Raw genomic sequence first — 56578 nt, 5'->3', positions numbered from 1 at the left:
ACGCGAAGCAGCACGACCGCGCTTATCCTCTGGGCTACAAGATCACATCACACGCCAGGAGCCGTCATGTCCACGAGCTCGGTTTCTTCCAACGATCCGTTCCGATCATTACTGAAGCAGATCTGGTGGGTGGTGCTGCTGCGCGGCATCCTCGCGGTCCTCTTCGGTGTCGTCGCACTCGTCTGGCCCGGCATCACCGTGTGGGCGCTGGTGGTCGTCTTCGCGGCCTACGCGATCATCGACGGCATCGTGCTGGTCGTGCAGTCGATCCGCGACAAACCCGAGGGCTGGGGCTGGTGGCTCGCCATGGGCGTCGTCTCCGTCCTCGCCGGTCTCGTCGCGCTGTTCTGGCCCGGCATCACCGCACTCGCACTGCTGTACGTGATCGCGTTCTACGCCATCCTGTTCGGCATCACCGGCATCGTCGGCGGCATCCGGTTCCGGAAGGTCCCCGAGTCCGGATGGGTGTGGTCGGTGCTTGCAGGCGTCGTCGCCGTCCTGTTCGGCATCGTGCTGCTGATCTTCCCCGGCGAGGGCATCCTGAGCCTGATCGTCCTGCTCGGCATCTACGCGATCCTGTTCGGCGTGCTGCTCATCATCCTGGCGTTCCAGGCACGCAGCGCGGCGAAGAAGGCCGGTGTCATCTGACCACCGGCCTTCTCCCCGATCGATCTCAGGCGTTGCGCAGACGACCCCACGCGTGCCAGCGATCGATCTCGATCCACGCGTTCACGCGCTTACCGTCGCGCGCGTGGTACGGCTTGCCCGTGTAGTGGCGAGCGATCCGGTCGATGTCCTCCAGGGACGGATCGTCGATGAGTTCGACGACCCGCCCCTGGAGGCTCACGTGCGTGATCCAGTCCTGCGGATCCATCGCCGACAGGCTCACCCGCGGGTCGTTCCGCAGGTATTCGAGGCGCTTGCGGGTGGAGTCCATGTTGACGAGGATCCGGCCGTCCTCGAAGACGTACCAGGTCGGAACGGACACCGGATGACCGTCCGGGCGCAATGAGCTGATCGTGGCGTAGTTGGGCTGGGCGAGGAATTCGGCGACGGCCTCGGGTACGGGTCGTTTCGGCACGGCACTCCCTTTCGATGCGGCGGACAGGGTCTCGATATCGAGCCTAGGCCGCGATTCCCGGCGAAACCGTCCCCGGTGACGCGGGGTGGACCGACCATGGAGGTCGGGATCCTCGAAAGGAGACGATCATGCCGCGATATCTCTGGCAGGTGAACTACACCGCGGACGGCGCACGCGGGCTGCTCACGGACGGTGGTACGTCCCGACGCGACGCCATCGTCCGGATGGTCGAAAGTGTGGGCGGGACGGTCGATTCGGTGCACTTCGCGCTCGGTGGTCACGATCTGTACGTGCTCGGCGAGGTGCCCGACGAGATCGCGGCTGCGACACTCGAACTCCGCACCATCGCATCCGGTGCCGCGCGCTCCACGCCGATCGCCCTGCTCACGCCCGAACAGGTCGACGAGGCCGCGCGCCGCGACGCGAGTTACCGGACGCCGGGGGCCGCGGACGGCTGACCGCTCGCCTCCCGCGACGCATTGCTGGGTATCGTCTGCTCATCCTGTTGCTTTCTCGAAGAAAGTGAATTCGTGATGAGTGTGCGCCCGGCCCAGCGCAGTGACCACCGCCCGGCCCGCATCCACCCGGCATGGTGGGTCGCCGCGGTGGCCTTCCTCGCGTTGTTCGGCGCCGCCGGCTTCCGGGCGGCACCCGGCGCGCTCATGGTGCCGCTGCACGACGAGTTCGGCTGGTCGACGAGCGTCATGTCGCTCGCGGTGAGCATCAACCTCGTCCTGTTCGGACTCGTCGCACCGTTCGCCGCCGCCCTGATGGACCGGTTCGGCATGCGCCGGGTGATCTCGTCGGCGCTGTTCCTCGTGGCGATCGGCGCCGCCGGCAGTATCGCCATGACCGCCTCGTGGCAGTTGCTTGTGTTCTGGGGACTGCTCATCGGTACCGGCACGGGCTCGATGGCCCTGGTCCTGGCGGCGACCATCGCCGACCGATGGTTCGTCGAGCGTCGCGGCCTGGTGATGGGCATCCTCACGGCCGGTTCCGCGACCGGCCAGCTGGTGATCCTCCCTCCCGTGGCCACGCTCGCGGAGAACGTCGGGTGGCGGCAGGCCTCCCTCGTGATCGCCGCGGCGGCGCTCGTCGTCGTCCCGCTGGTGTGGGCGGTGATCCGCGATCATCCCGACGAGCGCGGCGTCCTGCCCTACGGGGCCGACCCCGAGACCTACGTCGCGCCGGCGCGGGCGACCGGTGGTGCCGTCGGCCGAGCTCTCGAAGGGCTGGTCTTCGCGGTGCGTCACCGGGCGTTCTGGGCCCTCGCGATCGCCTTCGCCATCTGCGGAGCCACCACCAACGGACTCGTCGGCATCCACTTCATCCCGTCGGCCCACGACCACGGCATGCCCACGACCACCGCGGCGAGCCTCATGGCCGCCGTGGGGATCTTCGACATCGTCGGCACCATCGCCTCCGGATGGTTGACCGACAAGTTCGACCCCCGCAAGCTGCTGGCCTTCTACTACACCTTCCGCGGCGTAGGTCTGCTCCTGCTGCCCTGGTTGCTGCAGGAGTCCGTGCACCCCAGCATGATCCTGTTCGTCGTGGTCTACGGCCTGGACTGGGTCGCCACCGTGCCGCCGACTGCGATGCTGTGCCGCCGGATCTTCGGCGACCGCGGAACCATCGTGTTCGGCTGGGTGTTCGCCTCCCACCAGATCGGTGCCGCGGCGGCCGCTTTCGGAGCCGGGGTCATCCGCGACAACCTCGGCACCTACACCTACGCGTGGTGGGCCGGAGCGTCCCTGTGCGCGGTCGCCGCGTCGCTGTCGATTCTCACCAGGGGCCGCGTCGCCACGACCGCACCGATGGGCCGCAACTGAGCGATGCGACCGCGTGTGGATCGTGACGACGCAGGGGCACTATCCGGTTCGGAAGTCGCGCTCGCTACCGGCCCACTCGCGGGCCCACTCGCGCAGTTCCACGGCGCGGATCTTCGAGCCGTTGCCCCCGACCGTGGTGGGCATCCGTTCGATGACATGGATCGCCGTGGGCACCTTGAAGGCGGCGAGGGTCTCGCGGCACCAGGCCCGAAGGGCCTCCGAGGTCGTGTCCGCGGGTGCGCCGTCGGTGGGGACGACGAAACCGATCGCCTCGGTGTAGCCGCCGTCGCCGGTGATGCCGACGACCTTGGCCGTGGCCACGCCGGGATGCTCCGCCAGACGCGTCTCGATCTCGGCGGGGTCGACGAGGAAGCCGCGCAGGCGCAGGACGTCGCCCATCCGGCAGACGTAACGGAAACCCCCGTCGCCGAGGTCGACGGCGAGGTCGCCGCTGCGGAACCAACCGTCGGCCGTGAACGCGCGCGCGGCGGCGTCGGGGTTGCCGAGATAGGCGTCGACGACGTTCGGGCCGCGGAACTGCAGTTCGCCCTGTTCGCCGGCCGGGAGGACCCGATCGTCGTAGGGATCGGCGACCCGCAGTTCGATTGCCGTGTCGACCGCGCGTCCGCCACCGTTCCAACGCACCGATTCCGGATCGTCGGCGTTCCACAGCATCGCGAGGGCGAACACCTCCGACGAACCGAACACACCGGAGGTATGGGTACCGAATTCGTCTCGCAGCCATCGGGCGATCTCGTGGGACCGGCCGAGGAAGTCGGCAATGCCGACCCAGCGCAATGACGACAGATCGACGCGTTCGCCGTCGTGCCAGGCGTCGTAGAGACGGCCGAACAGGTCGTCGGCGCCCACCGCGTGCGTGACCCCGACCTCCCGCATCCGGCGCAGGACCGCATCCGGATCGAAGACCGTCTCCATGAGCAGCGCTCCCCCACCGGCGAGCGCCGCCATCGCGGTACTGAAACCGAAGACACCCGAGACCGGGAGCACGCACAGCGCCACGTCGCCCTCGACGACCTTCATGATCACGGCGTCGGCTCGTCCGTGACGGACGACCGCATTACCGCGGTGCGCGGCCAACTTGGGCACACCGGTGGAACCGGACGTCGTGAACGCCACCGCGATCCGGTCCTCGGGATCGTCGTCGATCCCGGCCGGGGTGAGCGTCGCGGTGTCGGGTGTCTCGGGAGCGCTTGCGCCACGCGTGTCGCCGCTACCGGCCGTCCATGCGCCGCCGCCGAGATCGAAGTCGGCCGGGGACGCCGAGGCGTTCGCCGGTCCGGGTACCACCGCGACCACCGGGGTGGCCACGTCGGGGACGGACGCCGCGGCCTCGGTGAGCCGACCGAACAGGTCGAGTCCGTGGAAAGCGGCCGGCACGGCCACGACGGCAGGTCGCGCGGCGGTGAGGATGTGCGCGACCTCGCGGGTGTTGTAGCGGGTGTTGACACCGATGACGTGGGCTCCGAGCGCGGAGGCCGCGAACTGCCACACGAGTGCGTCGGACCAGTTCGGCAACATCACCGCGATGCACTGGCCCGCGCGCAGGCCGATGCCGTCGAGTTCGCTGCGCACGGCCTCGACCCGATCGCGGAACTCTCCGCGGCTGCGGGCCACCGCCACGTCGTCGACGATGTCGTAGGCGATCGGGGCATCCGGATTCGCGGCGACGAGGCCGTCGAGCAGTGCGGGCAGGGTGTCGGTGCGGGTGGTGGTCACAGCGCTGCCTCCTCGGGAACAGCGACCCGGCGCAGCTCACCGATCCAGGTGTCGGCGAGCGCGGCGAAGTCGTCGATCTCCTCCATCGGATAGTGCCCGATACCGGCCAGTGCCGTGAAGCGGGCGCGTCCGGGAAGTGCGTCGTTGATGGTGTCCGCTGCCCGGGCCACGGCGTCGGGGTCGATCCACGGGTCGTCGACGCCGGCGACGAGGTGGATCGGTGCGGTCACCCGGTCGAGGCGGTCGCGCACGTCGTGGGTTCCCCAGCCGATGAGGTCGGACGACGAGATCTCCGGATCCTCCCGCTTGTGCATGAGCGCGATCGTGTGCGCCTTCGCTTCCGGAACCGAACGTCCCACGGATGCAAGAGTTCCCAGATAGGTGCGCTCGGAGCGCGACGGTCCGGCGACGTCCTCGAGTTCGCGGCGCAGACCGGTGACGTTGACGCGGCCCGGGCCGGGCTCGGCTTCCATCGCCACGGCCCCGGACAGCGGACGGTCCGGGCGGGTCGCGAGTTCGAGCGTGAGCTTGCCCCCGATCGAGCAGCCCATGACGAACGGCCGGTCGATCCCGAGCGCGTCGAGCACCTCGCACAACCAGTCGCCGTAGGTGATCAGGCTCGTGACGGGGCCGCCGGGTGCCGGTTCGGAACGTCCGTGGCCGGGCAGGTCGGGGACGACCACCCGGTAGCCGCGGTCGGCGAGCTCCCGGGCCGCGTGGCGCCACTGCACGCCGCTCTGGCCCGCAGTGTGGATACACAGGACGGTGGGCAGGTCGGTCGCGTCGAGCGCGTTGCCGGATCGTGCGTCGGGAGTGACGATCTCGACGAAGCCGAGCGCTCCGCCGATCTCCAGGTAGCGGGCCTCGATCATGAGCGGGCCTTTCGGGCGAGGGCACGGGCGTGCCCGATGATCGTGTTGAGCGGCTTGGTCAGGCGTAGGTACTCGTATCCGTCTCCGGTGGAGGAGAATTCGCCGCGGATGGCGCGGCGCATGAAGTCGTTCTCCTCGGACAGGACGAGATCGACCCAGGCGTGGTCGGACGCGACGAAGGTGAACGTCGCGCCGTGCGGGGTACGCCGGGTGACGTCGACGATGCGCCCCTTGTAGATGCGCAGGTGCAGTTCGGTCTCGCCGCTGCGCAATCCGATGGTGCCGTCCCAGGTGGACAGCGACGAAGTGAAGTCCCGGTCTTCCGAGAGGCTCTCGGCGAGCAGCACGCCCCAGGCCGGTGTGCAGAAGTCCAGTTCGACAACCGTCGGCTGTTCGTCGTCGAAGGTCCATGTCTCGGCGCCGGATTCGCGCACCGTGCCGGCCTGGTCCACGAGCCGGACGTAGCGGCGCGCGGTCCGTCCGAACACGCGGGTGATCACGGTGTCCGTCGACACGACGTCCGAGGCGGAGACGGGATCGTGTGCGTTCCAGTCGAATCCGGAGGGGACGCCACCGGGAACGGGCGGAACGAGCGAGGCGACGGCCAGGGCACCGAGGACGGGTGAGTTCGGCGGCGCCACCGCACCGGAGGCGGTCAGGACATCGGCCACGGTGCGGGGTTCCGAGGCGGTGCGGTCCCCGACGGTGAGCGGGCGGGTGACGGTGTGTGCGCTCATGCCTGTTCGGGCCTTCCCAGGAGTTCGTCGGAGATGATGCGCATCTGGATCTCGCTGGTGCCCTCGAAGATCTTCGTCAGACGCGCGTCGCGCCAATGGCGTTCGACCTGGAAGTCGGTGGTGTAACCGGCGCCGCCATGGATCTGCACGGCCTCGCTGGTGACCTGCTCGGCCATCTCGGTGGCGACGAGCTTGCACATCGACGCCTCGAGCGAGCACCGCCGGCCGGTGTCGATGTCGGTCGCGACCGAGTACATCAACTGGCGTGCGGCCTCGATGTCGGCGGCCATCTTCGCGATCTTGAACCTCAGATGCTGGAAATCACCGATGGGACGACCGAACTGGCGGCGGGTGTGCACGTACTCGATCGAGTCTTCGAGCGCGGCGCGGGCGAGACCGATGGCGCGGGCGGCGGTGTGGGCGCGGCCCACCTCGAGACCGGAGACGGCGAGATAGAAGCCCTTGCCCTCCTCGCCGAGCATCTTGTCGGCCGGGATGCGGAAGTTGTCGAACGACAGCTCCCAGGTGCTCCATCCGAAGTAGCCGATCTTGCGGACCTTGGTGCCCGAGATGCCCTCGGGGAACACGCCGCGTTCCTTCTCGACGAGGAAGGCGCTGATGCCGCGGTGCGGCTTGGCCGGGTCCTTGTTCGGATCGGTGCGGGCGAAGAGCACGAGGTAGTCGGCTTCGTCGGCGTAGGTGCACCACATCTTGGTGCCGTTGACGACCCATTCGTCGCCGTCGCGCACGGCGCGGCACGAGATGTTCGCGACGTCGGATCCGGCCTCGGCCTCCGACAGGGCGTACGCGCCGAGGTATTCACCGCGTGCGACCTTGGGCAGCAGTGCCGCCTCCTGTTCGGGGGTGAAACCGCCGCCCATGCCGTTGCCGCGGGCGAGCAGACCCGACACGCTCATCCATGCCCGCGACAGCTCCTCGGCCACGAGGCAGTACTCGAAGACGCCGAGCCCGAGGCCGCCGTGTTCCTCGGGGATCATGATCCCGAAGAAGCCGATCTCGGCCATCTCCTTCTTGAGGGAGTCGGGGATGGTGCCCTGGACCGGGTCGAGTTCGTTGGCGACGGGCAGCACCTTCGTCATCGCGAAGTCGCGGGCGAGGTCGCGGATCGCGAGGCGTTCCTCGGTGAGATAGCGCGGGGAATCGGTGCGCGGCTGCGAGGGGCGGTGGGTCATGGGAGGTGCACTCCTTCGATGGACCGGAGTAGGTCATTAACGCTTGTTCACCCAGTACAGCACGGCACCCATGACCCGTCAACGGTTCAGCGCGAATATCCGACCAGATTGAGCGCGTATCCAGCGAAATCGTCGGCGACCTCCTGTGCCGAGAGGGGGCCGCTCTCCCGGAACCAGAGGGGGATGCCGGCGCACATCGTCAGCACCGCGGTGACCCCTTGATGCACTCGTTCGATCGTGAAAAGTCCCTGCTCCACACCGTCTTCCGCGATATCGACGAAGAGTTGTTCCTGCGCGTCGCGTGAGCCCACCACGCGCTTGCGGTCGAGCGGGCCGAGATACCGCAGTTCCGAATTCGCCACCAGGCAGGCCCGCGGATTCCGCGCGGTGTACAGCGCGTGGGCCGCGACCGCCGCGCGCCACCGCTCGGCCGGATCGTCACCGACCTTGCGCAGGGCGTTGCGGGTCGCCGTGAACTGCTCGTCACTCGCGCGGCGGAGAATTTCCACGAGCAGTTCCGACTTGTTCTCGAAGTGGTTGTAGACGTTGGCAGCGCTGCAACCTGCGGCGTTGGCGATATTGCGCATCGTCGCCCCGTGGAATCCGCACTCGTAGAACTCGTCGAGCGCGGTCTCGAGAATCCGTTCCCGAATGGACGAGGACGCACCGTTCGACCGGCTGTTCATCCCTGCACAGTAGGCACACATCGCGCCGACCAGCAAGAACCTTCCCGTTGACGGGCATGCCCACGCTTGTTATGGTCCAGCTCACATGAACGGACGTTAATAAAACGCACAACGGAGGATCTGCTGTGTCCAGTCCCCATCCCGAACCGTCCCTGCTCGACCGCATCACCTACCTCGAAGACCTCGAGGCGATCCGGAAGCTCGATGCGCAGTACTGCCGCCACCTCGACGACGGCAACTGGGACGCGCTCATGGAGCTGTTCACCGACGACGGCGAGTTCGACGGCCTGTCCCACCCGCAAGGAAAGGAGGAGATGCGCACCTTCTTCGCGGGACTCGCCGACGGCGGCCTGACCTCCTTCTGGCACTTCATCACGAACCTCGAGATCGACCTCGACGGTGACCGCGCCACCGTGCGCTCGTTCCTGTGGCAGCCGTGCGTCACCGACGGCACCCCCGCGATCGCGGCCGGTCGCTACAACGACGAGGTCGTCAAGGTCGACGGCCGCTGGCTCTACAAGGTCAAGCAGGTGCGTTTCCACTTCTTCGGACCGCTCGAGGCCGGGTGGGACGAGAACCTCTTCGCGCTCGACAGCGCCCGCGGCGCGGCGGTGCGGGCATGACCGACACCGTGAACGGCGTCCCCACCTCGTCCCCGGAGGACGAGCTCGTCTGGACGCGGATGCTCCGTCTTCCCGAGATCGCCGAGTTGCGTCGCCGACGCGCCCGCGTGACCAACACGCTCGGTGGCATCACCGTCGTGCTGTTCACGTCCTTCCTCGTCGCCTTCATCGGGTTCCCCGACCAACTCGGCGCCACCGTCGTCCTCGGCATCCCGCTGTCGCTGTGGGTGGTGTTCTCCCAGTTCGCCGGAACCTGGGTGCTGGTCTGGGCGTACTTCCGTCTCTCCCGCACCTACATCGGCCCCGCCGTCGACGACGCCGTGGTGGCCGTCGAACGGAACCGTCCCGCATCCGAGGAGGTCGCATCATGACCGGTGACGCCGATTATCTCGCCATCGCGATCTGCAGCGCCGTCATCTCGCTGACCCTGTGGGTGACCTTCGCTGCATCCCGGCGTGCGAAGAGCGCCGACGGATTCTTCGCCGCGGGTCGCTCGATCTCCAGCTGGCAGAACGGATTCGCCATCGCGGGCGAATTCATCTCCGCCGGCAGCTTCCTCGGCACCACCGGCCTGATCTTCTCCAAGGGTGTCGACGGAACCGTCATCCTGTTCACGTCCGTCATCTCGTTCCTGCCGGTGCTGTTCCTCCTCGCGGAGAAGATGCGCAATCTCGGCAAGTACACCCTCGCCGACGTCCTCGTCTTCCGGACCGACTCGCGGAACGTGCGGGTCGCGGTCGCGCTGAGCACGATCGCCACCGGCACCTTCGTGCTGCTCGCCCAGCTCGTCGCCGCGGGTGTGCTCCTCGAATCCGTCTCGGGCATCCCGTTCTGGCTGTCGGTGGTGGTCGCCGGATCGCTCATGGGCATCTACGTCTTCGTGGGCGGCATGCTCGCCACCACCTGGGTGCAGGTCATCAAGTCGACGATCCTGTCGGTGCTCGCGATCATCGTGTGCTTCGGCATCCTGGCGCAGTTCGGGTTCGCATTCCCGAAGGTCCTCGACGCCGCAACCGACAACGCCGTCGCGGGCGACGCGATCCTGTCCCCCGGCCTGATCTTCGGCCAGACCAGCGCGATCAACCTCGTCTCCTACGCGCTCGCGTTCGCCCTGGGCACCGCCGGGATGGCGCACATCCTCATCCGGTTCTTCACCGTCCCCGAGGCCACGACCGCACGGCGTTCGCTCGGCTGGACCGTCGCGCTGTGCAGCCTGTTCTATCTGATCGTCATCGTGATGGGCTTCGGCGCCGCGGCCGTGCTCGGACCGAACGGCACCGATCTCGTCGGGCCCGGCGGCAACCTCGCAGCACCCGTGCTCGTCACCGAACTCGGTGGCGGAGCCGGCACGGTCGGTGGGTCCATCGCGCTCGCACTCGTCGCCGCGGTCGCCTTCGCGTCCATCGTCGCGGTGGTCGCCGGTGTCGTGATCTCCGCGGCCGGCACCTTCGCCCGCGACGTGTGGCCGGCGGTCACGCGGAAGGAACCGATCGAGAATCTCGACGCGGACGAGCAGGCCCGGGAGGACCAGGCCCAGGCCCGCATCGCCCGGTACGGGGCCGTGTCCTTCAGCGTCCTCGCCATCGGCCTGGCCATGCTCATCGGCGACGACACCAACATCACCTTCTTCATGGGCATGGCGTTCATGGTGGCCGGCAGTGCACATCTGCCCGCTCTCGTGCTGAGTCTGAACTGGCGGCGCTTCAACGCCACCGGCGCGGTCTGGGGTGTGCTCACCGGTCTCGTCTCGACGGTCGTGAGCCTGATGTTCACCGAGGCCCTGTGGATGGGCAGCGGCCCCGCTCCCCTGACCATCCAGCTCCCGGTGATCGTCACCATGCCGCTCGGCATTGCAGCGTGCGTGATCGGATCGATCGTCGGCGAGAAGCGTCGGGGACGAGGCCGCCTCGAGGACGAGAAGTTCGCGGAGATGCTGGTGCGCGCGGAGACCGGCATCGGCGCGGAGGTCGCCGCCACGCACTGATCCGTCAGCGATATTTCGGGTTCGCGACCTTCAGCCGGTTCGCGGCCAACCCCCTGATCACCTCGGCGACCTGCGGGTCGTCGAGGTGATCTCGTCCTGCACGCACACCGAGGGCGAGTTCGGCTTCGGAGCGGTAGCCGAGCCCGGCGAGCCGCACCCGATAGGTCTCCCGCACCGCCGGGGCGAAGATGGCCTCCCGCGCGGCGATGCCGAGGACGTGCGCCGCCACCCGGCTCCGGTAGCGGGTCTTCGCATCGGCGCCCGCCCCGGCCTCCAGGACGAACTCGCGCACTGCCCCGAGCAGCTCCTCGATGGGCGGTGCCCCGAGGAACTGTGGGGTGGCAGGCGGAGTCTCCGTCTCGTCGTGGGGAGGGACGTCGAGCAGGTCCAGCAGGTCGTGTTCGCACTCGGCGACGCGGCGGCCGATGGCGAGCAGTTCGAGGGTGTTGTCGCCTCCCGTCGCCGCAGCGGCGGCCTGCATCCGGCAGATCACCGCCCACCGCAGCGAGCCGTAGACCTCCCACCAGTGGACGACCTCGGGATCGGGACTCTCGCCCGACTCGTCGGCGTACCCCCGGAACAGGTCGTCGCGGGAACCGAACCCGCCGACCGGATGCGGCGAACCGAAACGCCACGTCCGGGTGCACAGCCACCCCAGGTCCTCCATCGGATCACCGACGTGCGCCAGTTCCCAGTCGAGCACCCCGCGCACGCCCTCCGCGTCGACGAGGAGGTTCCCGTTGCGGAAGTCGCCGTGCACGAACGCCTTCCCGGTCGCCGGTGGACGGTTGCGGAGGAGCCACGCGAACGCGGCCTCGAGCGTCGGCACGGGGTCGCCGTTGGTGAGGTACTCGTCGAACAGGGAGGTCAGCGGGTCGTGTTCCGGCAGGTTCGGTACGGCCTCGATGTCCATGCGGTGGATCCGGGCGAGGATGCGTCCGAGTTCGTAGGGCAGTGCGGCGCGGACCTCGGCCAGATTCTCGTCGCGCAACAACTTCTGCGGCAGTGCCTCGCCGGGCACCTTCGACATCATGAGGTAGGCGCCGATCCCGGGGTGCGGTTCGTCGCCGCTGCGGTCGATCACGTCGGGCACGGGCACGCCGACGCGGGCGGCCTCGTCGAAGGACGCCGCTTCCATGGCGATCCTGCGTGCGTCCTCGCGTCCCGGCGGGTCGCGGCGCAGGATCAACTCCCGGGTGTCGCCGGTGGCCGACGCCGCGGTGATCGCCCACGTCTCGCGGCTGGCACCGCCGGTGAGCCGTTCGATGCGCCGCAGCGTCCAACTGCCGTCGAGTACCGACGAAAGACGCTTCGTCAGTTCGTCTTTCAATTCACCGCTGACGCCACCCACCGCGACCTCCCCTGTTCGGTTTCCTGCGGTGGATACTCCCACGGTGATCCGCGGTGTGCGAGCACTTCCACCGCGACGTCGCGGAGTGTCAGGCGGCGAACCCCACCGCCCCGATGACCGGGATGATCGTCATGAAGACGATGGCGATCGCGAAGAGCGTGATGGTGATCTTCTTGTCCCAGCGCGATCGCGTGCCCGTCGCGGCGAGCATGAAGAAGACGAACCCCACGCAGATGGATCCGATACCGATGACGACGGGTGTTTCCAACATGGCTCCATCATCGCCCATCACGGGAGCCCTCTATTTCGTATTACACTATTGGTATGGCTGACGAGACGATCGACGGCACCCCCGGCACCGAGGAGATGATCGAAGGGTGGGCCGACGAAGCCGAAGCCGGCTACGACGTCGCCGCTTTGCGTAAGCGTGGTCGCCCGACCATCGGAGAAGGTCCCGCAACGGTGGTGCCGGTCCGTATGGACGAAGCATTGCTACAGGCGCTGAACGCGCGGGCAGAGAAAGAGCATGTGTCCAGATCGGAAGCGATTCGGGAAGCGATCCGCGCCTGGATTCAGGTCGCGTGAGGGTACACCGGTCTGCCCGCAAGCACGGAATCGACGAAGTCTGCGGATCAGCGGTTGAGCTGCGTGATCCGTCCGGTCAGCAGCGTGGCGAACGCCGTCCACGCCGAGTACGGAGCCAGCGCGGCACCTGCAGCCGGATTCGCCTCGGCCGTCCGGCGCGTCAGATCCGCGGTACTGGCGGCGAGCAGAGCGGCGACCACAGTGGCAGGCATCAACCGATGCCACTTGAAGAACACCCACGACCACGACGCGTTGAGGACGAGATTCGTGGCCAGAGCCGCGATGTAGTTGCGACGACCCGCGTAGTCGTCGGCGTCGGTGTACTCGTCGATCGCGACGGCCGAGGTGACAGCGATATCGGCGTACAGCGCCGTCCAGACGATCGGGAACGCCGCGGCCGGAGGCTGGAAACCGGGCTTGCGCAACTTGCGGTACCACCGGGAGTTCGTGTCCTGGGAGGCGATCGATCCGACGATCGCGGTGGTCGTGGTGGCAGCTGCGGTCGCGAGGACGGTACTGAGTCTCATGTCTGTCGGCTCCTGTGGATGACGGTTGATCGTCGGCTACCCGAGCCGAAGGCGCACGAAACGGACACCTCGGTAGGGTGGCGGGCCGGGAGGTCGACATGAGTGGATTGCAGCAGGTCGGCGACGGGGTCTGGGCGTTCGTGCGCACCCCCGGCGGCTGGGGTGAGGCCAACACCGGGTTGGTCGTCGCACCGGGAACGGCGTCGCTGGTCGTCGACACCGCATGGGACGTCGCATGGGCGCAGCGCATCGCCGAGGCGCAGGCACCGCTGGTCGCCGATGCTCCGATCACCGACGCGGTGAACACCCACAGCGACGGTGACCACTGGTGGGGCAACGACACGCTGCCGCCCGATGCGCGGATCACCACCAGCGCCGCCGCACTGGACGGGATGCGCGAGGATCTTCCACCGCGCGCCCTCACCGTGCTGGCCGGCACGGGCTCCAGGATCCGGCGCGTCCCCGGCCCCATCGGTGCGGCCGGTGCCTACATGGCGCGGGTCCGCGGCGGTGCCCGATTCCCGCGCCGCACCCCGCGGATGCCCGACACGACCTTCGCGACCGCCACCTCACTGGACATCGGTGGCCGCACGATCGAACTCGAGCAACTCGGACCATGTCACACGGCCGGCGACCTCGTCGTCCGCGTGGCCGATGCCGGAGTCGTCTTCACCGGCGACCTGTTGTTCATCGGGTCGACGCCGATCCTGTGGCACGGCCCGCTCGACAACTGGTTGTCGGCGCTCGATCGACTGCTCGGCTGGGACGCCGCGGTGTACGTGCCCGGACACGGACCGACCTGCGGCGAGGCGGAGATCCGAACGCTGCGCGACTACTGGCTGTGGCTGCGCGACGCCGCCCACGATCATCACCGGGCCGGACTCACCCCGCTCGAGACAGCACGGAAACTCGTGCGCACGAGAGACTTCGATGCGTGGCGTCACTGGGAGTCGCCCGAGCGCATCGCCCTGAACCTGAGCACCCTGTTCGACCAGTGGAACGGCAATCCACCGGCGCCGCCCACCGTCACACGTCGCGTCACAGCCTTCGTCGCGGCCGAAACCCTGTTGCGCGAAGGATCATTCGAGGCGTCCTGACCGCCGGTCAGGACAGGTGCTTCGGCTCCGGGGTCGTCTTGTGCGACCAGTCCGACCCCACGGGCGCGGTTCCGAGCGCGTCCGGGCACTCGTCGCGTCCGGCGGGCGCCAGGGAGATCACGATCGACTTGTAGGTGGGGCAGTTGCTCTTCAGTGCAGTCGAATCGAGCGGGACGAGAGGGTTGGTCTCCGGGTAGTAGGCGGCCGCGCTTCCTCGTGGCAGGTCGTACTCGACGATCCGGAACCTCTTGGCGCAACGGTCGCGGTCGTCACCGTCCCACCGCGTGAAGAGGTCGACGAAGTCCCCGTCGTCGAAACCCAGGGACGCGATGTCGTCCCGGTGCATGAACACGACGCGACGGCCGCCCTCGATCCCGCGGTAGCGGTCGCTGAGGCCGTAGATGGTGGTGTTGAACTGGTCGTGGCTGCGCATCGTCTGCAGCAGCAGATGCCCCGGCGGAACCTGAACCACTTCCACCGGCGAGACGGCAAATTCCGCCTTGCCCGAATCGGTATCGAAGGTCCGGGTGTCGCGGGGCGGATGCGGCAGGATGAACCCTCCCGGACGCCGGACGTTGACCTCGTAGCCTTCGCAGCCGGGGACGACGCGGGAGATGCGCGATCGGATGTTCGCGTAGTCATCGCGCATCGCCTTCCAGTCGATCCCGTAGCGGTCGCCGAGCGTGGCCTCTGCGATGCCGGTGATGATCGCGACCTCCGAACGCACGTGCTCGCTGGGCGGTTTCAACGGTCCTCGGGAGGCGTGGACCGCGCACGTCGTGTCCTCGACCGACACGAACTGCGGTCCCGAGGTCTGGACGTCCTTGTCGGTGCGTCCGAGCGTCGGAAGGATCAATGCCGTTCTGCCGCAGACCAGATGGGAACGATTGGGTTTCGTCGAGATGTGCACGGTCATGTCGATACCGGACATCGCCTCCGCGGTGACAGCAGTGTCGGGTGCCGCCTGCACGAAGTTGCCGCCGAGGCCGAGGAAGAACCGCACCTTGCCGTCACGCATCGCCTTGATCGAATCGACCGTGTCGTAACCGTTCTCGCGAGGAGGATCGAAACCGAACTCCTTCTCGATCGCGTCGAGGAAACTCTGCGGCGCGCGTTCCCAGATTCCCATCGTGCGGTCGCCCTGGACGTTCGAGTGTCCGCGCACTGGCATGAGCCCCGCACCGCGCTTGCCGATGTTGCCCTGCGCGAACGCGAGATTGCAGATCTCCTTGATGGTCGCAACGGCGTTGCGGTGCTGGGTGATACCCATGGCCCAGCAGAAGACCGTCGCCTTCGAGCGGCGCAGCATCTGGGCGGCCTCGGTGATCTGCTGGCGCGACAGGCCGGTCGCGGCGACCGCCTCGTCCCAGTCGATGTCCCGGACGTGTTCGACCCATTCGTCGAATCCCCGCGTGTACTGCTGCACAAAGTCGTGGTCGAGCGCGTCCCATTCGACGAGCAGCGACCCGAACGCCTGCAGCAGTGCGAGGTCGCCGTTGACCTTGATCGACAGATGCAGGTCGGCCAGGTCCGTTCCCCGCCCGAGCACGCCGCGCGGCGTCTGCGGGTTACGGAAGTTGACCAGGCCCGCCTCGCGCAGCGGGTTGATCGTCAGGATCTTCGCGCCGTTCTGCTTGGCCTCTTCGAGTGCGGTGAGCATGCGCGGGTGGTTCGTGCCGGGGTTCTGCCCCTGCAGGATGATGAGCTCGGCGTTGTGCACGTCGTCGAGCGTCACGCTGGCCTTGCCGATGCCGATCGATTCCTGCAGCGCGATGCTCGTGGACTCGTGGCACATGTTCGAGCAGTCGGGCAGGTTGTTGGTCCCGAACGCCCGCGCGAACAGCTGGTACACGAACGCCGCTTCGTTCGACGCGCGCCCGGAGGTGTAGAAGGTGGCCTGATCAGGGCTGTCCAGTGACTTCAGCTGCTCTCCGATGAGCGCGAAGGCCTCGTCCCACTCGATCGGGGTGTAGTGCGTGGCACCGGGCCTCTTGACCATCGGGTGTGTGATGCGGCCCTGCTTGCCGAGCCACAGTTCGCTGTGTGCGGCGAGCTCGTCGATGCTGTACCTGGCGAAGAAGCCTGGGTCGGCACGTCGCTTGGTGCCCTCCTCGGCGACGGCCTTGGCGCCGTTCTCGCAGAATTCGGCGATCTTGCGATGACCAGGGTCCGGGTCGGGCCACGCACAGCTCGGGCAGTCGAACCCTTCGGCCTGGTTCAGCTCGAGCAGCGTCTCGGCCGAACGCACCAGTCCCATCTGTTCGAGGGATCGCTTCATTGCCACGGCGACGCCGGTGACGCCGGCGGCAGCCTTCTTGCGATCTCCGACCTCGAGGTCGGCCTCGTCGTAGTCGGACTGCAGGTCGCTCTTCCGCATTCGCTCACCTCTCACCACGCACAGTTCTGCGCGGCGGGTACCCGTGGTGTCCGCCCCTCGAAACCACGATCGGTTCCCGCTCCGAGACCACTGATCGGACGTACCCTCGGAGAATGGGATGGTCGAAAACGCTCGGTATCCCGGCCGCTGCGGCGGCCGCCGTCGGTGCCTACGATCTTGTGCAGAAACGACATTCGCTGCTGCGGAACTTCCCGATTCTCGGGCATGCGCGTTACGTCCTCGAGTCGCTGGGACCCGAACTGCGGCAGTACATCACGACGAACAACGACGAGGAACGTCCGTTCAACCGCGACCAGCGCAGGTGGATCTACGCGTCGTCGAAGAACGTCACGAACACCTTCGGTTTCGGCAGCGACAACGACATCGAGTACACCGACGGGTACACGATCATCAAGCACCGCACCTTCTCGGACCTACCGCCGTCGGCCGCACCTCACGGTGGCGAGAAGGTCTCCATTCCGTCAGCAAAGATCCTCGGTGGTGCCCGCGGGCGCGCCCGCGCCTTCCGCCCCGGATCGTTCGTCAACATCTCCGCAATGAGCTTCGGCTCGCTGTCCGGTGCCGCCGTCGAGGCGCTCAACCGAGGTGCCGGCGCGGCCGGGTGCCTGCAGAACACCGGCGAAGGTGGCCTGACGAACTACCACCGCAACGGCGGAGAGTTGATCTTCCAGATCGGCACCGGCTACTTCGGGTGCCGCGACGAGGACGGCCACTTCGACCTCGCACGGCTGAAGCGGGTCGTCGAATCGGCACCCATCCGTGCTCTGGAGATCAAGCTCAGCCAGGGTGCCAAGCCGGGACTGGGCGGGCTGCTCCCCGGAGCCAAGGTCACCCCGGAGATCGCCGAGGTCCGCGGAATCCCCGTCGGCAAGGACTGCGTGAGCCCCTCCCGGCACACGGAGTTCCACGACATCGACAGCCTGCTCGACTGGGTCGAACTGCTCGCTGCCGAGACGGGGCTTCCCGTCGGCATCAAGTCCGCTGTCGGCGACACGACCTTCTGGGACGAACTCACACGGCGGATGAGCGAGACCGACCGCGGCGTCGACTTCGTCACCATCGACGGAGGCGAAGGCGGAACCGGCGCAGCACCATTGGTATTCGCCGACGCGGTCTCGCTTCCGTTCCGCAGCGGTTTCGCCCGGGTCTACGCGACGTTCGCCGAAGCCGGCCTGACCGACGACGTCACCTTCATCGGCGCCGGCAAGCTCGGTCTGCCCGACAACGCGGTGGTAGCGATGGCACTCGGCTGCGACATGGTCAACGTCGCCCGCGAACCGATGTTCTCCATCGGATGCATCCAAGCCCAGAAATGCCACACCGACCGCTGCCCCACCGGCGTCGCCACACAGAACCGCTGGCTCACCCGAGGACTCGACGTCCCGACCAAGGCCGACCGCGTCGCCGACTACATCGAAGCCCTACGCCGCGACGTGTTCAAGATCGCGCAGGCCACGGGAGTGGCGCATCCTGGCCTGATCACCGTCGACGACATCGAGATCGCCGACGGCAACCGGCACGCGATCACCCTGCGCGAGATGTACGGCTACCGGGACGGATGGGGCCTGCCGTCGGAGGCCGATCGGGAGGAGATCGCGCGGCTGATGACCGCGGAAGCGGTGACGACGCCGGGTGGGACTGAGGCGTCGACAGCGACGTCGTAATCACTTGGGGATCAAGCGATCGAGAGCACCCCGACCGATGAGATCTCGTTACGTCAACCGTCACCGTACGGTCGATGCGGGTCGGGTACATGATGAGTGACCTGCACGGATATCTCGCGCCGGGGCACGGCATATCCCGCAGCCGATGACATTCCGGGATGAGTGAGGGCACCCGGGGGCAGACGGTAGGTGCGCTGTCCTCATACCGGTAGAGGGCGAGCAGCCCCCTGACATTTCTGAGCCGACTACCCCGAATCGGAGGCGGGCCCGACCTTCTGCCGGGGGCGGTTGCGTCCGTTCCAGGCTCGGTACCCGTGCAGGCCTTCATCGACGAGAACACCGTCCGCGGCATCATGGTCGTCGCTGCGGTCGCGGACCCGTCGTCCCTCGAGCACGCCCGCCGCACCCTGGCGGGGTTACGGATGAAAGGCCAGGAGCGGATCCACTTCAAGTCCGAACGAGATTCTCGGCGGCGTGCGATCTGCTCGGCATTGGTGACCTTGAATGTGCAGGTACGCGTCTATCACGCTGCTGGTCTTACACCCAGGCTCGGACGTCCGCGCTGCCTCGAGACATTGGTGGGGGACCTTGCCGAGCTGCCGGTGTCTCGACTGGTCCTCGAGCAGGACGATTCGACCGTCAAGTCCGACCGGCGGGTCCTGTTCGAGGCGGCCGGCAAGCACGGGATCCGCGAGCAGCTGACCTATCACCATCTGCGCGCCAAGCAGGAACCGATGCTGTGGATTCCCGATGCGGTCGCATGGTGCCTGGCCAAAGGCGGTGAGTGGCCCGATCGGGTCCGCCCGTTGATTACCAAGACCGTGACGGTGCGGTAGAAACGCGAACCCGGCTCACCAACCGTCCGGAAGGCTGCCGGGTTCACTTCACCAGAGCTACTGCCCTGGGCTTCATCTACGATGCCAGAGCCCACGAACAGGCGCAACCCGGTGCGTAATGCGCAATCGCGTGCGTACCTTCCGTAACCGTGTTTGAGCGAGTAAGCGCTCTGTTCGAACTCGTCCGGTACCTGGACGATCCGCAACCCTTGCGCCAGAGCCGATCTGAGGCCGGCCGACCGGTGGCGTCTTACAGGCCCTCCAGCACTTCCATCAGATCCTGAAGTAGTGCATCGGCGCGGGCTTCGATGTCGTCGAAGACGTCGGTGAGGTCGTCGAGGCTTTCGTGGTCGCGGCGGCGGGCGGCTGTGCCGCGATCGTAGTAGTCGGGGTCGAGGGCGATGTCCGGCTCGACGCAGGCGTCGACATCCTCCTGCGGGGGAACAGGTAGCACCCGGCGCGTCGGGGCGCGACCCGACAGGTGTGCCCGTACCGACATCGATACCGACTGCGGGGTCATCGGTTGCGCGTGCGGCAGGTGTCCCCATCGGTCGAGCGGACACAGCAGCGGTTGCCGGGTCTGCTGTGTATCGAGCGGATCGGTGACGATCTCGCTCGGGTCGGTGAGGTGATGACGCAACAGATGCGTGCCCGGGTACTGGTCGAGAAACGCCTGAATCTCCGCTCACCGCCGATAGATCTCGACCGCGTAGTTGTCGCCGGTCTCGGGATCCGGTGTGAGACGGAAGCGTTCGCCAGCCCGGGTGGTGACCACGAGAGTATCCCCGTCGAATCGGATGTCGCAGCGGCGCAGCCGGGTGATGTCGGTGAAGGTCATCCCAGTGGCGGCGAGAACCAGGAGCAGGGCATCGCGGCGGCCGAACAGTCCACTCGGCCACCCTTCGGTGGGTAGTTCGGTCGCTCGCTGCAGTAACAGGCGGGCGAGCCGGTCGAGGCGCGAAGTGCGGGTGGTGTCGAGGTGCCGGCGCACCGTCTCGGTCCTCCCCGGCGGCGGGTAGCCGTGCCCGGTGTGGACGGCGTTGATGGCTGAGAGCCGGCGCCGCTGCGTCGCGACCGCGGCAGGGTGCTCATGCAGAAACAGCGCCAGGGTGTCGGGCGTGGCGGGGATGGGCGGGTGGTCGGCAGCGGCGCACCAGTCGGCGAACAGCGCCCAGTCGTGGCGGTAGCGACTCGGGACGCGTAGGCCCAGGGCGGCATCGTGAAGCTCGTCGCGGCCGTGGACTATTCGGTCGGTGCTGGTCACGCGCCTCACAACCCGAGATTTGTCACGGCGTTGCCGATGAGTGGGGCGTGTTCGCGGGCGTAGGTTTCGAGCATGGCGGGGGTGCTGTGTCCGGTCTGGCGCATGATCGCGTGCGCGCTCGCGCCGTTGCGGAAGGCCTGGGTAACGAACCCGGCCCGCAATGAATGCCCACCGAGCCGCTGGACGATGTCGGGGTCGTAGCCGGCCTGCGCGGCGCGGCCGAGTCCGACGAGGTCGACGCAGGGACATCGGAGGGGTCCGGGCGGCGCATCAGCAGGTCATCGGGCACGATTCGGGAGCCTACCGTCCCGTTCGGACAGGTTCCCACCGGAAAACGCGTTCAGCAGCGGTTTCGACGGTGATGGTGCGCTAATGGCAATTAGCGCACCACCGAACGGATTTGACGTAAGCAGCCAAACTCCAACGCTTATTCCTGACCCAGTTCTTCCCCCCGGAAATAGAGCGCCCCAACTCCTCCAGTCCCCATCCGAACCGGTCGGTCCACATCAGATGCATCGAGACGAAGCCACAATGTTAAATTCATTCTCTGTCAACAGGTTTCGGCACACGTGCCGCGCCATTCCTTGCCGAACGTACGGTGGATCAGACGGTCGATGTACTGCGCCAAGAACTAAGAACTTGTTGTGTCAATCAGTAATTTTGGTCGCTTCCCTCGGACTGCGGATCGAGGCGCTTCGGTGGCCTGCTCGCGCGGCCTATCGACACGAACCATGGCTCCCGGATATCTACAGTCGTCGGCGGATGCCGATCATCTCCCCGACCTGATGACGCGGGTTCCGGGAGATGGCCGACCCCTCGTGCCGACGACAGGACCTTCCCGGGTGGCAGCACGCCGGCCCAGCACGCGACGGCCTCTGTGCCGTAAATCGCTTCCCGGCATGATCTTGACGGATAATCGGAGTGATCCACGATCCATGGTGGTAACGGACCGATGGAGCTTGCCTCCCGGTGACGAGGTCGCGCGCGGGCCGTTGATCGATCACACCGCTTCCGATCTGGCCTGCACAGGTATGCGGACGTGGGTCGGTACGGACGCGGCAGGAAAGCTCAGTAATCCCTCTGGAGCGGTCTGTCCCTGCGCCTAACCACATTGAGGCATGCACGGCACGTACGCATGCATGATGGGGTGGTGCCGGACATCGATGTAGAGCCATATCTCGAGGCCCTCGTGGAAACTGCTCGGGACGTGCTCGGTGCGGAGTTCGTCGGGGCGTACGCGGCCGGGTCGCTGGCCCTGAACGCCTTCCACCCCGGCCGCAGTGACATCGACATCGCCCTGCTCTGCCGCGACCCGCTGAGCGAAGCGGTCAAGCGGGAGTTGATCGCTCGACTGCGGCACAACGCCCTGCCATGTCCGGCCCGGGGATTGGAACTGGTCGTCTACACCGTGGCTACCGCACAGTCGGGCACCGGAGAACCGGGCTTCGAACTCGAGTTGAACGACGGTCCGGCCATGGCTTTCCGGCAGACCCTTCGACCTGCAGACCGCCCGGCAGCCGACGGGACGTTCTGGTACGGACTGGACCGCAGCATCCTGCGCCAGAGCGGCCGAGTCCTGGCGGGGCCGCCGGCCTCGGAGACATTCGCCGAGCTACCGCCGGAGGAGCTACGGAGCCTACTGGTCGACTCGCTGGACTGGTGGATGGCATTGCCCGGCCCGGCCGACGACCAACCTGCACCCGGCTCCGATGACGCGGTCCTCGGAGCCTGCCGCGCGCTGGTCCGACACCGCTACGGAAGGTGGTTGTCCAAAGTCGACGCCGGCCGGCGGCTACTCGAGGGCGGCTACCAGCCCGCCGAGACGATCGAGCAGTCCATCACAGCACGCTCCGGTGAGTCGCCACCCTCGGGCCGGCAAGCGCGGACGTTCCAGGAAGGCGTGTTGCGCGAACTCTTGGCCGCGACCGACAGGTCGGCATGACCCTTGTCCAGATCGGCCCTCTTACGGCCTCGCTCTGCGTCGCGAATCTTTAACTCGCTTCCAGTCACACCGGTTCGGTCGACGGCGTCCGTGCTCTCGTTCTCGAGATACACGATGCGGGCCGGGATTCCGCGAACTGTGGAGTCGGCATGATGCGCGAGGGAAAGCGCACGAGGCCACGGAGTTCCGACATGCCGCCATCGACGATCTCGTCCCCGAGTACAACGCATCCGACGTTCGCAGCGCACTCGGGCATCAGTTGGTCGTGTACCAGGCCTCTGCCAGTTCTACCGGTGACGACGAACTCCGCCTGTTGAGGGACTTGCAGCGACCGCCGATCGCTCATAGTTCCTCGTTCCGGACCCCGTGGCTTTCGACATCATTACGGTGGTGCATAGCCGACCGCAGTAGCCAGGAGGATTCGTCCCATGAGTACGTCCGACGACTGGAACGCGCAGGTGATCGCCGAATTCAGGGCCAACGAAGGCCGCGTCGGCGGCAACTTCGAGGGAGCGCCCATGGCGCTCGTGCACCATCGTGGCCGCAAGACCGGCCGGGAGACGGTGACTCCTACGCTGTATCTGCCGGATCCTGAGGATGCCGCGACGACGTACGTTTTCGCAAGCAAAGGGGGTGCCCCCTCCCATCCGGCCTGGTACTACAACCTCACCACCGCGGGACGGGCAGAGGTCGAGATCGGCACCGAGACCTTCGAGGTCACGGTAGAAGAGATCACCGGCGCCGAGCGCGACCGTATCTATGCCGAGCAGGCCCGTCGTTACCCCGGCTTCGCCGAGTACGAGGAGAAGACCCGTGGCGTGCGGACCATTCCGGTCCTCGCTCTCCACCGAAGCTGACCTCCCCAGACCAAAGTACCGACAGAGTCCCCTTCGAAATGCCCTAACCCTGCGGGCAGAGTGCGGCGATAACCGTGCGCGCCAACCAGTCCGCGTACCGGTCGAGTGTCCATCCCCGTTCGAGGACCAAGCGTTCGTAGGTGTCGATCACCAGGTAGTTCCACAGCACATCGCGGACCTCGTCGTGTTCGATGTCGTCGCGGAGCTGACCCGTCGCCATCAGGTACCTGCCGACCATCGTCGCCGCGGCCAGCCCCTCCTCGCTCAGTTGCTGCCACACCGGGGTGAGGGAGTCGTCCACGTGTCGTCCGTCGCGGATGAGGATCTGCACCTTCGCCGAGCGGTGTTGCCGGTGTGCCAGTGCGTGAATGAACATGTCGATCTTGCGGCGCACATCCGGCTCGGCAAGCATCGCCTGCTGCTCCGGACGTTCGGCAACCGATACCGGCTCGTCGTCACCGGCGATCACGAAATCGAAAACTGCCTTCGCCAGAGCCGCCTTGCTCCCGAAAGTCTTGTACAGACCCTTCACCGAGACGCCCGCACGGTCGGCGACCGTGGCGAGGGTGGTGGCTCGAAATCCGTCGCGTTCGAACAATTCCTTGGCAGCCACGACCACAGCACGGCGTCGAACACGGGCCTGTTCGCGCCTGCCGGAGGCGTCGTACGGCCTCTTGACTTCGGCCACTCACACTCCGATACTTTGAGTACAACCTGATTGAACCGAATATATCAGGATTGCTACCGCGCAGCACGCCATCGCATCCCGAATGTCGTCGGGTCGTGAAGCAACAAGCGCTCCGGTTCCGTTCGCACGACAGTGCGACCGCGATGTACATACAGATCATCGGAGAACATCGGATTGGAATGTAATCCACTGAATCCCAATCAGATCCACCCATCGACCATTCGACACACACGACGAACAGGAGAGGGCCATGAACGTCGATCAGCATGAGCCCGCCGATACACGGAGCATGGGAATCGTCCACAGCGCTCTGCGCCGCGACCTGGAACGACTCCGGCTGACACTGGAAACCGAACCGTTCCCGGACGGGAAACGTCGACGAGCACTCGCCGAGCACATCGGATGGCTGATGCACGCTCTGCACCTGCATCACAGCGCGGAGGACGCCGGACTGTGGCCGCTGATCCGTGCGAAGAATCCCTCCGCAAGGGCTCTGCTCGACCGAATGGAGACCGATCACGGGCAGATCACCCCCGCTATGAGCGTCCTGGAAGAAGCTGCCCGAGCATACGGTCGGGACGCGTCTGCACGGACACACGTACTCGACGCCCTGGCCGGATTGAACGAAGTCCTGTTGCCCCATCTGCAGCGTGAGGAATCGGAGATGATGCCGGTCGTCGCCGCGACCATCACCATATCCGAATACCGCGACGTCGAGAACGAGTACTTCGTGAAGCCGAAGGGCGTCGCCGAACTGGGCGCCGAAGCACCCTGGATCGTCGACGGCGCGACCCCGGAGGATCGCGACGTGATCCTTCACGTCGTCCCCACGGTCCCACGGTTCATCATCATGCAGACCTTCGGCCGCATCTATCGGCGCAAGGTCGCACGGTTGTGGAGGGACGAACCGGCGGCCGCTGTGCCGCCGATCAAGGTCACTGCACCACGCAGTGAAGCAAGTACGAGCAGAGACTCCGACAGCCGACATCTCGCCTCGTAGGAGCGGGCACGTACTTCGGTGTCTTCGACCCCGCTGAGCGGGGCCGGAGCCACCGAGATCCCGNCCCGCCGACATGCGCCGGCGGGATCTCCCGTGACCGGCCACCAGGCCGGAAAGAAATTCGCAATAGGGGCTACTTACGCCCCGCCTGCCACTGCATGCCCCACCCGAACGCGCGGTCGAGGTCGGACTGGCTGCCGTCGATGTACTGCACGAGACGCTCGACGGTGATGCCCTGCCCGGTGTTCTGCAGCATCGCGATCGCGCAGATGCGCGCGCTGTTGTTCGGCGAGTCCAGACGCACCTCGATCTGCGGACCCGACGGCGGGGTCAGCGTCACGACGCCGTCCACGGCAGCCCAGTTCGGCGCGCCCTCGTAGATCATCGCGAAGATCAGCACACGCTTGAACAGTTCGGGGCGCTCGAGGTTGACGTGCATGTTCTCGCCACCGGTGTTCGAGCCGGTGCGGTCGTCGCCGTCGAGGTGGATGTACGGCGGGGTGTTCAGCGCGCCGAAGCTGTTCCCGAGTGCCTGGATGACTCCCTTGGATCCGTCGGCGAGTTCGAACAGGCAGCCGAGGTCGAGGTCCACGCCGCCGCTCGCACCGGTGAGCTTCGCGAGGAAGCCCTTCTTCTGCTCACCGCGCGACCAGTTGAGGTTCACCCGCGTGACGCCCTGCACGGACCCGGCCTTCGACAGGCTCACGGTCGGGGATTCCTTGGTGAGGTTGATCTTGCTCAGGTTGACGCCGCCGGCGTTCTGCTCGGGCTTCTTGTTGTAGTCGATGGCCATGTCGAGCCTTTCGTCGGAGTGGCTGCGCGCGGTTGCGCACGGGATGGGAAAGCGACGGGAGCCCCCGATCCGAGGTGTCGGATCGAGGGCTCCCATCGGCATGTGGTTCGAACTGTCGAGGATCAGGGGATGCTGGTCTTCACAGCATCTTCGCCTTCCCTCGCCGCGATCTTGCGGTTGCGGTAGATGCTCGAGGCGAATGCCGCACCGATCAGGGCGACACCGACGAGGCCGGTGATGACCTCCGGCACGTGGGTGCCGATCGAGTACAGCAGGATCAGTGCCAGCGCACCGATGGCCCAGTGAGCACCGTGCTCGAGGTACACGTAGTCGGACAGCGTGCCCTTGCGCACCAGGAAGATGGTGATCGAGCGGACGAACATCGCGCCGATGAAGCCGAGGCCCAGGGCGATGATGATCGGGTCGGACGTGATGGCGAAGGCTCCGATGACACCGTCGAACGAGAACGACGCGTCGAGCACCTCGAGGTAGAGGAACAGGAAGAAGCCGGCCTTACCGGTGGCCTTCGCGAGGCCGCTCGGTCCGCCGCTGGGCTCTTCGCCTTCCTCGGGGATGTGGAACATCTCGCCGAGTCCGTTGACCGCGATGTAGGTGATCATGCCGAGCGCGCCGGCGATCATGACGGTCGAGACCTTGTCCTCGGGTGCGATGACGGTGGCCGTGATGAGCAGCAGCGCGGTGGCGACGACGACCTCGAGCTGCTCGAGCTTGCCGGCCTTCGCGAGGGGACGCTCGAGCCATTCGAGCCACTTGATCTCGCGCTCTTCGAGGATGAAGTGCAGGAAGAGCATCAGCAGGAACATGCCGCCGAACGCCGCGATCTGCGGATGCGCATCGGTGATCAGGGTCTCGTAGCTGGGGCTGCCGTCCGGGAAGTAGGCGGCTCCGTCCGGCGGCGGATTCAACGCGAGGTCGAGTGCCGCGATGGGGCCGAGTCCGGACGCCACCCACACGATCGCGAGGGGGAACACCAGACGCATACCGAAGACGGCGATGAGGATGCCGACGGTGAGGAAGATCTTCTGCCAGAACTCGCTCATCCGCCGCAGCACGGTCGCGTTGATGACCGCGTTGTCGAACGACAGCGAGACCTCGAGGATGCCCAGGATCACGCAGAGGAACAGAGCTTGCGGGCCGCCGTAGAGGAAGGCGACCACGAGGGAGACGACGGTGACCGCGAAGGATGCACCGAATATTCGCAGAACCACGAAGCGTGGCCTTTCTAATCGGAATCAGGGCGTTGCAGGGTGGTTACTGCACGTCGGTTCCGGCTTCGNCCGGAACCCGGAAGAAACGAACTAGACGTTGACGCCGTAGTCGCGGGCGATACCCGCGAGACCGGACGCGTAGCCCTGGCCGATGGCGCGGAACTTCCACTCCGCACCGTTGCGGTACAGCTCGCCGAAGACCATGGCGGTCTCGGTCGAGGCGTCCTCGGACAGGTCGTAACGAGCGAGTTCGTTGCCGTTCGCGCGGTCGACGACGCGGATGTACGCGTTGCGGACCTGGCCGAACGACTGGCTGCGGGAATCGGCATCGTAGATCGAGACCGGGAAGAAGATGCTCTCGATGTTCGCCGGGGTGGCGGCGAGGTCGACGTTGATGACCTCGTCGTCGCCTTCGCCCTCACCCGTGCGGTTGTCACCGGCGTGCTCGATGGCACCGTCGGGCGACTTGAGGTTGTTGAAGAAGACGAAGTGCTGGTCGGAGACGACCTTCTTGTCGGCCCCGGTAGCGATGGCGCTGGCATCGAGGTCGAAGTCGGTGCCGGTGGTGGTGCGAACGTCCCAGCCCAGGCCGACGGCCACTGCCGTCAGGTTCGGAGCTTCCTTGGTGAGAGAGACGTTTCCGCCCTTGGTCAAGCTGACGCCCATGCGGGGTCCTTTCGATCGTTCCAACGGTCGACGTACCGGTATAGGGCACGCCCGGTGTGCGTTTCTCCCCACACTAGTTGTTGCCGTGGGGTACGCCCATATCCACTATGCCCGGTCCCGCGCCTCACTTCCGTGACCCGCACGAACCACAGTTCCGACCGGCAGAAAGGTGACGGATCGGCCCGGTGGACGTGCGCCCAGTACCATTCGGTTCTGTGGCGAGCCGATGGACGCGCCGCCTGTTCGGCGGAGGAAACACGGAAGATCCCGCGGCTCGTCGTGCACACGATGCGATGGTCGCGGCGTTCCTCGACATGGACAAGCGCCAGTCCGTCATCGAGGCCGGTGTGGCCGCGTCCTACGAGCTCGAACCCGAACGGCACCTGCTCCGTCAGTGGGATCCCATCCGTCAGGCCTGTTATCGCGCCGGTGAGACGTATCTCCAACTGGCAGTGACGGATCCGGAACAACCGCTCGCACCTGCTCCGGCCTACGCGCAGGCACTGCGGCAGATAACCGAAGCAACACGAACACTTGATGAATTCTTCGGAAACAACCGGGGGCACCTCGAGCACATGACGGCCGTGGCGAACACGGTGCCCGAGCTGGCGCACCGGATGCGTACCGAAGCGCGTAACACCCTCGCCGCGACGCAGACCCCGGATTTTATTGCCTTTGCGAACTATCCGTCGGTCCGATCCGCCACCGAAGCGCTCGAGAAGGCCCTGAACAGCCTCGATGCAGCGCACAGCGTGGGCGCGACCCGCACAGCGGCCCTCCGAGTCGAAGAGGCGACCACTGCGCTGCTCGACGCCCTCGCCGCAGCACCGGGGCGCCGCGACGAGGCCGCTCGCACCCTCGCCTCGGTCACCACCAGGATCGGAGCGGTCCGGACCCGTGCGGAAGGTCTCGCCCCGGCCTTCTCCGCGCTGCTGCGCGAGTTCAATGCGGCCAGCTCCGCCGACCTGTCCGGGAACGAGAAACAGGCCGCCGAACTGCTCGCTCGCGCCGAGGACCAGCTCGGACGCGCACGGGCGGCAGCGAAGGACGGCCGCCCCGAGGAAGCCCTCGAGCTGGTCGCGGCGATCCGCGCCGAACTGTCGCGCGCCGAGGAACTCGTCGACGCAGTGACCGCACGACTCGCCACGCTGCGTTCCGTCCGGCAGAATCCGGGGGCCAAGGTCGACGAGGTACGGTTCCGCCTCCGTGACGCACAACACCTGGCCGTGCAACGCGGTCTCACCGCAGAATGGGGTTCCGTTCTCGACTCGCAGTTGAGTCGGATCGACAGGGCCGTCGACGCACTCACCGGTGTGCACCCCGACTACTGGGCCTACGTCAGAGATTTGGATGCGGTGTCTACCTTCATCGCAGGAGTGGTCGATCGGATGAGAGGACGGACCGAGAACGCATGAGGGGGGCCACGCTTACCGAAGTGCGCGCCATGCAGCACTTTCGGCATCTCGACGGCGCGACGATGGAGGAGTTGTTCCTGCACCGTCCCGAGCCGTTCGGGCACAGCGACGATCGCGACCGCCTGGCGACCGCTCTCGGCGCCACGCTCTACGTACCCGCGACGCGCGGCGATCTCGTCGCGACCATCTCGAAGCGTGCGACCGAGGGCGTGACGTCGATGGTGCTCGACCTCGAGGACGCCGTCGCCGACGACGAGGTCGAGCAGGGCCTGCAGAACGCAGTCGCGACGCTCGATGCGCTCGCCGAACGCGGACCGTCGCCGATGATGTTGTTCGTCCGTGTCCGCACCGCCGACGGTGTCGGGCGGATCGCGTCGATGCTGGGTGCCGGCAAGGCCGTGCTGACCGGATTCGTGGTGCCGAAGTTCACCGCACACACCGGCCCCGTCTTCCTCGAGGCGGTGGCCGCGGCGTCGGACCTCCTCGGCCGTCACCTCTACGCGATGCCCGTCATCGAGTCGGCCGAGGTCGTCCACCGCGAGACCCGCGACGGCGAATTGCGTGCGATCTCAGGCATCCTCGCCGAGCACCGTCACCGCGTCCTCGCCGTCCGGATCGGCGCGACCGACATGTGCGCGACCTTCGGTATCCGGCGCGACCGCGACCTGACGATCTACGACGTCCGGGTCGTCGTCGACGTGATCGCCGACATCGTCAACCACCTCGGGCGTACCGACGGAACGGGTTTCGTCATCACCGGGCCCGTCTGGGAGTACTTCGCCGATCACGAACGCATGTTCCGTCCGATGCTGCGCTCTACGCCCTTCGAGGAGCAGGACGCCGTGCTGTTCCGTCAGCAGCTCGTCAGCCGCGACCTCGACGGTCTGTTGCGCGAGATCGCCCTCGACCGTGCCAACGGTATCCAGGGCAAGACCGTCATCCATCCGTCGCATGTCGCTGCGGTACATGCCCTGTCGGCCGTGACCCACGAGGAGTTCCACGATGCGACCGACATCCTCGATCGCGACACCGGTGGTGTGCAGGCCTCGGGATACGGGAACAAGATGAACGAACGACGACCCCACCGCACGTGGGCCGAGCAGACCCTGTTGCGCGCGTCGGTGTTCGGTGTCACCCGTAAGGGGATCACCTTCGTCGACCTGCTGACGGCGCTGGTGGACCGATGACCGATATTCTCGACATTCCTTGGGCCACCGCAGAGCTCGGATTCGCTCTCGAACATGTGGGGTCGTCGTGCGGTTACACGGTTCCCGAGCTCGTCCGGCCCGGGTTGCGACGCAATCCACGACGCGCGCATCTGCTCGTCTCCACGGTTCTCGGCAAGCACATTCCCACCGAGCCGGCCGCGGTCCGCGGCGCCGGTCACCGGCTCGGCCGGCTCGTCGCCGACCTCCTCGGCGATGCAGCATCCGACGCCGTCGTCATGGGGTTCGCCGAAACCGCAACGGGTCTCGGTCACTGCGTGGCCGACGCCCTCGACGCCGCATGCTGTCTGCACTCGACGCGACGCCAGGTTCCCGGAGCGGAGGTGCTCACCGGATTCGAGGAGGGGCACTCGCACGCGACCTTCCACCTGCTCCAGCCGACCTCCGGCGCACTGTTCGCCAACGCCGCGCCGCTCGTCCTCGTCGACGACGAGATCTCCACGGGAGCAACGGCCCTCGATGCCATCCGCGCGCTGCACCGCGATCATCCGCGTGATCGTTACGTGCTCGCCTCCCTCGTCGACATGCGCTCGGAACAGGATCGCCGCCGGACTGCGGAGGTCGCGGCGGAACTCGGCACGACCATCGAGCACGTGAGCCTGGCCGCCGGACGATCCGTCGTCCCCGACGATCTCGTCGCGCAGGTTGCGGCGTTGCCCGACCCTCTCCTCAATCCGGTGGGCGAGCAACGCGGCGACGTCCGATTCCTCCACGCGGCGTGGCCGTCCCATGTGCCCGACGGTGGGCGCCACGGGATGCTGCGCACCGACGCGGCGGCCTTCGACGCGGCTCTGTCGACGCTCGCCGACACGATCGCGGACGTACGCGACGCCCGCCGACCCGCCGTCGTCGTCGGACACGAGGAACTGATGTACCTGCCGCTGCGACTCGCGGAGGCACTCGTCGAACGCGGCACTCCCGCACGGTTCCAGACCACGACCCGCTCCCCCGTCCACGTGATGGACGTCGACGGATATCCGTTGCGCCGCGGATTCCGTTTCACCGCACCCGAACACATCGACAGCGAGTTCGAGAACGAGGTGCCGCGTTTCCTCTACAACGCGCAGTGGCCCACGCCGACCGAGGTCCGCGCCGAGCTGATCCTCGTCATCGATTCGCCCGCCGACACCGACCGTCTGCGCGCACCGGGAGGTGTTCTCGACGTGCTCACCGCTGCCGGCGAGGACGTCCTCGTCGTGATCGTGCCCGCCACCGATCCGACGGTGCTGCGCACCCACAGGGAGACCGTATGACCGTGCCACTGACCGGACCCGAGTTCGGCTCCTACGCGCCCGACGAGGTGACGTGGCTGCTCAAGGATCTCTCCCACGCCGACCTCGAAGGCGACATCGCCGAACGGGAGGCGCGGATCCAGGCGGGTCTCGCGCACTACGCGGAGTCCCTGCCGATCGAGTACCAACCCGACGCCGCCTACCGCGAACTGTTCGACAAGGCACTGGCCGGCACTGCGGGCCGGTTGGCACACGCGGTGGGCACGGTCACCGAACTGCTCCTCGCCGAACGCGGAACCGACCTGACCCTCGTGTCGCTCGCGCGGGCGGGCACCCCGATCGGCATCCTGATCCGCCGATGGGCGCTGCACCACCACGGTCTGACGCTGCCGCACTACGCCGTGTCGATCGTCCGGGGTCGCGGCATCGACTCCGCCGCTCTCGACCACATCACCGCGCGGCACCCTCCCGCGTCGGTCGTCTTCGTCGACGGCTGGACGGGCAAGGGCGCGATCGCGCGTGAACTGTCCGCTGCGCTCGCCGAATACACCGCGCGAGGCGGTCCCGTCCTGTCCGACGATCTCGCGGTACTCGCCGACCCCGGTCACTGCGTCCGCACCTACGGCACGCGCGACGACTTCCTCATCGCCTCGGCCTGCCTGAACTCCACCGTCTCCGGGCTGGTCTCACGAACGGTCCTCAACGACAGCCTGATCGGCCCCGGGGAGTTCCACGGCGCCAAGTTCTACGCCGAGTTGGCCGCGGACGACGTGTCGAATCATCTGCTGGACACCGTCGCCGCGGAGTTCGACACGTGCGGCGACGTCGCATCGGCCGCGCAGGCAGTGCTCGAATCCGACCGCACCCCCACCTGGGCCGGCTGGGAGTCCGTCGAACGGGTGCGGGCGCAGTACGGCATCTCGAGCGTCAACTTCGTCAAACCCGGTGTCGGAGAGACCACCCGCGTGCTGTTGCGCCGCGTTCCCTGGAAGGTTCTGGTGCGCGACATCACCGCCGACGAGCACGCCCATATCCGGATGCTCGCGGCCGCTCGCGACGTTCCCGTCGAGGAGGTTCCCGACCTGGCCTACTCCTGCATGGGACTGATCAAGGACCTGCCGTGAATACCCCGCCCGTGACCGGCACCGCGCCCGCACTGGTCGCCACCGATCTCGACCGCACCCTCATCTATTCGCGCGCCGCGATGACCGGCGACCAGTTCGACACGCAGGATCTACTCTGTGTCGAGTACTACGAGGGCGCACCGCTGTCGTACGTCACCGACATTGCTGCACAACAGCTTCGGACGCTCACCGGCGAGGTCGCGATGGTGCCGACGACCACGCGCACACCCGAACAGTTCCGCCGCATCGACCTCCCCGGCGGTCCGTGGCGGTATGCCATCGCGAGCAACGGTGGGTCGATCCTCGAGGACGGGCATCTCGACCCGTACTGGCGCAGGACCGTGGAAGCAGCGGTACGCGAGGGGGGCGCAAGCCTCGACGAGGTGACGACCGAACTGCGCCGCCGAATCTCCGAGGACTGGGTGTCGAAGTTCCGCATCGCCGACGAGTTGTTCTGCTACCTCGTCGTCGACGTCGCAGCGCAACCGGCGGGATTTCTCGACGACTGGAACGAGTGGTGTTCGACGCGCGGCTGGAACGCGTCGCAGCAGGGCCGGAAGATCTACACGATGCCGAACAGCGTGTGCAAGAGCCGCGCGGTGGCCGAGGTGCACCTCCGGCTCCGCGACCGCGGGGTGCTTGCCGACGACGCCCCGGTCTTCGCCGCGGGCGACGGTGCGCTCGATGCGGAGATGCTGAAGGCCGCCGACGCCGCGATCCGGCCTCGCCACGGCGAACTCGAACTGATGGACTGGCGCCACCCGACCGTCTCGGTGACCGACGCCGCGGGCGTCACCGCCGGGGAGGAGATCCTCGCCTGGTTCGCCCGATCCGCTCGTCTTCCGGTCGCTTCGTAGAGTAGAAGGTGCCCGGTCACCGACACAGTGAGGACACATCTCTTGCCGACTCCGCTCTCCAAGGGTCAGAACGGACCGCTCACCGCGTCCGACGTCGTCGTCTCGCTCGAGCTGACCACGCCCGCCGATCTGTCCGCACTGCTCGTCAAGGCCGACGGCAAGGTGCGCTCCGACGCCGACTTCGTGTTCTTCAACCAGCCCACCGGGCCGGGTGTACGTCTCGTATCCGGCGCGCCCGGGCAGGCGGCCTCGCTCGCCGTGTCGCTCGCGCAGGTTCCCGCCGACATCGATCAGGTGCGCGCCGTGATCACCCTCGACGACGCGTCGAGCAGCTTCGGCCGGTTCGCACCGCCCACCGCGCGCGTGTCCGACAGTGCGGGAACGGTGTTGTACGAGTACCGGATCGACGGACTGAGCACCGAGTCCATCGTGATCGCGCTGGAATTGTACCGGCGCCAGGGCGCGTGGAAGGTCCGCGCCGTGGGCCAGGGATATGCGGGCGGTTTCGCGGCGCTGGTGACCGACCACGGCGTCAGCGTCGACGACGCACCCGCCCAGCCTGCTGCCGCACCTCAGCCCGTCGCTCCCACGCCGGCTCCGGCTCCGCCCGTGCAGCAGACACCGCCCGTGCAGCAGACACCGCCTCCGGCACAGCAGGCACCTCAGGCACAGCCTGCCTCTCCGGCACAGCCCGCGGAGGTCAGCCTCACGAAGAACCGCCCGGTGAGCCTGGTGAAGGGCCAGAAGGTCACCCTCCGCAAGGACGGCGGCGTCGCGTTGACCTTCCTGCGCATGGGGCTCGGCTGGGATCCAGTGGAGAAGCGTGGCCTGTTCGGCAACCGTTCCGCCGACATCGACCTCGACGCCTCGGCCGTGATGTTCGCCGACAACCAGATCGCCGACGTCGTGTACTACGGCCAGCTGCAGTCGAAGGACGGCTCGGTCCAGCACCAGGGCGACAACCTCACCGGTGCCGGTGAGGGCGACGACGAGGTGATGCTCGTCGACCTCACGCGGGTCCCCGCCCATGTCACGACGGTGATGTTCATCGTGACCTCCTACAAGGGCCACACCTTCGAGCAGGTGCAGAACGCGTTCTGCCGTCTCGTCGACGGCACGATCGACACCGAGCTGGCCCGCTACACGCTGCAGGGCGGCATGCCGTTCACGGGCATGGTCATGGCGAAGGTCTACCGCCAGGGCAGCGAATGGAAGCTGCAGGCCATCGGCGAGGGCATGCAGGCGAAGCATCCCGGTGAGGCCGCGCCGCAACTGGGCCGGTTCCTGGCCGTCTGACCGGTGGGCGAACTCTTCACAGCGGGGCGCAACGCCCCGCTGCCGACCCGCACGGTCCGTTTCACGGCGACCGCATCCGTCCCGCTGGACGTGTGCGCGTTCGTCGTGGACGACGGCCTGCAGGTGGCGTCCTCCGACGACGTCGTGTTCTACAACCAACCGACGACGGCGGGCGTTCGGCTCGAGGGCAAGGTGATCGTCGTCGACGTCGACGCGGTCCGTTCCGGCGCACGCGTGCTGTGCGCGGTCGGCTGCGAGCGACCCGCAGCGGTGTCGACCTCGCTGTCCGACGCGGCGGGCACCGTCCTCGCGTCGTTTCACGTGGAACCGGCGGTCGGTACCGAGACGGCGCTGCTGTGCTGGGAGATCTACCGTCGTCACGACGAATGGAAGATCCGTGCCCTCGGCCAGGGATACGCCGGTGGACTCGCCGAGATGTTCACCGCGCACGGGGTGGACGTCGAGTCACCCTCCGACGCGGAGAAGGTGGCCGCTCCCGGGCCCGGTCCCGTCATCGGCCTCTCGCCTCTCGAGGTGCTGTGGCGGATCTTCGAGGACGCCGCCCGGTCGGCCGCCGCGTACACGTCGAGTGTGGAGTTCGCCCAGCACCGTTTCGACGACGAACTCTCGACAGCGGTGGCCGATCCCGCCCGGCGCATGGAGCCCGAGGCCGACCGTGCCCGGGCCCGTGCGCAGCAGCGCTACGACGAGCTCGTCGGTGTCGCCGAGGCCCGCTACCGCGACGACAGTGCGGTGCTCGCCGCCGAACTGCTCACCGTCGACGCGACGTTGCCGCCCGCACTCGCATCCTGGATCTCCCCGGCCTGGATGCACCTGCACCTGCCGAGCGACGGCGTGCGGGTGGGTGAGGTGACGGCGCCCGATCTGGGTCCGCTGCGCATCCCCCTGTGCCTGCCGGCACCGCTCACGCGACCGTTGTGGATCGACGGCGACCCGGCCGACCTCGGTCCCGTCGTGTCGTCCGTGGTCGTGCGGCTGCTCACGGCCCGGCCCGACACCCTGCTGCACCTCGTCGATCCCGGGCGGACGCTGCCCGCACTCGAAACGCTTACCGCAGGGCGACTCGCCGGACCGCCCGTCCACGACCGGTCGCAGGTCCCCGCCAAGCTGCAGGGGCTGGCCGACGCGGCGGACCTCGACGCGCTCTCCCGGCAGGTCGACGCGGACACCGCATCACCCGTGTTGCTGGTCCTCGCCGGGTTCCCCTACGGCTACGACCGCGACGACCTGCTCGAGATCGTCCGGATCGCGCGTACCGGCAGTGCCGGCCGGGTCTCGGTCGTCCTCGCGGGTGATCCACCGGACGATCGGGTCGCGGAGATCCTGTGGGACGAGGCGCAGAAACTTCCCGTCGACGGGGAGCTGGCCGATCCGTGGACGGGAGGCCGATGGACGTTCGTTCCCGACAGCTTGCCCACCGAGACCGAGCATCTGCGTGGTGCGCTGGGCGGGAGCTCGCTTCCGGAGTGATCGAATCCTCGGACGACGGGGGTCAGCGCCGGTCGACGAGCGCCATGAAATCGGGCGCGTACACGGTCATCCAGTGCGGATCCAGGCGGTAGTAGACCACCTCCTCGCTCCAGTCGAACGCGTCACCGCCGTAGAACGACTGAAGGTAGGCGAGCAGTTCGGGCCAGTCGTCGGCCGGCTCACCGCCGCGCGGGTTGAGAATCTCCACGTGGCCGTGTGTGAACACTCCGAGGTCCTCCCCGCGCATGTGCGCCGCGCTGACCGCGGGACGTGCGGCGAGATGCCGGGCCTTGGCGGCATCGGGGGCCGTGCCGAAGTACCACTTGCCGTGCAGGAAATGTCCGTCCACAGCACTGATGCGCGGTTCACCGCCGGCGGTGACCGTCGCCAGCGAGAGGACGCACATACCTGTGAGCACCTCGACGAGCTGCTCGGCCGTGAGGGTCCGCGACGCGTCGACGATCGACCTCAGATGGGATGTGGACCGGGACAGCGACGTATCGAGGAGTTCCTGGAGGTCGGCGAGTTCGGTGGGGGTTTCGTGCATGACTCCATGCTCACATCACCGGCGCTCGTAGGGCCCGACAGTTCTTGCTCTGTTCCACCTCGCCGCTCCCGGCTCTCGGGGAGATCACCGGGCGCCGGGTCACCCGCATGGAGGACCCGCCATCCCCCGGTCGGCCGACGCGCACCACACCCTCCGCGTCGCATGGTGGGGATCATGACGGTCACCGATCCGACGACGCGACAGCGACGCATCCTCGCCCTCGACGTGGCCCGGGGAATCGCCATCCTCGGCACCTTCGCCGCCAACGTCTGGATCTTCACCGACCCCGCCGGCATCGTCGGCTATCTCGCCTCGATCGGCACCGATCCGTGGCCGCAACGCATCCTCATGCAGCTCGCACAGGGGAAGTTCCTCGGGCTACTCACGCTGATGTTCGGGATCGGCCTCGCCGTGCAGGCGGCGTCCGCGCAGCGAGCGGGGCGTCCGTGGCCCGGCGGCTACCGGGTACGCGCCGCTCTGCTCCTCGTCGACGGGCTCGTGCACTACCTGCTCGTCGCCGAGTTCGACATCCTCATGGGGTATGCGCTGACGTCCATCCTCGTGTGCGGGCTCGTGATCTCCTCCCGTCGTGTGCGGTTGTGGGTCGCGGGTACGGCCGTCGCCGTGCACGCGATAGCCGTGACCGCGCTCGTCGTGACGCTCGCAGGTTCACCGCCGAATGCGGAGACCCCCGAGTTGACCACCGCCACCTGGTGGGACATGGTCGTCTTCCGCGTGGACAACGCCGCTGCGTTCCGCGCCGAGGTGATCTTCGTGATCCCCATGACGGTCGCGCTGTTCCTGACCGGCGCCGCACTGTATTCGGCCGGGCTGTTCGACAGCAGAGGCGCGGTGCTGCGCCGGCGGCTGATGGTGGTCGGGGCGATCGCGGCGCCTCTCGATCTCGCCGCAGGTCTGTTCGGCGGTACCGCAGGTGTATTCGCAGCGCGCTACGGCATCGCACCGTTCGTCGCGCTCGGCCTGCCGGCGTGGATCGCCCATTTCTACATCGGCAGGTCCACGACCGGCACGGTCGGCACCGCCTGTGAACGCATCGGGCGGACCGCCCTGAGTTGCTACATCGTGCAGAACATCGTCGCGTCGGTGCTCTGCTACGACTGGGGATTCGGCCTGGCGAAGGCCGTGGACGCCGACATGCGGGTCCCGTTCACGATCGCGGTGTACATCGCGGTGGGAGCGGTGATGGTGGTCGGATCCCGGTGGTGGCTCGGCCGATTCCGCCAGGGTCCGGTCGAATGGGTGTGGCGGGTGTCCTACGAGCGGCTGACGGAACGTCGCTGACGTGTCGTCCGATCCTGTTTAGGAGCGCGGCCGAACTCGATGCCGTACTCGCGGATCTTGCGGTAGATCGTCGCGCGCGACATCCCCAGAGCCTGTGCCGCAGCGGCCTTGTCGCCGTTGTGGAGTGCGAGGGCGTCGACCACCGCGTCGCGTTCGAGCGATTCGATTCTCGTGAGGCGTCGACGAGTGGCCGACCGGCACTCCGCGGGCAGATCGTCGAGTTCGATCGTGCCGGACCGGCGGCGCCTGAAGATGTCCTCGAGCACCGACCGAAGATGGGTCACGTTGCCCTGCCACGACAGTCGCGCGAGCTGGTTCGCCGCGGCACGGGACAACGTCAGGTTCTCGGCACCCATCGAATCGAGGAGGTAGCGGGACAGTTCGGGCAGGTCGTCGACATGGTGACGCAGTGGGGGCACCGGCACGGTCTTGGGGAACAACCGCAACAGCGGATGCGTGTCGGGCAGGCCGTCGGCCGAGTCCATCGTGACCGTCACCCAGCAATCGTCCGCCGCGGAGTTCGACGCCGCATCGAGCAGGAGATCGCCCACCGCATCGAGGGTGTCGCCGTCGAGTCCGTCGACGCGGCGGACCAGCAGATCCGCTCCCTCGTCCACCGCCGCCGCGATCCGCTCGAGGAGCTCGTCGACGCTCACCGTCGACGCATCCACCGAGACGAGAAGGCGCCCGATCCTGGCGTATTCGTGCACCGCACGGACCAGGGCCGACCTTCCGGAACCCGGCTCGCCGTCGACGACGATCCACTCGGTCCGCGCACAGGCGTCGAACACCTCCTCGACGGCACGCGTCCACGTGGCACTCGTACCGACGACGGACCGCAGAACCGGAGCGCCACCACGACCGGCCGTCCGCGTCCGCCCGCGGCTCACCTGTTCCTTGATGTGCACGATCCCGCCCGCGAGCCGGTCATCGACGAAGGTGGGCCGGTAGGACAACCGTGCGGTGACGCCGCTCGGCAGGTCGGCGAGGAGCGTGAACGGTTCGGACCTGCCCCGCGAGTCGCGGGTGCGGTCGATGATGGCCGCCTGGTCGCGCGAATCGAACACACGCTGCGTGAGGTCGTTCATCATGAGCACTTCGTCGCCGATCGCGATGACCGGCCGGCCCGAATGCTGGCAGGCGAGGTGGTAGTCGCGCAGCAGCGCCCGGTCGAGCTCGCCGGCCTCCTCGAGGATCTGTTCCCGGATCCGCTGCGCGACCATCTTCGCGAACGACAGCAACAGCGAATTGGTGTTCTCCGCCAGGGTGGTCAGGTCAACGGCGCCGAGCACCGCCCCGGTCACCGGATGGGTCACCGGGGCGCCCGCACACGAGAACCGGCGTAGAAGCCCGTTGTAGTGCTCGTCGCCGCGGATGAGCAGGGGTGCGCCCACCTCGAGGGAGGTACCGATGCCGTTCGTGCCGACGCTCGTCTCGGCGTACCGGAAGCCCGGCGCGAGATGGACGCTGTCGAGCGCCGCGGCGAGACCGGTGTCTCCGAGGTGCCGGCGCAGCACGGTCCCGGACGCGTCGGTGAGGATGAGCGAGACCGGTTCGCTGTCGATCTCCTGGGCCATTGCCTCGAGTACCGGCGCCGCAGCGCGGGTAAGCACGGTGTCGACCGTGTCGGGGTCGACGTAGTCGGCACCCGGCTGATCGGCGTCGACGTTCGCCTGCGCCGATCGCAACCACGACACGCGCAGCCAGTTCCTCATCCGACCGATATCGCCTGGTGCGATCGCACTACCTCCGGCTTCGTCTCGGGATGCTGCGCGTTTCGACGCAGCACCCGGTCTGTCTGCACTCACCGTCGATCTCCCGATTGTCGGTCGCGCGGGTCGCTCTTCGGAATGTTCCGAACGCAACTTTAACGCTTCAAACTGTGATCCACGTCTCAGAATGAGACAGATTGTGTGTTTTCTACGGGGTTGTATCGGCATCACCCCCGATCTCCCGACGGCCGGCACCAGCCGGCTCCCGATCCAGGAGGCACACATTGAGCAGGCAGAGCCTCACCAAGGCGCATGCGAAGATCACCGAACTGTCGTGGGAGCCCACCTTCGCGACACCCGCGACCCGCTTCGGCACCGACTACACCTTCGAGAAGGCCCCGAAGAAGGATCCGCTCAAGCAGATCATGCGGTCGTACTTCCCGATGGAGGAGGAGAAGGACAACCGCGTCTACGGCGCCATGGACGGCGCGATCCGCGGCAACATGTTCCGCCAGGTCCAGCAACGCTGGCTCGAATGGCAGAAGTTGTTCCTGTCGATCATCCCGTTCCCCGAGATCTCCGCGGCCCGCGCGATGCCCATGGCCATCGACGCCGTGCCCAATCCCGAGATCCACAACGGGCTCGCGGTGCAGATGATCGACGAGGTTCGTCACTCGACGATTCAAATGAACCTCAAGAAGCTGTACATGAACAACTACATCGACCCGGCCGGCTTCGACATCACGGAGAAGGCGTTCGCGAACAACTACGCGGGCACCATCGGCCGGCAGTTCGGTGAAGGATTCATCACCGGCGACGCCATCACCGCCGCGAACATATACCTGACGGTGGTCGCCGAGACCGCTTTCACCAACACGCTTTTCGTCGCGATGCCCGACGAGGCCGCCGCCAACGGCGACTACCTGCTGCCCACGGTCTTCCATTCCGTGCAATCGGACGAGTCCCGGCACATCTCCAACGGCTACTCGATCCTGCTGATGGCCCTCGCCGACGAACGCAACCGCCCGCTCCTCGAACGCGACCTGCGGTACGCGTGGTGGAACAACCACTGCGTCGTCGACGCCGCGATCGGCACCTTCATCGAGTACGGCACGAAGGATCGCCGGAAGGACCGCGAATCCTACGCCGAGATGTGGCGGCGGTGGATCTACGACGACTACTACCGCAGCTACCTGCTCCCGCTCGAGAAGTACGGGCTCACCATCCCGCACGATCTCGTCGAGGAGGCGTGGAAGCGCATCACCGAGAAGAGCTATGTGCACGAGGTGGCACGCTTCTTCGCGACCGGCTGGCCGGTGAACTACTGGCGGATCGACGCGATGACCGACGCCGACTTCGAATGGTTCGAGGAGAAGTATCCCGGCTGGTACTCGAAGTTCGGCAAGTGGTGGGAGAACTACAACCGTCTCGCCCATCCCGGACGCAACAAGCCGATCGCCTTCGAGGACGTGGGATACCAGTACCCCCACCGGTGCTGGACGTGCATGGTGCCGTGCCTCGTCCGCGAGGACATGGTGGTCGAGAAGGTCGACGACCAGTGGCGCACCTACTGCTCGGAGCCGTGCTACTGGACCGACGCGGTCGCCTTCCGCGGCGAGTACGAGGGCCGCGAGACTCCGAACATGGGACGCCTCACCGGATTCCGTGAATGGGAGACGCTGCACCACGACAAGGATCTCGCCGACATCGTCCAGGACCTCGGTTACGTCCGCGACGACGGCAAGACCCTTATCGGCCAGCCGCACCTCGATCTCGACCCGAAGAAGATGTGGACCCTGGACGACGTGCGGGGCAACACCTTCCAGAGCCCGAACGTGCTGTTGAACCAGATGTCGGACGCGGAACGCGAAGCACACATCGCGGAGTACCGCGCCGGCGCCACCCCGCTGTAGACACCACCCGGCCCGGCCGGCGCGGACTTCCCCTGCATCCGCACCGGCCGGGCACCCACCCCCTACGTACAGGAGGTTCCAGTGGCCGACACCCACCGCATCCACTTCGAACCCGTCGACATCGAGATGGACGTCGCCGAGGACGAGAAGATCCTCGACGCGGCCTTCCGACAGGGCATCCACCTGATGCACGGATGTCGTGAGGGGCAATGCTCGGCCTGCAAGTCCTACGTCCTCGACGGCGACATCCAGATGGATCGTTACTCGACCTTCGCGTGCAACGACGCCGAGGTCGAGGAGGGATACGTCCTGCTCTGTCGCTCGCACTCGTTCAGCGACTGCACCATCGAACTGCTCAACTTCGACGAGGACGAACTGCTCGGCGGCGTGCCGATCCAGAACGTCCGGACCGAGGTGGTATCGATCGAACCGGTCACCCGCGACATCGTCTCCCTCGAGGTCCGGCCGATCGAGCCGGAGGTTTTCGAGTTCAAGGCCGGCCAGTACGCCGACATCACCATCCCCGGAACCGAGGATCACCGGTCGTTCTCCATGGCCACCACCCCGGCGACCTCCGATCGGGTGCAGTTCCTCATCAAGAAGTACCCCGGGGGTGTCTTCTCGGGCTTTCTCGACGACGGTCTGCACGTGGGAGACGAACTGGCACTGACGGGTCCGTACGGATCGTCGACGCTCAAGGACGGTCACGTGCTGCCCATCGTCTGCATCGGCGGTGGGGCCGGGATGGCGCCCATCCTGTCGCTGCTGCGGCACATGAGCGAGACCTCCGATCCCCGACCCGTGCGCTTCTACTACGGCGCGCGGACCGCCGCCGACCTGTTCTACCTCGACGAGATACGAGAATTTGCAAAAGCCTTACGGGACTTCGTCTTCGTGCCATGCTTGTCGGAGAGCGCGGACTCCCTTCCCGACGATCTCACCGGGGTGGAGACGGGCATGGTTCCGGACGTGGTCGGTGCGCACGAGACCGAACTCCACCGGTGCGAGACGTATCTGTGCGGCCCACCCCCGATGGTGGATGCAACCCTCGAACTCCTCGAGAGCAGGAACGTCCCGAAGGACCAGATCTTCTACGACAAGTTCACCAGCCCGACCTTCGAGTGATCGAAGCTCCCCCATTTCGTCCCAGCGACAGGAGAATCCACAGATGACCGCCACTGCAGAGCCCCAGAGGCGCAGTTTCCCGCGCATCGAGTTCACCGATGCCGAGGCCGGCGCACTGGAGTTCCCGAGTTCGAAGAGCCGCACCTACAACTACTACAAGCCGGCGAAGCTGCGGGCGACGACCTACGAGGACGTCACCGTCGACGTGCAACCCGACCCCGAGCGGCACCTGAGCCAGGGCTGGATCTACGGATTCGGCAACGGCCCCGGAGGCTACCCGAAGGAATGGACGGTCGCGAAATCGTCGGACTGGCACCAGTTCCGGGATCCGAACGAGGAGTGGGACCAGTCGATCTACCGCAACAACGCGGCAGTCGTCCGGCAGGTGGACCTGTGCCTGAAGAACGCGAAGCGGGCACGTGCGTACGAGGTGTGGAACACCCCCTGGCTCACGTTCATCGCGCGGAACCTCGGTGCGTGGATGCACGCCGAGAACGGTCTCGGTCTGCACGTGTTCACGTCGATCCAGCGGTCGGGACCGACCAACATGATCAACACCGCGGTGGCGGTCAACGCGGCACACAAGCTGCGGTTCGCGCAGGATCTGGCGCTGTTCAATCTCGATCTCCCCGAATCCGGTGTGCCGTTCGACGGATCGGCCCACAAGGAGGTCTGGCAGTCCGCCCCCGAATGGCAGCCCACCCGCGAAGTGGTCGAACGTCTGACGGCGGTGGGCGACTGGTGCGAACTGCTCTTCGCCACCAACATCGTCTTCGAGCAGCTGGTGGGATCGCTCTTCCGGACCGAGCTGATCATGCAGATCGCCGCCCGCAACGGCGACTACATCACCCCGACGATCGTCGGTACCGGTGAACACGACTACGACCGCGACCTCTCGTACACCCGGGCGCTGTACCGGATGCTCACGCGCGACGAGGAATTCGGCGAATCCAACAAGGAACTGTTCTCGTCGTGGATGAGCACGTGGGTGCCGCGGTGCATCGACGCGGCACGGGCGCTGCAGCCGATCTGGTCGCAGCCGTCCGACAAGGCGATCACCTTCGCCTCGAGCCTCGAAACCGCCCAGTCCAAGTTCCGGTCCCTGCTCGAGGAGATCGGCCTGGAAGCACCGAAGGAGCTGGACCAGTGAGCATGAATTTCGGATCCTCCACCGAATTCTCCAACAAGTGCGGAGTGACGCTCATGAACACTCCGATCGGCCGCGTCGTCGCCGACGTCATGGGCGCGAAGGAGGGAGTGGAACTGACGGAGTACCCGTCGATGATCCGCGTCGACGGCACCCGGTTGCTCGAGTTCGACTACGACGAGCTCACCGAGGCCCTCGGCAGCGAGTTCGACGGATCGATCTTCGAGGAGATCAGCTCGACCCATTACGGACGCATGGTGCATCTCGACGACAGGACCATGTTGTTCGCCAGCCCCGAGGACGCCGCCGAGTACATCGGCTTCGACCTCACCGCGCCCTAGGAATCGAGGTACGACATGTATTCCAAGAACGACGAGAACTACTTCATCGTCGACGCTCACGTACACATCTGGGACGCACGGGCTTCGAACCTGAAGAACATCCACGGCCAGCAGTTCATCGACTGCTTCTACGACTACCACAGGAACCTCAGCCCGCAGGAGGAGGTGTGGGACTTCGACACCTACGCCTACTACGGCAGCGAGAGGTTCATGAAGGACCTGTTCGTCGACGGCTATGTCGACCACGCGATCTTCCAGGCGACGCTGCTGAGCGAGTTCTACAAGACCGGTTTCGGGCAGACCGAGGAGTGCCTCGCCCTCACCCGCAAGCATCCCGGCAAGCTCACCTACAACCACGCCTACGATCCGCGTCACGAGGAGGCCGGCCTCGAACAACTGCGACGCGACGCAGAGAGCATGAACCTGCAGGGCGTCAAGCTCTACACGGCCGAATGGTTCGGCGACTCCCGCGGATACAAGCTCGACGACAAGTGGTCGCGCCGCTATCTCGAGGAATGTATCGAGCTGGGGATCAAGAACATCCACGTGCACAAGGGCCCGACCATCAGGCCGCTCGATCGTGACGCCTTCGATGTCGCCGACATCGACAAGGTCGCCACCGACTACACCGACCTGCGGTTCGTCGTCGAGCACGTCGGCCTGCCCCGCCTCGAGGACTTCTGCTGGATCGCCACGCAGGAGTCCAACGTGTACGGCGGTCTGGCCGTGGCGATCCCGTTCATCCACACCCGCCCACGCTATTTCGCGCAGATCATCGGCGAGTTGATGTACTGGATCGGTGAGGACAAGATCCTGTTCTCGAGCGACTACGCGTTGTGGACGCCGCGGTGGCTGATCGAGAAGTTCGTGGACTTCCAGATCCCCGAGGACATGACCGAATACGCTCCGCTGACCACCGATCAGAAGAAGAAGATCCTCGGTCTCAACGCGGCGGCGCTGTACGACATCGACGTGCCCGCGGAGTTGCGGCTTCCCGAACCGGCCGGACAGGAAGGGGTCGAGGTCGCCGCGGGAGCGCAGGAAGCGGTGTCGTCATGACGGTCGAACCGGTGACGTCCGACGACGTCCTGCGGGCGTTGTCGGACGTCACCGACCCCGAACTGGACGAGCCCATCACCGATCTCGGGTTCGTCCGGTCGGTGGTCCTCGACGACGAGGGCGTCACCGTCCACCTGCGTCTGCCCACGGCCTTCTGCTCACCCAACTTCGCGTACCTGATGGCCTCGGACGCACAGGACGTGCTCGAGGCGGTCGAAGGGATCGGGCAGGTGCGGGTGCTGCTCGACGACCACCACGACAGCCACAAGATCAACACCGGATTGGCGGCGAACGTCGGTTACCGCGGCACCTTCGGGGTCGAGGCCGTCGACAGCCTCGAGGATCTGCGGCGCACCTTCCTGCGCAAGGCGCACCTCGCGGCGCTCGAACGCTGTGTCGAGGCACTGCTCCGCACCACCGAGCTCACCCTCGACGACCTGCCGTCGCTCACCCTGAGCGACATCCCGCCCGGCCGGTACCGGTCGGCCCTGATCCGGCGACGCTTGGCGCTCGGCCTGACCCTGTGTCCCGCCGGCAGGGTGTTCGTCGACGATGACGGCAGAACGATTCCGGCCGAGAAGATTCCGATGCGACTGCGGTTCGCGAAGTCCGTGCGCATCTCCATGGAGGGCAACTCCCACTTCTGCCGGGGACTGCTCGCCACCCGCTACGCCGACGACGACGGGACCGCCGGCCCGCGGATCGTCGACGCCAGGTCTACCTCGTCCGTTCCAGTCAGGAGGGTGTCATGAAGGCCGTCCAGGTCGTGGGTTACCACACGAAACTGCAGCTCACCGAGGTGCCGGAACCGAAGATCGAGGGTCCCCTCGACGTGATCGTCCGCATCGGCGGCGCCGGAGTGTGCCGCACCGACATCCACATCCTCGAAGGACAGTGGGCGGAGAAGAGCGGCGTCGAACTGCCGTACACGATCGGCCACGAGAACGCCGGATGGGTGCACGCCGTGGGGAATGCGGTCACGAACGTCGCGGTGGGCGACAAGGTGATCCTGCACCCGCTGATCACGTGCGGTCAGTGCCGCGCGTGCCGCTCCGGCGACGACGTGCACTGCGAGAACAACGCCTTCCCCGGTATCGACACCAATGGTGGCTACGCCGAATACCTGAAGACGACCTCCCGCAGCGTCGTCCGTATCGACGATTCGCTCGAACCCGCGGACGTCGCTGCTCTCGCCGATGCGGGCCTGACGGCCTACCATGCAGTCGCCAAGGCAGCCAAGCTTCTTCACCCGGGTGACACCTGCATGATGATCGGCGCGGGCGGTCTCGGCCACATCGGCATCCAGGTGCTGAAGGCGATCTCGGCGGCCACACTCGTCGTCGTCGNCTCGCCGCCGAGATCGGTGCCGACCACGCGATCGTCGCCGACGGCACCCACATACAGCAGGTCCTCGATCTCACCGGCGGCAACGGGGCCGAGGCCGTCGTGGACTTCGTCGGCGAAGGCGGCGCCACCAAGGAAGGCGTGGCGATGTTGCGACGCGCCGGCAACTACTACGTCGTCGGCTACGGCGAGAACATCGACGTCCCCACCATCGACATCGTCTCGACGGAGATCAACTTCATCGGCAATCTCGTCGGCTCCTACAACGACCTGCAGGACCTCATGGTCCTCGCCGCGCAGAGCAAGGTCACGCTCCACACCACGAAGTACCCGCTCGACCAGTTCCAGCAGGCCATCGACGATCTCGATGCCGGTCGCGTCCGCGGCCGCGCGATCCTCGTTCCCTGATCCCGAACCGCATCGACGAAAGGAAACCTGCCATGGCCAAGGATCTGCGGTTCGAACAGGAAGCCCGCACACTGCTCGAATACGGCGTCAACGCGCTCGCCGACGCGGTGAAGGTGACTCTCGGCCCCAAGGGACGCAACGCCGTCCTCGAGAAGCTCACCGGCCCGCCGACCATCACCAACGACGGTGTCACCATCGCCCGGGAGATCCAGCTGCGCGACCCGTTCGCGAACATGGGGGCGCAGCTGGTCAAGGAAGTCGCGATGAAGACCAACGGGACGGTCGGCGACGGCACCACCACCGCCACCGTGCTCGCGCAGGCCATGGTCCGCGAAGGGCTCCGGGCGGTCGAGGCGGGTGCCAACCCCATGCGGGTGCGTCGCGGCATCGAACGCACCGTGCCCGTCGTCGTCGACGCCGTGCGGGCCCACGCCGTGCAGATCCGCGACCGGCAGGATCTCGCCCGCATCGCGACCCTCGCCGCCAGCGACGACGACGCGATCGGCGAGGTCATCGCCGACGCCGTCGCCCATGTGGGCCGCTCCGGCATCGTGACCACCGAGGAGTCCGACACGCTCGGCATGTCGGTGGACGTCGTCGACGGCATCGAATTCGACCACGGCTACATCTCCGGCTACATGGTCACCGACCCCGAGCGCATGGAGTCGGTCCACGAGAACCCGTTGGTGCTGCTCACCAACAAGAAGATCAGCCAGGTGCAGGACATCATGCCGAGCATCGAGGCGGCCAAGCGCGCCGACCGGCCGCTGGTGGTGCTGGCGGAGGACGTCGACGGGCCGGCGCTGCACCTGCTCGTCGGCGGCAACATGCACAAGACGATGCAGTCCGTCGTCGTGCGCGCCCCGGGCTTCGGGCACCGGCGGGTCGCCGAACTCGAGGACCTCGCCGTGGCGCTCGGCGGTCACGTCGTCGCCAAGGACACCGGTATCGAACTGTCCGAGGTCACGCGCGAGCACCTGGGCTCGTGCGATCGCATCACGGTCACCGAGAACGACACGACGATCGTCGGTGGTCACGGCGATCCGAATCTCGTGCAGGCCCGCATCGCGCAGCTCGAGACCCAGCTGCGGCGCGCCCGCATCGACGCCGATCAGGACGCGCTGCAGCTGCGGCTGGCACGGCTGACCGGCAGTGTCGCGGTCATCAAGGTCGGCGGCGCGACCAGCGTCGAACTCAAGGAGCGGATGCTGCGGGTCGAGGACGCGCTCGCCGCGACCCGCGCGGCTCTCGAGGAGGGGGTCGTCGCCGGTGGCGGCACGGCACTCGGGCAGGCCCATCGGGCACTGGCCGAGCTCGACCTTCCGGGTGACGAAGCGGTCGGGCGTGACGTCGTGCGGCGGGCGCTCGCCGAGCCGATGCGCCGCATCGCGATCAATGCGGGCTTCGACGGCGACCAGGTCGTCGAGGTCGTCGAGGGTCTGCCGCTCGGTCACGGATTCAACGCCCTCACCGGTGAGTACGGCGATATGTTCGACGAGGGCGTGATCGATCCGTTCAAGGTCACCAGGGCGGCCTTCGAGAGCGCGGCGTCGATCGCGGCCCTGCTCATCACCACCGAGACCGCCGTGGTCGAGGAGGTCATGGGTAATCCCGGGGCGATCCCCGCGCCGGGCTTCGGCGACCTCGCCGAAGGCATGATCCGTCCCTCGAACATCTACTGACCGGAGGCAAGATGATCTTCATCGTGGTCCGTTTCAAGGTGAAGCCCGAGTACCAGGACAGCTGGCTCGAGACCACCGCGGAGTTCACCGAGGCGACTCGCAGCGAACCCGGGAACCTGTGGTTCGACTGGTCCCGCAGCGTGGACGATCCGTCCGAATTCGTTCTCGTCGAGGCGTTCCGCGACGGGGACGCCGGAGCCGAGCACGTGAAGTCCGATCACTTCCGCAAGGGACTCGACGCGATGCGGCCGGCGCTGAGCGAGACCCCGCGCATCCTCAACACGGAGATCCCGGGCACCGAGTGGGCCCGGATGGGTGAACTGCAGATCGACTGATCGACCGCGTCGAGACCGACGTCGTGTGCGNCACACGACGTCGGTCTCGATGTGCGCTCATAGGTTTGTCCTAACGTTTCGTGCGGCCGCAGGTCTTTGTGGCAGCAGTCACGATCGTGATCGACTGGACCGGCGTGGACGGCATGTCCGCGCGCCGGCCGTGTCGATCAGGAGCGTGATGTGAGCGAGTTGCACCTTCCCAACCGAATCCGGCAGCTGGCAGTCGAACATCCGGATCGTGCGGCGGTCAGCTCCGGCGGAACGACGCTCACCTACTCCGAGTTCGACGCGCTCACCAACCGGGTCGCCTCGGCACTCGCGACCGTTCCGGCGACGTCCGAGCGCATCGGCGCGCTGCTGCGCATGGGCCTGCCCGGTGCGGCCTCGTTCGTCGGCTGCGCCAAGGCCGGACTGGTCTTCACCCCGCTCAACTGGCGTCTGAATCCGGGCGAGATCGCCGACATCGCCGACGACGCGCAGCTCGACGTCCTGATCGTCGAGGACGAGTTCGCCGTCTCCGCCCGCGCTGCCGCCGCAGTCCTGCCCGACGCGCAGATCGTCGTGGTCGGCGACGCCTCCACCGTTCCCGGCGCACGCTCGTGGGACGACTTCGTCGCCTCCGGTGACGACATCGACCCCGGCTTCGGCGACGACCCGCGGACCGAGGTGCTGCAGCTCTACACCTCGGGCACCACCGGTCGCCCCAAAGGTGTTGTGGCGACGCATCACAACCTGTTCAACGAACCGCAGAACTTCGCGCTGTACGAGTTCACCGAGGACTCGGTGTCCCTCGACGCGCTGCCCCTGTTCCACATCGCCGGCGCCGGCTGGATGAGCACGACCCTGTCGGCGGGTCTGCACCTGGTGCTGCTCGGCGAGATGCGCCCGAACCTGGTGGCGGCAGCCATCTCCGAGCACGGCATCACCCACGCATTCCTCGTGCCGTCGGTGATCAACATGCTCGTCGAGATGCCCGACCTGTCGGACTACGACCTGTCGACGCTGCGCCTGGTCGCCTACGGCGCCTCCCCCATCACGCCCACCCAGCTCGCCCGCGCCATGGACACCCTCGACTGCCGCTTCGTGCAGCGCTACGGCATGACCGAGACGATGGGTGCCCTCACGGCCCTGCGCGCCGACGACCACGATCCGCACGGATCCCGCTCGTACCTGCTGCGTTCGGCCGGCAGCCCGCTCCCCGGCGTCGAGGTCGAGATCCGTGACATCGCCACGGGCGAACCGCTTCCCGACGGCCAGACCGGCGAGATCGTCTGCCGATCGCGGAACAACACGTCGGGCTACTGGCGTCGCGACGCCGAGAACGCGGCCCTGTTCACGGCCGACGGTTTTCTGCGCACCGGCGACGCCGGACACATCGACTCCGACGGTTACCTGTTCGTCACCGACCGTGTGAAGGACATGATCATCTCGGGTGGCGAGAACGTCTACCCGATCGAGGTCGAATCCGTCCTGTCCGAACATCCGGCCGTCGCCGAGGTCGCCGTCGTCGGTGTGCCCGACGACCGTTGGGGCGAGGCCGTCACCGCCGTCGTGCGGGTCGCGCCGGGCGCATCCCGCCCGACCGAGGACGAACTCCTCCAGTTCACGGTGGAGCGACTCGCGTCCTACAAGAAGCCCCGGCACATCCACTTCGTCGACGAACTGCCCCGCAACGCGAGCGGAAAGATCCTCAAGCGCACACTGCGCAACGAGTTCGCTCCCGTGCAGGAGGGAACGACGCCATGATCGTCACCGAGGACCTCGGCACCGTCCAGCGCGAAGCATGGGCCGCCGGAGTACTGCCTCCCGTCGAAGAGGTGCGTTCGGGACTGTGGTCGATCCCGGTCCCGATGCCGAAGAACCCACTGCGGTACGTACTCTCGTACGCGCTCGCCCTCGACGACGGTCTCGCCCTGATCGATCTCGGCATGGACACCGAGGAGTCGTGGGATACCCTCGTCGCCGGTGTCGCCGCGACCGGCCACCACATCACCGACGTGCGCTACGCGGCGATCACCCACCTGCATCCCGACCATTTCGGTCTGGCACCCCACTTGAAGGAGACGACCGGCGCCGTCATCGCGATGCACGCCGCCGACGCCGCCGCCCTCGGGCACTTCACCCCGGAGGACGTCGCGGCCGACAAGGAAGCGTGGCGCGTGGACCTCACCGGGCTCGGCGCACCGCCCGAGGTCGTCGAGGCCGCCCGCTTCGAGCTCGTGCGCTTTCCCGAAGGTGAAAGCGCCGATGTCGTTCTCGCCCATGGTGATCGGCTGGATATTCCCGGGTGGAACATCGAAGCGGTGTGGACCCCCGGCCACACGCCCGGACACCTCGCGTTCGTCGACCGCGACCGCGACCTGCTGTTCAGCGGCGACCACATGCTCCCGCGCATCAGCCCCAACATCTCCTCGGGTCCCGGCGAACTGGGCGACCCGCTGCACCGCTACCTGTTGTCGCTGCACGCGACGACGGCCTTGCCGGACTGCGAGGTGCTGCCCGCCCACGAGTACCGCTTCCGCGGAGTCACCGAGCGCGCACAACAACTCATGGACCACCACGAGGTCCGTCTCGACGAGGTCCGCGATGCCGTCGCCGCCCGGCCCGAATCGACGGCATGGGAGATCACGACCCGCGTCACCTGGTCGCGTCCCATCGACGTGATGGATCCCCGGCTGCAGCGACTCGCCGTCCGCGAAACCCAGGCCCATCTCATCGTTCTCGCCGATCGAGGCGACATCCGTTCCGACGGCGGAACTCCCGCCCGCTGGACTCTCTCCGCTCCGACCCATAAGGAGGAAAACTGACATGAGCGTTGTCCTCACCGAATTCGCCGACGGCGTCGCGGTGTTCACCCTCAATCGCCCCGAGGCCAAGAACGCCGTGAACCTCGAGGTCTCGGAGGCTCTGGCGGCGGCCATCGACGAGTTCGAGGCACGCCCCGACCTGACCATCGGTATCCTTACCGGCGCCGGCGGAACGTTCTGCGCCGGAATGGACCTGAAGGCGTTCGCGCGCGGCGAGAAGCCGTCGATCCCCGGTCGCGGCTTCGGCGGCATCACCGAGGCACCGCCGAGCAAGCCTCTCATCGCCGCCGTCGAGGGCTGGGCCCTGGCCGGTGGATGCGAGCTCGCACTGTCCGCCGACCTGATCGTCGCATCGCGCGAAGCGAAGTTCGGTATCCCCGAGGTCAAGCGTGGACTCGCCGCAGCGGCCGGTGGCCTGCTGCGCCTGCCGAAGATCCTGCCCTACCCGCTCGCGATGGAGTTGGCCATCACCGGTGACCCGCTCACCGCCGAGGCCGCCCACCAGCACGGTCTCGTCAACCGCGTCACCGAGCCCGGTGAAGCACTCACGGTGGCAAAGGAACTCGCCGCCCGCGTCGCGGCGAACGGCCCCCTCGCCGTCAAGGCCACCAAGCAGGTCGTCGCGATGGCTGCCAACTACACCGACCCCGATGCCTTCGTCGCGCAGCGCAAGTTCATCGACCCGGTCTTCGCGTCTGCGGACGCCAAGGAAGGCGCCCGGGCGTTCGCCGAGAAGCGCGCACCGGTCTGGAAGGGTGAGTAGGAATGTCGGACGTGCTGGTCGCGCAGGACGGTTCGGTCGCCACGATCACACTGAGCCGGCCGGAGCGCAAGAACGCGATGACGGTCGATGCGTGGCGGTCGTTGCGTGAGACGTTCGGTGCGCTCCAGCACGACGACTCCGTCCGCGCCGTGATCCTCACCGGCGCCGGCGGCGACTTCTGCACCGGCGCCGACATGGAACGGCGCGACTCCACCCATCCCCTCGACCGCATGCGGCAGATCAACGCGACGGCGCTCGCCGTCGCGGAGTTCTCCAAGCCGCTGGTCGCGCAGGTCGAGGGGTATGCGGTGGGCGCCGGATGGAACATGGCGTTGCTGTGCGACGTCGTCGTCGCCTCCCGGACGGCGAAGTTCAGTCAGATCTTCGCGCGGCGCGGACTGTCGGTCGACTTCGGCGGGTCGTGGATCCTGCCGCGCCTCGTCGGACTGCACCAGGCGAAGCGTCTGGTCATGCTCGCCGACATCGTGAGCGCCGAGGAAGCGTACGACTTAGGTCTGGTGACCGAGCTCGTCGAGCCTGACGCCCTCGCCGGCCGGGCCGCCGAACTGGCCGCGCGATTGGCCGCCGCCCCGCCGGTCGCGGTGAGCATGTCGGCGCGGATGCTCGAGCAGGGTTCGTCGCTCACACTGCGCGAGGCCCTCGAGAACGAGGCCCGTTCGCAGGCGGTCAACCACGCCACCGACGCGCCCGACGCGATGCGCGCCTTCGTCGAGAAACGCGAGCCGTCGTTCACCGGCGGATGGCAGGTACCGCGCCCGGTCGACACCCCTTCCTGACGGTTCCGTGCGGGACGGTTCGGGGCGTCACCTACGATAACCGGGTGGACTTGCACCTCGTGACCTACTTCGTGGCCGTCGTCGACCACGGCGGGATCACGAAAGCTGCTCAGGCACTCTATATTTCGCAGCCCTCGTTGTCGCAGGCCATCCGCACCCTCGAACGGCGCCTCGACACGACCCTGTTCGACCGCACCGGCCGGCGGCTCACCCTCACCGAGGACGGCCGCGTTCTCGAGGTCGCCGCGCGCCGCATCCTGGCCGACGTCGAGCGGGCGAAACAGAAGGTCGCGGCGGTGCGCGACCTCGAGGCCGGCCGCGTCGAGATCGTCACCTTCGCGACGTTCTCGATCCACCCCGTCATCGAGTTCGTCCAGCGCTTCCGTCAGCGCTATCCCAATCTGACCGTGCGGGTGAACGACGCCGAAGGACCTCCCGGGGTGCATGCGGCGCTGCGCCGCGGCGAAGCGGAGATCGGCATCACCGACCTGTCGGTCGAGCACGCCGGCATGATCACCGTCCCGGTCCTCGAGCAGGAGATGGTGCTCGCGCTGCACCCCGATCTCGCCGCGGACGTGCCGGACCCTGTCACCCGGGCGCAGGTCCGCGACTTCCCGCTGGTCCTCGACCTCGGCTCCCGCGCGAGCGCCGCGCGCACCGGTGAACTGCTCGGCGAGCAGAACGTCGTCGTCGACTGCGCCAACCAGGCCGCCCTGTGGCAGTTCGTCGAGCGTGGCACCGCCGGGACGATCGTTCCGCGTCGTGTCGCCGAGAAGCAGATCCCCGGTGCCGTCGTCCGGCCGCTGGACCCGCCGTTCCGACGTCCGGTCGGGTTGGTGATGCGACCCGGCGATCTGTCCCCCGCTGCCGCCGCATTCGTGGCGACCACCACCGGCACCCCCTGGGAAGCGTGACGACATGGAGTTCCGTCAGGTCGAATACTTCCTCGCTGTCGTCGAGAACGACGGCATCAACGGCGCGGCCGCCGAGCTCGGCGTCGCCCAGCCCACCGTCTCCCAGGCGCTGCGCAGCCTCGAGCGCGAGCTGGGCGTGCAGCTGTTCCACCGCATCGGGCGCGGCATGGTGCTCACCGCGGCGGGCAAGGCGCTGATCGGTCCGAGCCGGCAGATCCTCCGCGATGTGAACGCAGTTGAGGAGCTGCTCACCGTGTCGACGACCGAGGTGACGGGCCGACTGGATCTGATGGTCTTCCCCGCTCTCGCGACCGGTCCGATCGTCGACCTGGTCTCCGAGTTCCGCCGCCTCCATCCCAAGGTCACCGCGCGCCTCGGTGATCTGCGTGCGGAGGAGTTCACCGCGTCGGTCATCCACGACGGACACTGCGAGTTCGTCGTCACCCACCTGCCCGTCGAGGACGAGGTGGGTCTCGAGATCATCGAACTCGGACAGACCGAATACTGGCTCGCCTATCCCCCCGGCACCGACCTGCCACCCGGGCCGCTGTCCTTGGCCGAACTCCCCGACATCCCGATGGTGTTCGTGCCGCGCGGTGGGGGCTCCGTGAGCGACGCGATCGACTACGCGATGCGACAGGCCGAGGTGCGCCGCCCCATCTCCGTACTCACCGATCATCGCGAAGCCCGCCTGCCGATGGTGCTCGCCGGTCTGGGCGGCTCGTTCGTCGAACGGTCCCTTGCCGAGTCGGCGCAGGATGTCGCGGTGGTGCGTCCGTGCGAGCCGACCTTCGCGCAGTCGTACGGACTGGTGTTCGACCCGGCCTCGCTGTCGAAGGCCGGGCGCGCCTTCGTCGACTTCGTGCGGTCGTCCGAGGAGTCCGGCACAGAGGAGTGACTCCGTCGAAGCGGGGACATCCGGGGATCCCGGCGCGACCATAGTGGGGACGACGTCCACTTCCGCCCTCGGGAGATGATCCGTATGTCCACTTCGACGAGTTCCTCCACCCATCTCGACTCCGTCGACGCCTACGCGCAGCGCGTCCTCGATTCCGTCCTCGGCACCATGGACACCCTCACGATCCTGATCGGCGACCGTCTCGGCTGGTACCGAAGCCTCGCCGACGACGGACCTGCGACGGCCGACGAACTGGCCGAACGCACCGGCACCCATCCGCGGTACACCCACGAGTGGCTCGAGCAGCAGGCCGTGACCGGTCTGCTCGACGTCGACGGCGATCCCCCGCGCTTCGCTCTGTCTGCGGCCGGTCGCGAGGTACTCACCGATCCGCACAGCCTGGCGTACATGGCGCCGCTCGCTCGGATGATCGTCGGCGCGACGATGCAGCTTCCCGGTCTGCTCGAGGCGTACCGCAGCGGCGGAGGAGTGAGTTGGAGCCAGTTCGGCCGCGACGTGTGCGAGTCGCAGGCCGACGCGAACAGGCCGCTGTTCGAGAAGGCGTTACCCGATTCCCTGCGGTCGGTACCGGAGGTCGACCGGGTGCTCGGGCAGCCGGGCGCGCAGATCGCCGACATCGGCTGCGGCGGAGGATGGTCGACGATCACCATCGCGCGCACCTATCCGGATGCGAAGGTGTACGGCTTCGACATCGATGCCCCGTCGGTCGAGATGGCCCGGTCGAACCTCGCGGAGAACGCCGATGTGGCGCAGCGCGTCACGTTCACGCAGTGCGACGCGTCCGAGCTTCCCGGTGGAAACTTCCACGCGGCCTTCGCCTTCGAGTGCGTCCACGACATGCCGCGGCCGGTCGAGGTGCTGGCCGCAGTGCGGCGTTCGCTCGCACCCGGCGGGTTCATGATCGTCATGGACGAAGCGGTGGCCGATACCTTCACCGCACCCGGCGACGACGTCGAACGGCTCATGTACGGCTACAGCCTCACCATCTGTCTCCCTGACGGCATGAGCCACACACCGAGCGTCGGGACGGGCACCGTCATGCGTCCCGCGACCCTGCGCCGCTATGCCCTCGACGCCGGTTTCACCGAGGTCGACGTGCTCCCCATCGAGGACTTCGGCTTCTTCCGCTTCTACCTCCTCCGCACCGAATAGCGTTGCCCGCCGGAACTTCGGGGAGGTT

52 protein-coding genes and 4 pseudogenes are annotated in these 56578 nt (G+C 67.1%); 38 read left to right on the top strand and 18 right to left on the bottom strand.

The genetic code is table 11. The annotated features are described in order from the left end of the window. Positions 1-66: 66 nt before the first annotated feature. On the top strand, positions 67-648 hold the full coding sequence (locus tag ACLBYD_RS02455; protein WP_060652608.1) for an HdeD family acid-resistance protein: 582 nt from the start codon (positions 67-69) through the stop codon (positions 646-648). A gap of 25 nt (positions 649-673) precedes the next feature. On the opposite strand, the gene ACLBYD_RS02450 is transcribed toward ACLBYD_RS02455, so the two are convergent. Then, positions 674-1081 carry a TIGR03618 family F420-dependent PPOX class oxidoreductase gene (locus ACLBYD_RS02450; RefSeq protein ID WP_447815254.1) on the bottom strand — a complete coding sequence of 136 codons (408 nt, stop codon included), beginning with the start codon at positions 1079-1081 and terminating at the stop codon, positions 674-676. Positions 1082-1209: 128 nt separating this feature from the next. Between ACLBYD_RS02450 and ACLBYD_RS02445 the strand changes: the two genes are divergently transcribed. Continuing rightward, entirely contained in the window at positions 1210-1539 is a 330-nt protein-coding gene (locus ACLBYD_RS02445; protein WP_447815253.1) for a GYD domain-containing protein, read from the top strand. 75 nt (positions 1540-1614) lie between these two features. After that, complete coding sequence (locus ACLBYD_RS02440; RefSeq protein WP_447815251.1) at positions 1615-2913, top strand: MFS transporter; 1299 nt, start codon at positions 1615-1617, stop codon at positions 2911-2913. A gap of 39 nt (positions 2914-2952) precedes the next feature. On the opposite strand, the gene ACLBYD_RS02435 is transcribed toward ACLBYD_RS02440, so the two are convergent. The 5 genes from ACLBYD_RS02435 to ACLBYD_RS02415 all read right to left on the bottom strand — a co-directional run bounded on the left by ACLBYD_RS02435 (position 2953) and on the right by ACLBYD_RS02415 (position 8138). Further along, positions 2953-4650, bottom strand: coding sequence for an AMP-binding protein (locus ACLBYD_RS02435; protein ID WP_447815250.1), 1698 nt, complete (start codon positions 4648-4650; stop codon positions 2953-2955). Then, positions 4647-5522, bottom strand: a complete 876-nt coding sequence (locus ACLBYD_RS02430) for an alpha/beta fold hydrolase (protein ID WP_447815249.1) — start codon at positions 5520-5522, stop codon at positions 4647-4649. The genes ACLBYD_RS02435 and ACLBYD_RS02430 overlap by 4 nt, the downstream gene beginning before the upstream one ends. Further along, complete coding sequence (locus ACLBYD_RS02425) at positions 5519-6259, bottom strand: hypothetical protein (RefSeq protein ID WP_447815248.1); 741 nt, start codon at positions 6257-6259, stop codon at positions 5519-5521. Before ACLBYD_RS02425 ends, ACLBYD_RS02430 begins: the two co-directional genes overlap by 4 nt. Beyond that, on the bottom strand, positions 6256-7452 hold the full coding sequence (locus ACLBYD_RS02420; protein ID WP_059382647.1) for an acyl-CoA dehydrogenase family protein: 1197 nt from the start codon (positions 7450-7452) through the stop codon (positions 6256-6258). Before ACLBYD_RS02420 ends, ACLBYD_RS02425 begins: the two co-directional genes overlap by 4 nt. Before the next feature lie 86 nt (positions 7453-7538). After that, positions 7539-8138, bottom strand: a complete 600-nt coding sequence (locus ACLBYD_RS02415; RefSeq protein ID WP_033097487.1) for a TetR family transcriptional regulator — start codon at positions 8136-8138, stop codon at positions 7539-7541. 125 nt (positions 8139-8263) lie between these two features. On the opposite strand from ACLBYD_RS02415, the gene ACLBYD_RS02410 reads away from it, so the two are divergent. The 3 genes from ACLBYD_RS02410 to ACLBYD_RS02400 are packed head-to-tail and all read left to right on the top strand — an operon-like array spanning position 8264 to position 10745. After that, the gene (locus ACLBYD_RS02410) at positions 8264-8761 is read left to right on the top strand and encodes a nuclear transport factor 2 family protein (RefSeq protein ID WP_447815247.1); all 498 of its coding nucleotides are present in this window, start codon (positions 8264-8266) and stop codon (positions 8759-8761) included. After that, positions 8758-9132, top strand: a complete 375-nt coding sequence (locus ACLBYD_RS02405; RefSeq protein WP_006553118.1) for a DUF485 domain-containing protein — start codon at positions 8758-8760, stop codon at positions 9130-9132. The genes ACLBYD_RS02410 and ACLBYD_RS02405 overlap by 4 nt, the downstream gene beginning before the upstream one ends. Further along, on the top strand, positions 9129-10745 hold the full coding sequence (locus ACLBYD_RS02400; RefSeq protein ID WP_016692584.1) for a solute symporter family protein: 1617 nt from the start codon (positions 9129-9131) through the stop codon (positions 10743-10745). The genes ACLBYD_RS02405 and ACLBYD_RS02400 overlap by 4 nt, the downstream gene beginning before the upstream one ends. Before the next feature lie 4 nt (positions 10746-10749). Here the strand turns inward: ACLBYD_RS02400 and ACLBYD_RS02395 are convergent, their stop codons facing one another. After that, on the bottom strand, positions 10750-12096 hold the full coding sequence (locus ACLBYD_RS02395; protein WP_447815246.1) for a phosphotransferase family protein: 1347 nt from the start codon (positions 12094-12096) through the stop codon (positions 10750-10752). Between the two features lie 88 nt (positions 12097-12184). Beyond that, positions 12185-12367, bottom strand: a complete 183-nt coding sequence (locus tag ACLBYD_RS02390; RefSeq protein WP_026061210.1) for a hypothetical protein — start codon at positions 12365-12367, stop codon at positions 12185-12187. Positions 12368-12420: 53 nt separating this feature from the next. Between ACLBYD_RS02390 and ACLBYD_RS02385 the strand changes: the two genes are divergently transcribed. Continuing rightward, positions 12421-12681, top strand: a complete 261-nt coding sequence (locus tag ACLBYD_RS02385; RefSeq protein WP_447815245.1) for a ribbon-helix-helix domain-containing protein — start codon at positions 12421-12423, stop codon at positions 12679-12681. A 47-nt stretch (positions 12682-12728) separates the two neighbouring features. Here ACLBYD_RS02385 and ACLBYD_RS02380 read toward each other — a convergent pair whose 3' ends face one another. Next, positions 12729-13208 (bottom strand): TspO/MBR family protein, encoded by a 480-nt coding sequence (locus tag ACLBYD_RS02380; RefSeq protein WP_060652595.1) that lies wholly within the window; start codon positions 13206-13208, stop codon positions 12729-12731. A 98-nt stretch (positions 13209-13306) separates the two neighbouring features. Here ACLBYD_RS02380 and ACLBYD_RS02375 point away from each other — a divergent pair, with 98 nt between their 5' ends. Next, a complete protein-coding gene (locus ACLBYD_RS02375; RefSeq protein WP_447815244.1) occupies positions 13307-14305 on the top strand; it encodes an MBL fold metallo-hydrolase in 999 nt (332 codons plus the stop codon). 7 nt (positions 14306-14312) lie between these two features. Here ACLBYD_RS02375 and ACLBYD_RS02370 read toward each other — a convergent pair whose 3' ends face one another. Continuing rightward, positions 14313-16682, bottom strand: coding sequence for an FdhF/YdeP family oxidoreductase (locus ACLBYD_RS02370; protein ID WP_447815243.1), 2370 nt, complete (start codon positions 16680-16682; stop codon positions 14313-14315). A 113-nt stretch (positions 16683-16795) separates the two neighbouring features. Between ACLBYD_RS02370 and ACLBYD_RS02365 the strand changes: the two genes are divergently transcribed. Together ACLBYD_RS02365 and ACLBYD_RS02360 are read left to right on the top strand one after the other, a co-directional pair. Then, positions 16796-18367, top strand: coding sequence for an FMN-binding glutamate synthase family protein (locus tag ACLBYD_RS02365; protein WP_447815242.1), 1572 nt, complete (start codon positions 16796-16798; stop codon positions 18365-18367). A 314-nt stretch (positions 18368-18681) separates the two neighbouring features. After that, positions 18682-19203 carry a hypothetical protein gene (locus ACLBYD_RS02360; RefSeq protein WP_229566422.1) on the top strand — a complete coding sequence of 174 codons (522 nt, stop codon included), beginning with the start codon at positions 18682-18684 and terminating at the stop codon, positions 19201-19203. Positions 19204-19453: 250 nt separating this feature from the next. Here the strand turns inward: ACLBYD_RS02360 and ACLBYD_RS02355 are convergent. Both ACLBYD_RS02355 and ACLBYD_RS02350 read right to left on the bottom strand, forming a co-directional pair. Further along, a pseudogene (locus tag ACLBYD_RS02355) lies at positions 19454-20467 on the bottom strand (hypothetical protein). Between the two features lie 5 nt (positions 20468-20472). Then, a pseudogene (locus tag ACLBYD_RS02350) lies at positions 20473-20685 on the bottom strand (tyrosine-type recombinase/integrase); the annotation flags it as partial. Positions 20686-21617: 932 nt separating this feature from the next. On the opposite strand from ACLBYD_RS02350, the gene ACLBYD_RS02345 reads away from it, so the two are divergent. The 3 genes and pseudogenes from ACLBYD_RS02345 (at position 21618) to ACLBYD_RS02335 (ending at position 23266) form a co-directional block, all read left to right on the top strand. Further along, entirely contained in the window at positions 21618-22409 is a 792-nt protein-coding gene (locus tag ACLBYD_RS02345) for a nucleotidyltransferase domain-containing protein (RefSeq protein WP_447815241.1), read from the top strand. Then, positions 22321-22665, top strand: a pseudogene (locus ACLBYD_RS02340) (hypothetical protein); the annotation flags it as partial. The gene ACLBYD_RS02345 and the pseudogene ACLBYD_RS02340, both read left to right, overlap by 89 nt. A 172-nt stretch (positions 22666-22837) precedes the next feature. Further along, entirely contained in the window at positions 22838-23266 is a 429-nt protein-coding gene (locus tag ACLBYD_RS02335; protein WP_447815240.1) for a nitroreductase family deazaflavin-dependent oxidoreductase, read from the top strand. A gap of 43 nt (positions 23267-23309) precedes the next feature. Here the strand turns inward: ACLBYD_RS02335 and ACLBYD_RS02330 are convergent, their stop codons facing one another. Further along, the gene (locus ACLBYD_RS02330) at positions 23310-23954 is read right to left on the bottom strand and encodes a TetR/AcrR family transcriptional regulator (protein WP_229566427.1); all 645 of its coding nucleotides are present in this window, start codon (positions 23952-23954) and stop codon (positions 23310-23312) included. A 250-nt stretch (positions 23955-24204) separates the two neighbouring features. Between ACLBYD_RS02330 and ACLBYD_RS02325 the strand changes: the two genes are divergently transcribed. After that, positions 24205-24954: a hemerythrin domain-containing protein gene (locus ACLBYD_RS02325; protein ID WP_447815239.1), complete on the top strand. Its 750-nt coding sequence runs from the start codon at positions 24205-24207 to the stop codon at positions 24952-24954. A 133-nt stretch (positions 24955-25087) separates the two neighbouring features. On the opposite strand, the gene ACLBYD_RS02320 is transcribed toward ACLBYD_RS02325, so the two are convergent. The 3 genes from ACLBYD_RS02320 to ACLBYD_RS02310 form a co-directional block, all read right to left on the bottom strand. Continuing rightward, on the bottom strand, positions 25088-25747 hold the full coding sequence (locus ACLBYD_RS02320) for a TerD family protein (protein WP_447815238.1): 660 nt from the start codon (positions 25745-25747) through the stop codon (positions 25088-25090). A 122-nt stretch (positions 25748-25869) separates the two neighbouring features. After that, positions 25870-26976 carry a DUF475 domain-containing protein gene (locus tag ACLBYD_RS02315; protein ID WP_060652590.1) on the bottom strand — a complete coding sequence of 369 codons (1107 nt, stop codon included), beginning with the start codon at positions 26974-26976 and terminating at the stop codon, positions 25870-25872. A gap of 90 nt (positions 26977-27066) precedes the next feature. After that, positions 27067-27642, bottom strand: a complete 576-nt coding sequence (locus ACLBYD_RS02310; RefSeq protein ID WP_006550710.1) for a TerD family protein — start codon at positions 27640-27642, stop codon at positions 27067-27069. A gap of 293 nt (positions 27643-27935) precedes the next feature. Here ACLBYD_RS02310 and ACLBYD_RS02305 point away from each other — a divergent pair, with 293 nt between their 5' ends. From ACLBYD_RS02305 to ACLBYD_RS02275, 7 genes are all read left to right on the top strand, one after another. Beyond that, positions 27936-29057 carry a hypothetical protein gene (locus tag ACLBYD_RS02305; RefSeq protein ID WP_447815361.1) on the top strand — a complete coding sequence of 374 codons (1122 nt, stop codon included), beginning with the start codon at positions 27936-27938 and terminating at the stop codon, positions 29055-29057. Positions 29058-29086: 29 nt separating this feature from the next. Then, on the top strand, positions 29087-30244 hold the full coding sequence (locus ACLBYD_RS02300) for an HpcH/HpaI aldolase/citrate lyase family protein (RefSeq protein ID WP_447815237.1): 1158 nt from the start codon (positions 29087-29089) through the stop codon (positions 30242-30244). Further along, a complete protein-coding gene (locus ACLBYD_RS02295; protein ID WP_447815236.1) occupies positions 30241-31536 on the top strand; it encodes a phosphoribosyltransferase family protein in 1296 nt (431 codons plus the stop codon). The genes ACLBYD_RS02300 and ACLBYD_RS02295 overlap by 4 nt, the downstream gene beginning before the upstream one ends. Then, the gene (locus ACLBYD_RS02290) at positions 31533-32639 is read left to right on the top strand and encodes a cysteine protease StiP family protein (RefSeq protein WP_447815235.1); all 1107 of its coding nucleotides are present in this window, start codon (positions 31533-31535) and stop codon (positions 32637-32639) included. The genes ACLBYD_RS02295 and ACLBYD_RS02290 overlap by 4 nt, the downstream gene beginning before the upstream one ends. A gap of 80 nt (positions 32640-32719) precedes the next feature. Then, complete coding sequence (locus ACLBYD_RS02285) at positions 32720-33496, top strand: HAD family hydrolase (RefSeq protein ID WP_447815360.1); 777 nt, start codon at positions 32720-32722, stop codon at positions 33494-33496. 42 nt (positions 33497-33538) lie between these two features. Then, the gene (locus tag ACLBYD_RS02280) at positions 33539-34792 is read left to right on the top strand and encodes a TerD family protein (protein ID WP_447815234.1); all 1254 of its coding nucleotides are present in this window, start codon (positions 33539-33541) and stop codon (positions 34790-34792) included. A gap of 3 nt (positions 34793-34795) precedes the next feature. After that, positions 34796-36283: a TerD family protein gene (locus tag ACLBYD_RS02275; protein ID WP_447815233.1), complete on the top strand. Its 1488-nt coding sequence runs from the start codon at positions 34796-34798 to the stop codon at positions 36281-36283. A 22-nt stretch (positions 36284-36305) separates the two neighbouring features. Here the strand turns inward: ACLBYD_RS02275 and ACLBYD_RS02270 are convergent, their stop codons facing one another. Continuing rightward, positions 36306-36830, bottom strand: coding sequence for a pyridoxamine 5'-phosphate oxidase family protein (locus tag ACLBYD_RS02270; protein ID WP_447815232.1), 525 nt, complete (start codon positions 36828-36830; stop codon positions 36306-36308). A 162-nt stretch (positions 36831-36992) separates the two neighbouring features. On the opposite strand from ACLBYD_RS02270, the gene ACLBYD_RS02265 reads away from it, so the two are divergent. Continuing rightward, on the top strand, positions 36993-38132 hold the full coding sequence (locus ACLBYD_RS02265) for a DUF418 domain-containing protein (RefSeq protein ID WP_447815231.1): 1140 nt from the start codon (positions 36993-36995) through the stop codon (positions 38130-38132). Here ACLBYD_RS02265 and ACLBYD_RS02260 read toward each other — a convergent pair. Further along, the gene (locus ACLBYD_RS02260; RefSeq protein WP_447815230.1) at positions 38105-39829 is read right to left on the bottom strand and encodes a sigma-54-dependent Fis family transcriptional regulator; all 1725 of its coding nucleotides are present in this window, start codon (positions 39827-39829) and stop codon (positions 38105-38107) included. The two genes, ACLBYD_RS02265 and ACLBYD_RS02260, sit on opposite strands and share 28 nt — an antisense overlap. Before the next feature lie 299 nt (positions 39830-40128). Between ACLBYD_RS02260 and ACLBYD_RS02255 the strand changes: the two genes are divergently transcribed. The 16 genes and pseudogenes from ACLBYD_RS02255 (at position 40129) to ACLBYD_RS02180 (ending at position 56550) form a co-directional block, all read left to right on the top strand. Then, complete coding sequence (locus ACLBYD_RS02255) at positions 40129-41757, top strand: methane monooxygenase (protein WP_016692550.1); 1629 nt, start codon at positions 40129-40131, stop codon at positions 41755-41757. 81 nt (positions 41758-41838) lie between these two features. Then, entirely contained in the window at positions 41839-42882 is a 1044-nt protein-coding gene (locus ACLBYD_RS02250; protein ID WP_447815229.1) for a 2Fe-2S iron-sulfur cluster-binding protein, read from the top strand. A 43-nt stretch (positions 42883-42925) separates the two neighbouring features. Beyond that, positions 42926-44032: an aromatic/alkene monooxygenase hydroxylase subunit beta gene (locus ACLBYD_RS02245; protein ID WP_447815228.1), complete on the top strand. Its 1107-nt coding sequence runs from the start codon at positions 42926-42928 to the stop codon at positions 44030-44032. Then, positions 44029-44370, top strand: coding sequence for a propane 2-monooxygenase effector subunit MimD (mimD, locus tag ACLBYD_RS02240; RefSeq protein ID WP_174246967.1), 342 nt, complete (start codon positions 44029-44031; stop codon positions 44368-44370). Before ACLBYD_RS02245 ends, mimD begins: the two co-directional genes overlap by 4 nt. A 15-nt stretch (positions 44371-44385) precedes the next feature. Then, entirely contained in the window at positions 44386-45429 is a 1044-nt protein-coding gene (locus ACLBYD_RS02235) for an amidohydrolase family protein (RefSeq protein WP_016692546.1), read from the top strand. Further along, the gene (locus ACLBYD_RS02230; RefSeq protein ID WP_447815227.1) at positions 45426-46181 is read left to right on the top strand and encodes an iron-sulfur cluster assembly protein; all 756 of its coding nucleotides are present in this window, start codon (positions 45426-45428) and stop codon (positions 46179-46181) included. Before ACLBYD_RS02235 ends, ACLBYD_RS02230 begins: the two co-directional genes overlap by 4 nt. Then, positions 46178-47181: pseudogene (locus tag ACLBYD_RS02225) on the top strand (NAD(P)-dependent alcohol dehydrogenase). Before ACLBYD_RS02230 ends, ACLBYD_RS02225 begins: the two are co-directional and overlap by 4 nt. Positions 47182-47213: 32 nt before the next feature. Next, positions 47214-48863: a chaperonin GroEL gene (gene groL, locus ACLBYD_RS02220; RefSeq protein WP_016692543.1), complete on the top strand. Its 1650-nt coding sequence runs from the start codon at positions 47214-47216 to the stop codon at positions 48861-48863. Positions 48864-48874: 11 nt separating this feature from the next. Then, positions 48875-49198: a putative quinol monooxygenase gene (locus tag ACLBYD_RS02215; RefSeq protein WP_229566442.1), complete on the top strand. Its 324-nt coding sequence runs from the start codon at positions 48875-48877 to the stop codon at positions 49196-49198. Positions 49199-49378: 180 nt separating this feature from the next. Further along, positions 49379-50944 (top strand): long-chain-fatty-acid--CoA ligase, encoded by a 1566-nt coding sequence (locus tag ACLBYD_RS02210; protein WP_447815226.1) that lies wholly within the window; start codon positions 49379-49381, stop codon positions 50942-50944. Continuing rightward, entirely contained in the window at positions 50941-52005 is a 1065-nt protein-coding gene (locus ACLBYD_RS02205; RefSeq protein ID WP_447815225.1) for an MBL fold metallo-hydrolase, read from the top strand. The genes ACLBYD_RS02210 and ACLBYD_RS02205 overlap by 4 nt, the downstream gene beginning before the upstream one ends. Position 52006: 1 nt before the next feature. Beyond that, positions 52007-52768: a crotonase/enoyl-CoA hydratase family protein gene (locus ACLBYD_RS02200; RefSeq protein ID WP_447815224.1), complete on the top strand. Its 762-nt coding sequence runs from the start codon at positions 52007-52009 to the stop codon at positions 52766-52768. Between the two features lie 2 nt (positions 52769-52770). Next, entirely contained in the window at positions 52771-53565 is a 795-nt protein-coding gene (locus ACLBYD_RS02195; protein ID WP_447815223.1) for an enoyl-CoA hydratase/isomerase family protein, read from the top strand. A gap of 44 nt (positions 53566-53609) precedes the next feature. Next, positions 53610-54479, top strand: coding sequence for a LysR family transcriptional regulator (locus tag ACLBYD_RS02190; protein ID WP_016695798.1), 870 nt, complete (start codon positions 53610-53612; stop codon positions 54477-54479). A gap of 4 nt (positions 54480-54483) precedes the next feature. Continuing rightward, entirely contained in the window at positions 54484-55377 is an 894-nt protein-coding gene (locus tag ACLBYD_RS02185) for a LysR family transcriptional regulator (protein ID WP_447815222.1), read from the top strand. 75 nt (positions 55378-55452) lie between these two features. Beyond that, on the top strand, positions 55453-56550 hold the full coding sequence (locus tag ACLBYD_RS02180; protein ID WP_447815221.1) for a class I SAM-dependent methyltransferase: 1098 nt from the start codon (positions 55453-55455) through the stop codon (positions 56548-56550). Positions 56551-56578: the final 28 nt, after the last annotated feature.

This window comes from Rhodococcus sp. C26F (genome assembly GCF_053345925.1).
The sequence above is the reverse complement of the archived record's forward strand: the minus strand, read 5'-3'. Positions and strand labels throughout refer to the sequence as shown.

Bases quoted from the DNA above. Each gene is read 5' to 3' on its own strand.
- ACLBYD_RS02305 (WP_447815361.1), top strand. From the start codon at position 27,936: ATGGTCGCGGCGTTCCTCGACATGGACAAGCGCCAGTCCGTCATCGAG.
- ACLBYD_RS02400 (WP_016692584.1), top strand. From the start codon at position 9,129: ATGACCGGTGACGCCGATTATCTCGCCATCGCGATCTGCAGCGCCGTC.
- ACLBYD_RS02205 (WP_447815225.1), top strand. From the start codon at position 50,941: ATGATCGTCACCGAGGACCTCGGCACCGTCCAGCGCGAAGCATGGGCC.
- ACLBYD_RS02335 (WP_447815240.1), top strand. From the start codon at position 22,838: ATGAGTACGTCCGACGACTGGAACGCGCAGGTGATCGCCGAATTCAGG.
- ACLBYD_RS02445 (WP_447815253.1), top strand. From the start codon at position 1,210: ATGCCGCGATATCTCTGGCAGGTGAACTACACCGCGGACGGCGCACGC.
- ACLBYD_RS02320 (WP_447815238.1), bottom strand. From the start codon at position 25,747: ATGGCCATCGACTACAACAAGAAGCCCGAGCAGAACGCCGGCGGCGTC.
- ACLBYD_RS02430 (WP_447815249.1), bottom strand. From the start codon at position 5,522: ATGATCGAGGCCCGCTACCTGGAGATCGGCGGAGCGCTCGGCTTCGTC.
- ACLBYD_RS02270 (WP_447815232.1), bottom strand. From the start codon at position 36,830: ATGCACGAAACCCCCACCGAACTCGCCGACCTCCAGGAACTCCTCGAT.
- ACLBYD_RS02365 (WP_447815242.1), top strand. From the start codon at position 16,796: ATGGGATGGTCGAAAACGCTCGGTATCCCGGCCGCTGCGGCGGCCGCC.
- ACLBYD_RS02180 (WP_447815221.1), top strand. From the start codon at position 55,453: ATGATCCGTATGTCCACTTCGACGAGTTCCTCCACCCATCTCGACTCC.
- ACLBYD_RS02265 (WP_447815231.1), top strand. From the start codon at position 36,993: ATGGTGGGGATCATGACGGTCACCGATCCGACGACGCGACAGCGACGC.
- ACLBYD_RS02425 (WP_447815248.1), bottom strand. From the start codon at position 6,259: ATGAGCGCACACACCGTCACCCGCCCGCTCACCGTCGGGGACCGCACC.
- ACLBYD_RS02420 (WP_059382647.1), bottom strand. From the start codon at position 7,452: ATGACCCACCGCCCCTCGCAGCCGCGCACCGATTCCCCGCGCTATCTC.
- ACLBYD_RS02195 (WP_447815223.1), top strand. From the start codon at position 52,771: ATGTCGGACGTGCTGGTCGCGCAGGACGGTTCGGTCGCCACGATCACA.
- ACLBYD_RS02285 (WP_447815360.1), top strand. From the start codon at position 32,720: ATGACCGGCGACCAGTTCGACACGCAGGATCTACTCTGTGTCGAGTAC.
- ACLBYD_RS02380 (WP_060652595.1), bottom strand. From the start codon at position 13,208: ATGAGACTCAGTACCGTCCTCGCGACCGCAGCTGCCACCACGACCACC.
- ACLBYD_RS02390 (WP_026061210.1), bottom strand. From the start codon at position 12,367: ATGTTGGAAACACCCGTCGTCATCGGTATCGGATCCATCTGCGTGGGG.
- ACLBYD_RS02215 (WP_229566442.1), top strand. From the start codon at position 48,875: ATGATCTTCATCGTGGTCCGTTTCAAGGTGAAGCCCGAGTACCAGGAC.
- ACLBYD_RS02455 (WP_060652608.1), top strand. From the start codon at position 67: ATGTCCACGAGCTCGGTTTCTTCCAACGATCCGTTCCGATCATTACTG.
- ACLBYD_RS02235 (WP_016692546.1), top strand. From the start codon at position 44,386: ATGTATTCCAAGAACGACGAGAACTACTTCATCGTCGACGCTCACGTA.
- ACLBYD_RS02415 (WP_033097487.1), bottom strand. From the start codon at position 8,138: ATGAACAGCCGGTCGAACGGTGCGTCCTCGTCCATTCGGGAACGGATT.
- ACLBYD_RS02325 (WP_447815239.1), top strand. From the start codon at position 24,205: ATGAACGTCGATCAGCATGAGCCCGCCGATACACGGAGCATGGGAATC.
- ACLBYD_RS02185 (WP_447815222.1), top strand. From the start codon at position 54,484: ATGGAGTTCCGTCAGGTCGAATACTTCCTCGCTGTCGTCGAGAACGAC.
- ACLBYD_RS02200 (WP_447815224.1), top strand. From the start codon at position 52,007: ATGAGCGTTGTCCTCACCGAATTCGCCGACGGCGTCGCGGTGTTCACC.
- ACLBYD_RS02385 (WP_447815245.1), top strand. From the start codon at position 12,421: ATGGCTGACGAGACGATCGACGGCACCCCCGGCACCGAGGAGATGATC.
- ACLBYD_RS02300 (WP_447815237.1), top strand. From the start codon at position 29,087: ATGCAGCACTTTCGGCATCTCGACGGCGCGACGATGGAGGAGTTGTTC.
- ACLBYD_RS02375 (WP_447815244.1), top strand. From the start codon at position 13,307: ATGAGTGGATTGCAGCAGGTCGGCGACGGGGTCTGGGCGTTCGTGCGC.
- ACLBYD_RS02405 (WP_006553118.1), top strand. From the start codon at position 8,758: ATGACCGACACCGTGAACGGCGTCCCCACCTCGTCCCCGGAGGACGAG.
- ACLBYD_RS02295 (WP_447815236.1), top strand. From the start codon at position 30,241: ATGACCGATATTCTCGACATTCCTTGGGCCACCGCAGAGCTCGGATTC.
- groL (WP_016692543.1), top strand. From the start codon at position 47,214: ATGGCCAAGGATCTGCGGTTCGAACAGGAAGCCCGCACACTGCTCGAA.
- ACLBYD_RS02370 (WP_447815243.1), bottom strand. From the start codon at position 16,682: ATGCGGAAGAGCGACCTGCAGTCCGACTACGACGAGGCCGACCTCGAG.
- ACLBYD_RS02290 (WP_447815235.1), top strand. From the start codon at position 31,533: ATGACCGTGCCACTGACCGGACCCGAGTTCGGCTCCTACGCGCCCGAC.
- ACLBYD_RS02440 (WP_447815251.1), top strand. From the start codon at position 1,615: ATGAGTGTGCGCCCGGCCCAGCGCAGTGACCACCGCCCGGCCCGCATC.
- ACLBYD_RS02230 (WP_447815227.1), top strand. From the start codon at position 45,426: ATGACGGTCGAACCGGTGACGTCCGACGACGTCCTGCGGGCGTTGTCG.
- ACLBYD_RS02310 (WP_006550710.1), bottom strand. From the start codon at position 27,642: ATGGGCGTCAGCTTGACCAAGGGCGGAAACGTCTCTCTCACCAAGGAA.
- ACLBYD_RS02245 (WP_447815228.1), top strand. From the start codon at position 42,926: ATGACCGCCACTGCAGAGCCCCAGAGGCGCAGTTTCCCGCGCATCGAG.